49 protein-coding genes and 1 other RNA gene (1 of these 50 running past the window's edge) are annotated in these 57,671 nt (G+C 57.3%); 23 read left to right on the top strand and 27 right to left on the bottom strand.

Translation table 11 applies throughout. The features are described from left to right. Positions 1–261: 261 nt before the first annotated feature. Positions 262–735, top strand: a complete 474-nt coding sequence (locus VEG30_04995) for an amidohydrolase family protein (GenBank protein HXZ79266.1) — start codon at positions 262–264, stop codon at positions 733–735. Between the two features lie 208 nt (positions 736–943). Here VEG30_04995 and VEG30_05000 read toward each other — a convergent pair whose 3' ends face one another. The 3 genes from VEG30_05000 to VEG30_05010 form a co-directional block, all read right to left on the bottom strand. After that, complete coding sequence (locus VEG30_05000; protein ID HXZ79267.1) at positions 944–1,831, bottom strand: transporter; 888 nt, start codon at positions 1,829–1,831, stop codon at positions 944–946. A gap of 116 nt (positions 1,832–1,947) precedes the next feature. Next, positions 1,948–3,132, bottom strand: a complete 1,185-nt coding sequence (locus tag VEG30_05005; protein HXZ79268.1) for a hypothetical protein — start codon at positions 3,130–3,132, stop codon at positions 1,948–1,950. A gap of 65 nt (positions 3,133–3,197) precedes the next feature. Next, entirely contained in the window at positions 3,198–3,416 is a 219-nt protein-coding gene (locus tag VEG30_05010; GenBank protein HXZ79269.1) for a hypothetical protein, read from the bottom strand. A 497-nt stretch (positions 3,417–3,913) separates the two neighbouring features. Here VEG30_05010 and VEG30_05015 point away from each other — a divergent pair, with 497 nt between their 5' ends. The 8 genes from VEG30_05015 (at position 3,914) to VEG30_05050 (ending at position 10,914) form a co-directional block, all read left to right on the top strand. Then, positions 3,914–4,177: a hypothetical protein gene (locus VEG30_05015; protein ID HXZ79270.1), complete on the top strand. Its 264-nt coding sequence runs from the start codon at positions 3,914–3,916 to the stop codon at positions 4,175–4,177. A 404-nt stretch (positions 4,178–4,581) separates the two neighbouring features. Beyond that, entirely contained in the window at positions 4,582–5,028 is a 447-nt protein-coding gene (locus VEG30_05020) for a PqqD family protein (GenBank protein HXZ79271.1), read from the top strand. Between the two features lie 15 nt (positions 5,029–5,043). Next, positions 5,044–6,150: a hypothetical protein gene (locus VEG30_05025; GenBank protein HXZ79272.1), complete on the top strand. Its 1,107-nt coding sequence runs from the start codon at positions 5,044–5,046 to the stop codon at positions 6,148–6,150. Next, positions 6,147–6,878, top strand: coding sequence for a glycosyltransferase family A protein (locus VEG30_05030; GenBank protein HXZ79273.1), 732 nt, complete (start codon positions 6,147–6,149; stop codon positions 6,876–6,878). Before VEG30_05025 ends, VEG30_05030 begins: the two co-directional genes overlap by 4 nt. Continuing rightward, the gene (locus VEG30_05035; protein ID HXZ79274.1) at positions 6,862–7,650 is read left to right on the top strand and encodes a glycosyltransferase; all 789 of its coding nucleotides are present in this window, start codon (positions 6,862–6,864) and stop codon (positions 7,648–7,650) included. Before VEG30_05030 ends, VEG30_05035 begins: the two co-directional genes overlap by 17 nt. Continuing rightward, the gene (locus VEG30_05040; protein ID HXZ79275.1) at positions 7,647–8,351 is read left to right on the top strand and encodes a glycosyltransferase family A protein; all 705 of its coding nucleotides are present in this window, start codon (positions 7,647–7,649) and stop codon (positions 8,349–8,351) included. Before VEG30_05035 ends, VEG30_05040 begins: the two co-directional genes overlap by 4 nt. A 7-nt stretch (positions 8,352–8,358) precedes the next feature. Further along, complete coding sequence (locus VEG30_05045) at positions 8,359–9,582, top strand: nucleotidyltransferase family protein (GenBank protein ID HXZ79276.1); 1,224 nt, start codon at positions 8,359–8,361, stop codon at positions 9,580–9,582. A 9-nt stretch (positions 9,583–9,591) separates the two neighbouring features. Next, complete coding sequence (locus VEG30_05050; GenBank protein ID HXZ79277.1) at positions 9,592–10,914, top strand: AGE family epimerase/isomerase; 1,323 nt, start codon at positions 9,592–9,594, stop codon at positions 10,912–10,914. 4 nt (positions 10,915–10,918) lie between these two features. Here the strand turns inward: VEG30_05050 and VEG30_05055 are convergent, their stop codons facing one another. The 5 genes from VEG30_05055 to VEG30_05075 all read right to left on the bottom strand — a co-directional run bounded on the left by VEG30_05055 (position 10,919) and on the right by VEG30_05075 (position 16,196). Beyond that, a complete protein-coding gene (locus tag VEG30_05055; protein ID HXZ79278.1) occupies positions 10,919–11,248 on the bottom strand; it encodes a hypothetical protein in 330 nt (109 codons plus the stop codon). A 145-nt stretch (positions 11,249–11,393) separates the two neighbouring features. Continuing rightward, entirely contained in the window at positions 11,394–12,629 is a 1,236-nt protein-coding gene (locus VEG30_05060) for a SpoIIE family protein phosphatase (GenBank protein ID HXZ79279.1), read from the bottom strand. Positions 12,630–12,658: 29 nt separating this feature from the next. Beyond that, positions 12,659–14,494: an ABC transporter ATP-binding protein gene (locus tag VEG30_05065; GenBank protein HXZ79280.1), complete on the bottom strand. Its 1,836-nt coding sequence runs from the start codon at positions 14,492–14,494 to the stop codon at positions 12,659–12,661. A 165-nt stretch (positions 14,495–14,659) separates the two neighbouring features. Continuing rightward, entirely contained in the window at positions 14,660–15,589 is a 930-nt protein-coding gene (locus tag VEG30_05070) for a metallophosphoesterase (GenBank protein ID HXZ79281.1), read from the bottom strand. A 19-nt stretch (positions 15,590–15,608) separates the two neighbouring features. Beyond that, positions 15,609–16,196: a hypothetical protein gene (locus tag VEG30_05075; protein HXZ79282.1), complete on the bottom strand. Its 588-nt coding sequence runs from the start codon at positions 16,194–16,196 to the stop codon at positions 15,609–15,611. 126 nt (positions 16,197–16,322) lie between these two features. Here VEG30_05075 and VEG30_05080 point away from each other — a divergent pair, with 126 nt between their 5' ends. Continuing rightward, positions 16,323–17,390, top strand: a complete 1,068-nt coding sequence (locus tag VEG30_05080; GenBank protein ID HXZ79283.1) for a hypothetical protein — start codon at positions 16,323–16,325, stop codon at positions 17,388–17,390. A gap of 14 nt (positions 17,391–17,404) precedes the next feature. Here VEG30_05080 and VEG30_05085 read toward each other — a convergent pair whose 3' ends face one another. After that, the gene (locus tag VEG30_05085; protein ID HXZ79284.1) at positions 17,405–19,222 is read right to left on the bottom strand and encodes an ABC transporter ATP-binding protein; all 1,818 of its coding nucleotides are present in this window, start codon (positions 19,220–19,222) and stop codon (positions 17,405–17,407) included. A 306-nt stretch (positions 19,223–19,528) separates the two neighbouring features. On the opposite strand from VEG30_05085, the gene VEG30_05090 reads away from it, so the two are divergent. Next, positions 19,529–20,329: a uroporphyrinogen-III synthase gene (locus tag VEG30_05090; protein HXZ79285.1), complete on the top strand. Its 801-nt coding sequence runs from the start codon at positions 19,529–19,531 to the stop codon at positions 20,327–20,329. 192 nt (positions 20,330–20,521) lie between these two features. On the opposite strand, the gene VEG30_05095 is transcribed toward VEG30_05090, so the two are convergent. The 6 genes from VEG30_05095 to yacG all read right to left on the bottom strand — a co-directional run bounded on the left by VEG30_05095 (position 20,522) and on the right by yacG (position 26,330). Continuing rightward, the gene (locus VEG30_05095; protein ID HXZ79286.1) at positions 20,522–22,492 is read right to left on the bottom strand and encodes a S9 family peptidase; all 1,971 of its coding nucleotides are present in this window, start codon (positions 22,490–22,492) and stop codon (positions 20,522–20,524) included. A gap of 270 nt (positions 22,493–22,762) precedes the next feature. Beyond that, positions 22,763–23,644, bottom strand: coding sequence for an endonuclease III (gene nth, locus VEG30_05100; protein ID HXZ79287.1), 882 nt, complete (start codon positions 23,642–23,644; stop codon positions 22,763–22,765). Beyond that, complete coding sequence (locus tag VEG30_05105) at positions 23,644–24,354, bottom strand: chlorite dismutase family protein (protein HXZ79288.1); 711 nt, start codon at positions 24,352–24,354, stop codon at positions 23,644–23,646. The genes nth and VEG30_05105 overlap by 1 nt, the downstream gene beginning before the upstream one ends. A gap of 146 nt (positions 24,355–24,500) precedes the next feature. Further along, a complete protein-coding gene (locus VEG30_05110; GenBank protein HXZ79289.1) occupies positions 24,501–25,568 on the bottom strand; it encodes a gluconolaconase in 1,068 nt (355 codons plus the stop codon). Between the two features lie 14 nt (positions 25,569–25,582). Further along, positions 25,583–26,110 (bottom strand): phosphatidylglycerophosphatase A, encoded by a 528-nt coding sequence (locus tag VEG30_05115; protein ID HXZ79290.1) that lies wholly within the window; start codon positions 26,108–26,110, stop codon positions 25,583–25,585. Beyond that, the gene (gene yacG / locus VEG30_05120) at positions 26,088–26,330 is read right to left on the bottom strand and encodes a DNA gyrase inhibitor YacG (protein ID HXZ79291.1); all 243 of its coding nucleotides are present in this window, start codon (positions 26,328–26,330) and stop codon (positions 26,088–26,090) included. The genes VEG30_05115 and yacG overlap by 23 nt, the downstream gene beginning before the upstream one ends. Before the next feature lie 145 nt (positions 26,331–26,475). On the opposite strand from yacG, the gene VEG30_05125 reads away from it, so the two are divergent. Further along, positions 26,476–27,465, top strand: coding sequence for an aldo/keto reductase (locus VEG30_05125; protein HXZ79292.1), 990 nt, complete (start codon positions 26,476–26,478; stop codon positions 27,463–27,465). Between the two features lie 57 nt (positions 27,466–27,522). Here the strand turns inward: VEG30_05125 and rimO are convergent, their stop codons facing one another. Further along, positions 27,523–29,040 (bottom strand): 30S ribosomal protein S12 methylthiotransferase RimO, encoded by a 1,518-nt coding sequence (gene rimO / locus VEG30_05130; GenBank protein ID HXZ79293.1) that lies wholly within the window; start codon positions 29,038–29,040, stop codon positions 27,523–27,525. Between the two features lie 133 nt (positions 29,041–29,173). Further along, entirely contained in the window at positions 29,174–31,384 is a 2,211-nt protein-coding gene (locus VEG30_05135; GenBank protein ID HXZ79294.1) for a DUF3488 and transglutaminase-like domain-containing protein, read from the bottom strand. A 155-nt stretch (positions 31,385–31,539) separates the two neighbouring features. Between VEG30_05135 and ffs the strand changes: the two genes are divergently transcribed. The 3 genes from ffs (at position 31,540) to VEG30_05150 (ending at position 33,413) form a co-directional block, all read left to right on the top strand. Beyond that, positions 31,540–31,638, top strand: an RNA gene (gene ffs / locus VEG30_05140) — signal recognition particle sRNA small type. A gap of 107 nt (positions 31,639–31,745) precedes the next feature. Next, positions 31,746–32,741: a beta-ketoacyl-ACP synthase III gene (locus tag VEG30_05145; protein HXZ79295.1), complete on the top strand. Its 996-nt coding sequence runs from the start codon at positions 31,746–31,748 to the stop codon at positions 32,739–32,741. A 201-nt stretch (positions 32,742–32,942) separates the two neighbouring features. Continuing rightward, complete coding sequence (locus VEG30_05150; GenBank protein ID HXZ79296.1) at positions 32,943–33,413, top strand: SRPBCC domain-containing protein; 471 nt, start codon at positions 32,943–32,945, stop codon at positions 33,411–33,413. A gap of 175 nt (positions 33,414–33,588) precedes the next feature. Here the strand turns inward: VEG30_05150 and VEG30_05155 are convergent, their stop codons facing one another. After that, a complete protein-coding gene (locus VEG30_05155) occupies positions 33,589–34,011 on the bottom strand; it encodes a hypothetical protein (protein ID HXZ79297.1) in 423 nt (140 codons plus the stop codon). Positions 34,012–34,305: 294 nt separating this feature from the next. Here VEG30_05155 and VEG30_05160 point away from each other — a divergent pair, with 294 nt between their 5' ends. After that, a complete protein-coding gene (locus VEG30_05160; GenBank protein HXZ79298.1) occupies positions 34,306–35,355 on the top strand; it encodes a BON domain-containing protein in 1,050 nt (349 codons plus the stop codon). 143 nt (positions 35,356–35,498) lie between these two features. Here the strand turns inward: VEG30_05160 and VEG30_05165 are convergent, their stop codons facing one another. The 3 genes from VEG30_05165 to VEG30_05175 all read right to left on the bottom strand — a co-directional run bounded on the left by VEG30_05165 (position 35,499) and on the right by VEG30_05175 (position 39,067). Continuing rightward, positions 35,499–36,884, bottom strand: a complete 1,386-nt coding sequence (locus tag VEG30_05165; protein ID HXZ79299.1) for a sigma-54 dependent transcriptional regulator — start codon at positions 36,882–36,884, stop codon at positions 35,499–35,501. A 124-nt stretch (positions 36,885–37,008) separates the two neighbouring features. Beyond that, entirely contained in the window at positions 37,009–38,094 is a 1,086-nt protein-coding gene (locus tag VEG30_05170) for an ATP-binding protein (protein ID HXZ79300.1), read from the bottom strand. 322 nt (positions 38,095–38,416) lie between these two features. Next, the gene (locus tag VEG30_05175) at positions 38,417–39,067 is read right to left on the bottom strand and encodes a hypothetical protein (GenBank protein HXZ79301.1); all 651 of its coding nucleotides are present in this window, start codon (positions 39,065–39,067) and stop codon (positions 38,417–38,419) included. Positions 39,068–39,270: 203 nt separating this feature from the next. Between VEG30_05175 and VEG30_05180 the strand changes: the two genes are divergently transcribed. Beyond that, complete coding sequence (locus tag VEG30_05180) at positions 39,271–39,492, top strand: hypothetical protein (protein ID HXZ79302.1); 222 nt, start codon at positions 39,271–39,273, stop codon at positions 39,490–39,492. A gap of 225 nt (positions 39,493–39,717) precedes the next feature. Here VEG30_05180 and VEG30_05185 read toward each other — a convergent pair whose 3' ends face one another. Next, positions 39,718–40,827 (bottom strand): HD domain-containing phosphohydrolase, encoded by a 1,110-nt coding sequence (locus VEG30_05185; protein ID HXZ79303.1) that lies wholly within the window; start codon positions 40,825–40,827, stop codon positions 39,718–39,720. A 140-nt stretch (positions 40,828–40,967) separates the two neighbouring features. Here VEG30_05185 and VEG30_05190 point away from each other — a divergent pair, with 140 nt between their 5' ends. Together VEG30_05190 and VEG30_05195 are read left to right on the top strand one after the other, a co-directional pair. Continuing rightward, positions 40,968–44,495 (top strand): ATP-binding protein, encoded by a 3,528-nt coding sequence (locus VEG30_05190; GenBank protein HXZ79304.1) that lies wholly within the window; start codon positions 40,968–40,970, stop codon positions 44,493–44,495. Positions 44,496–44,676: 181 nt separating this feature from the next. Next, positions 44,677–46,530 (top strand): DUF885 domain-containing protein, encoded by a 1,854-nt coding sequence (locus VEG30_05195; GenBank protein ID HXZ79305.1) that lies wholly within the window; start codon positions 44,677–44,679, stop codon positions 46,528–46,530. A 151-nt stretch (positions 46,531–46,681) separates the two neighbouring features. Here VEG30_05195 and glmU read toward each other — a convergent pair whose 3' ends face one another. The 4 genes from glmU to VEG30_05215 form a co-directional block, all read right to left on the bottom strand. Next, entirely contained in the window at positions 46,682–48,154 is a 1,473-nt protein-coding gene (gene glmU, locus VEG30_05200) for a bifunctional UDP-N-acetylglucosamine diphosphorylase/glucosamine-1-phosphate N-acetyltransferase GlmU (GenBank protein ID HXZ79306.1), read from the bottom strand. 90 nt (positions 48,155–48,244) lie between these two features. Next, complete coding sequence (gene yvcK / locus VEG30_05205; GenBank protein HXZ79307.1) at positions 48,245–49,318, bottom strand: uridine diphosphate-N-acetylglucosamine-binding protein YvcK; 1,074 nt, start codon at positions 49,316–49,318, stop codon at positions 48,245–48,247. A gap of 8 nt (positions 49,319–49,326) precedes the next feature. Further along, on the bottom strand, positions 49,327–49,887 hold the full coding sequence (locus tag VEG30_05210; GenBank protein HXZ79308.1) for a hypothetical protein: 561 nt from the start codon (positions 49,885–49,887) through the stop codon (positions 49,327–49,329). Positions 49,888–50,176: 289 nt separating this feature from the next. Further along, positions 50,177–50,623 carry a PCYCGC motif-containing (lipo)protein gene (locus tag VEG30_05215; GenBank protein ID HXZ79309.1) on the bottom strand — a complete coding sequence of 149 codons (447 nt, stop codon included), beginning with the start codon at positions 50,621–50,623 and terminating at the stop codon, positions 50,177–50,179. 191 nt (positions 50,624–50,814) lie between these two features. On the opposite strand from VEG30_05215, the gene lepB reads away from it, so the two are divergent. The 4 genes from lepB to carB all read left to right on the top strand — a co-directional run bounded on the left by lepB (position 50,815) and on the right by carB (position 56,689). Continuing rightward, on the top strand, positions 50,815–51,309 hold the full coding sequence (gene lepB / locus VEG30_05220; GenBank protein ID HXZ79310.1) for a signal peptidase I: 495 nt from the start codon (positions 50,815–50,817) through the stop codon (positions 51,307–51,309). A 163-nt stretch (positions 51,310–51,472) separates the two neighbouring features. Then, complete coding sequence (locus VEG30_05225) at positions 51,473–51,928, top strand: DUF4440 domain-containing protein (GenBank protein HXZ79311.1); 456 nt, start codon at positions 51,473–51,475, stop codon at positions 51,926–51,928. Between the two features lie 98 nt (positions 51,929–52,026). After that, positions 52,027–53,160 carry a glutamine-hydrolyzing carbamoyl-phosphate synthase small subunit gene (gene carA, locus VEG30_05230; GenBank protein HXZ79312.1) on the top strand — a complete coding sequence of 378 codons (1,134 nt, stop codon included), beginning with the start codon at positions 52,027–52,029 and terminating at the stop codon, positions 53,158–53,160. Positions 53,161–53,404: 244 nt separating this feature from the next. Then, positions 53,405–56,689 (top strand): carbamoyl-phosphate synthase large subunit, encoded by a 3,285-nt coding sequence (carB, locus tag VEG30_05235; GenBank protein HXZ79313.1) that lies wholly within the window; start codon positions 53,405–53,407, stop codon positions 56,687–56,689. Between the two features lie 163 nt (positions 56,690–56,852). Here carB and VEG30_05240 read toward each other — a convergent pair whose 3' ends face one another. Continuing rightward, on the bottom strand, positions 56,853–57,671 hold the final stretch of the coding sequence (locus VEG30_05240) for a family 20 glycosylhydrolase (GenBank protein HXZ79314.1). It continues 1,236 nt past the right edge of the window; 819 of the gene's 2,055 nt are visible here — the last part of the coding sequence; its start codon lies off the right edge, out of view; it ends in the stop codon at positions 56,853–56,855.

A 57,671-nucleotide genomic window follows, 5' to 3' on the forward strand; every position in this document is an offset into this window, starting at 1 on the left:
TTTTCTCAATGGTTTAGAAAATCCACTCAAAATTTCCCACCCGTGATTTCACAGCTGTGGTTGCTCACCTATCGGCGGACGATTTGAATACGGCGAGTGCGACACGAGCGACCTGTTCCAACGCTTTCTTATCTGACTTTAACCTTGCCATTGCTCGCATGCCTTGAATGGTGACGACAAAGAAGCGTGCCAGGCCAGCGGGGTCGTCCTTAGGTGACAGTTCGCGCTGCTTCTGGGCTCTAGTGAGAGCCTGAAGAAAGATTGCTTGCCTGGTTCAACTCGCCTGAAGGCAAGTGGTTCGGAAAAGAAATTGACGAAGACAACACGCCCGACCCGGAAATGCGCCGGGTATTCGACCGCGGGCCCATCCGCCGTGTGCGCCAGGTGGTGGGCTATCTAGCCACCAGGAACGCCAACTTCCTCTTCGGCACCGACACGCCCTCTGCTCCCACGTACGGGAACCTGCCCGGACTGAACGGCTATCTGGAAATGCAGCAACTGCATGAAGCCGGATTATCGTTCGAGCAGATATTCAGAGCTGCAACCATCAATAACGCTCGTGAGTTCAAACTCGACTCGCAAGTGGGAACGATTGAGCCCGGCAAAGTCGCCAACCTCGTTCTGCTGAGAAAATCACCGTTGGAGAGCGTGGAGGCCTACGACAGCATCACCATGGTGTGGGTTCACGGAAAGCCGATCTCCCGAGACAGCCTGGCGGCTAGCTCAAACAAGTAGTCCATTGTTCTCGTTGCGATTGCGAATCGATTCGTCGCTAGCCGGAAGTTGGCTGGATTGTCGGAGAGCTGGCATTGCCGGCCCAAACGGAAGCCAAGGTCTCCCAAGTTGTGATATGGCGATGTTACGAAAGCAATTCGAAAGACCCATTTCCCAGCGGGCCTGAATCGTAGGTAAACCTTAACTTGCCGTCCGAAGGCACTGAACCTTACTTGTGACCCTTGCCCCAGATGTAGTCATACCTCACGCTGAAGCCCGTAAGAGCCGGGCCATTATGATGTACCACTGCCTTGGCGAATTCGAACAACAGTGAGTTTCGGGAATTGATGGACACGTTCATTTCACTGCCTAATACGAAATTGTGTTGCGCATTGTTCTGATCAACGCCGTTCACGAATGTGGCGGCCCGAAAGGAGTAGCGCGTATCGAGGGAGAACCAGACATTGTCGTTGAAAGAATAGCTGATGTGTCCCTCAAGTCCGGGCAGTGGCTCTTGCCGCAGGATCTCCCTTCCATGATAGGAGGTGTTATCCGAGTAGAAATACGCGTTGCCGTAGGCGTCGAACTCACATTTCTGTTCGCGTCCAAATGGATGAGACAACGCAATTTCGGGTTTGAAGGACCAGCGATCGGAACCGAGATTGAGAATCTTGTCGGAACGATATAGCCCGGTAGGTGCAGTCATCGTGAAGCTTACCCCCAAAGAGGTGGCCGGTTTATAGTTCTGAAATTGCGCCACGCTGAGTGCGGGCCCGCCTTTCAGCAGCATAGCCACAGAGTAGCTAGAGTCGCCCGCGCCTGTGACGGAGCCCTGGATGTTGGTTCCGGTGATCGAGCCACTGAGACCTGCGATCGGAACGCCCGCTTCCACCCACATCAAGCGGTGAAGCAACCCAAAATAGCGCGTGTAGTCGATGACTCCCTGATTGAGGTTGAATTTTGCGCCTGCGATGACAAGTGAGGTATCAATCGAAGCGTTGGCACGCACGTAAGCGTAGTTGAGCTCGAGCTGATTTGTGCCGACAGGGGTATTTTCGTAAGCGCGAGCGTCGTTGAACTGCGCGAATGCCGGGCTGTGAACCAAGGCAACGGCCAACGAAAAGCACGCGAGGAGCAGTCTTCCGTTCAGCGAAATCGTGTGGCGGGCCCGGCACCCGCAGCACAGCCTCAGCGGGTTCAACTGAGTGAGTTCGGTCGTAGCGCAGGGCATCCTCAGAAGACGACTTTGATGATTCGCATGATGAGTTCTTCCGGCGACCAGATCGTCAACAGCAGGGGGAGGAACGGGCTGGCTGTGACCGCCGCCAGACGAGTGATGTCGTCGAGACCGAACGGCGCCATGCGCATGTCGCGCACCAGGCCATAGCTGTTGCCAAGATCGGCGAGGGACTGGATGTCGCCGGTTCCAAGCAGTTCGTCCGCTGGAAGTGGCCCATCGACCACCCACTTCTGCTGAAAACTCTCCACATACCGGGAGGCCAGCAGACCATACTCGGCAGAACCCTTCCTTTTGGCAGCTGCCATCTTTGGACTGAACATGAAGAGCGGCCCAAGAATTGCCACGACAAAGAACACTACAAAACCGAAGATCTGCAACTTGAAGGACGGCAAGCTTTCGCCCCTGTAAAGGACGCGACTGGCAACCAGTCCGGCAAGCAGAGCACCCTGAGCGAAGAGGATTGGGCCGAAGGCATAAGAGGTCTTGCCCAGGAACCCGATACCAGCGCAGCGGTCCGGGTGGCTTGGAATGAGATTCAGGTTTATCCGGCTGACCTGCCAGAGGAAACGGAACCAGATGAAAAATCTCCAGTACCAGCGCAACAGGATGAACTGCACGATGGGTAGGCTGATGAAGACGTACCAGAAGCCGGCAGTAGTCAACGACCACCGCCCACCCGCTCCGGCATACCAGGTATCGGTACCGAGGACGACGCGCCCGTGCCAGAGCCACAGACCAAAACCGTAGGCGCAGGCCAAAACTACGATCTCGGCGGCAATCGAATTGCGCAGCCTCATGGCTGACGCGACGGCACTCTCAAAGCGGGGCAAATCCTGGGGCAAAATGATCCGGCGCTCAACGAATCGGCGCACGATAGGACGTAGACGCGAATGTACGACCAGCTCGGCCGCGATCAGGACCGGGAGGGCTACCAGAAATCGCACATGCACTTCTACGTCCTGAAAAAACGAGATCCGGCTTCCACTCCCCATGACCGGGCTCAATCCGGCCAGAATCAAAAGCGGCAGCCATGCGATCGCCGCAATAAAAAATATGCGGCGATATAAGAGCTCCAGGTGGTCTCCTTCGAGATGCGCTCTCCGCAAGAGCTGATAGAGTGGACCACCGAGCACCAAGGAAAAATCTTGGGGTTCTCCGAGCAGATTGGGCTCTGCCATTGTGCTGAACCTATCCTCCTCCTCTAAACTGCGTGCTTCTCGTCCTCGCGATGTGGTTCGTCAATCTACACCAGCCGCCGAAGCTTCAACGCGTGGGGCCCCACCCTGAATGTATGCCAGGGCTTCTGCAGCCGAGTCGAATCGACAAAAATGCGCACGGCACTCTCAAGGTCCATATCACCATCTCGCTTGCCGGAGAGAAACTGTTGTTCGGTGTTCCAGAAATCCCATAGAAGGCTGGGCACCGTCTTCACTGAGCTCTTGCACGTCACGTTGCTAGCCATCGCTTGACCGCCCCTAAGAAGGAGTTTCCTCTTTGGCGCGGATGGGTTGCCCCTTCGAATGAGACCTTTCGAAAAACGAGAGGATGTCCGCGTTTCCAGAGGCTACCCCTTCATTGACGCAAAGAATAGTAGAGATTTCTGGACGAAATAGGAGTGTACTCTCTGGTGCAAGCCGTGCGACAGCGGCATAAACTGGCGCAATCCGGAACACTCGACCGTTTGTCCCGACGACGAACGTGAAAGTTCACCGACACCATCGGAGTCCATCGTACGTCTGCACAGCCGCTCCGTGTGGGCAGCTATGAGTAAAGCCTTCCCTTCCAATTCCAGCGGGCCCGGCCAAGTCACCCACCTTAACCCCAAGATAGAGGGCCCTGTCTGGATTCGTTGGGTTCCTGGATTGAATACGTTTGGTCGCTATGAGCGTTCGTGGTTGCGACACGACCTTGTGGCCGGGTTGGTCATGACCGCTATGCTGGTGCCGGTAGGCATCGCCTATGCTCGTTGACACCTGGAACGACGCCACACATCACTATGAGATCACGCTGATCGATTTGAATACGAAGCAGAGAACCACGCTTATCGGCAGCACGGAAACGGGAAACGCCGACGTTTGGGATCCTTTGTATACCGGCGGCCCGCTTGTGTGGGTTTCCCCGCGAGACATCAGCCAGAACCAAGAAATTCATATGATGAGCTTTAGTCCGCTACAAATTACGCACAATAACGTCGCGGATTACTTTGCGAGCACTCTCCGGTAGTCCCTGGAGATACACGAGCCCTGGAACCATTTCGAATAATCGGGGAGCCATGCCATGCTCCCCGTTATTTAGTGAATCCCTTGGTATCAGGGGGTAACCGTAGGTCGCTAGAGTGATTGGTTTTGGGCCCGGGAATCGCACATCCGATGTGGCAGCGTACGACTCGTCCTCAGGCACTCCCATTGAACGGCGTCCCGGCCGCCAACTGAGTTGCAATTTCTTGCACATCAGGCATGGGAATCACTTACTTTCGAGTGGCTTGTTTCCAGTTAAGCTATGTATTTTATTAATGTTACACGCTGGTGCCGAAGACCGTGGTTTGGTTAACTAATTGCTCTAACGTAGCCGAACTAACTACTCCGCTGGATTAGATCTTCCCCCCCGCAGAGTTCGAGGGACGGCCCATGAATCTAAGCACGCAATTCCGCGTGAACACTCCGAATGTCACCCATGAAACGATCGATGGCGAAACCGTCATCGTCAATTTGGTTAGCGGCAACTACTACAGCCTGCAAGGCACGGGAGTGCTGATTTGGCTGCTGGTGGAAAGAGGCTTTTCGGTTGAGGCAGTGATCGATTGGCTAAAACATCGGTATCCAAGCAAGGCGTCTGAAATCGAGCCATGTGTCCTCAGCCTGCTGGGCCAGCTCAGTGAGGAGGATCTCATCGTCCCCGGTGCCGTGCCAAGCTCCACCCCGGAGGCGCCGTCGATGAATGAGAGCGTGGAAGGGCGGTTTGAACCGCAGGCACTGCAGAAGTTCACCGACATGCAGGAACTGTTGCTGCTCGATCCCATTCACGAGGTGGACAGCGCGGGTTGGCCCCACAAGAAATCGGATGTGACTGTCTGAACTAGCCTGCACCCCATGTCCACGGCCCCAGCCAGCACGATTGAAGCCGCGCGAAGTGGCGACCACCTTCCGCGCTCGTTCTTCGAAGACTGTCAGCGGGCGTTTGAAGCGGCCGCCGAGCTGGTGGGCGAGTTCGACCAGTGCTTTCAATTAGGGGGATACGGCGTACGTCTCAGGTTCGCAGGAACTGCGCTGCTCGAAAATATGTCAAGAGCATTCGCCCCTGCGGCGTCTGCTTCCGCACACGTCCCCGACCTTACGATCTGCCTTTGGGACAGCGAATCGAGTGGTTGCCAGCCACCCCGGCCGCAATGGCGGGAACACAGATCGCTTCGAGGTGAAGTAGAAGGCTACAACACCACCCGCTTCTACACCGTCTATGAGCACGAATCTGGTGGCTTCACTCTGTTCGACAGGGAAAGGAATCTCGCCAATGTCTGGGTTCCCGCGGCAAATCGCGTCCCCTATTGGATCAAAGGTTCACCCCTGCGAACGGTATTGTATTGGTGGATGGGACTTCACCAGCGGCAGCTGGTTCATGCAGCCGCTGTAGGCAATCGATCCGGTGGAGTCTTGATTGCTGGAAAAAGCGGTTCTGGCAAATCGACCACGGCGCTGGCCTGCTTGACGGCGGGAATGCAGTATGCGGGTGACGATTACGTGATCGTCGATCAGGAACCCACGACATGCGTCTACAACTTGTACAACACCGCCAAGGTCTGCGCTAATCATCTGCATGCATTCCCCCAACTCCGGGATCTGATTGACAATCCTGGAAAGCTCGACACCGAAAAAGCCCTCATCTTTCTGAGCGACGGGGCATTTGCCAGCCGGATTGTCTCTGGTTTTCCTCTGCGATCGGTTCTGGTTCCGCGGGTAACTGGCTTGCGCGACACCCGCCTGAAGAAAGCTTCCCCGGCTCTGGCCCTCGCCGCTCTGGCGCCCACAACGATGTTTGCTCATCCTCGGGGAGGCGAACAGGACTTCAAGCGGGTAGGGGATCTGGTGCGCGCCATTCCTTGCTACCTGCTGGAATGCGGCACCGATCTGCAGCAGATTCCGCTCACCATAACTGCTCTGCTGGAAAGCAGCTGTCGAGAGCCCTTGGAGGCGCAAGCGTGACGGGTCAAACCTTGATCAGCGTCATCATTCCGGCGTACAACGCCGGAGCGTTTCTTGGCGACGCCATTGAATGTGTTCGGGAGCAGCACTATGAGCCGCTCGAAGTTATCGTTATCGACGACGGATCGACGGACAATACGTTCGAAGTAGCGGCATCGTTTGGCAATTGGGTGCATATCATCCGTCAGGAAAATCAAGGTCCGGCGGCCGCCCGCAACTCTGGTCTCCGCCTCGCGCAAGGCAACAGCATTGCTTTCCTCGATGCCGACGATCTCTGGCCTGCAGGCACATTGAAGATGCTCGCTTCCCAATTGGCCGCTCGTCCAGAACTGGATGTCATTCTCGGCCGCGTTCAATACATGTGCCAGGTTGCAGCCCCAGGGGATACTCGCCGCTTTGAGCCATTCTCTGAGCCCTGCATCTCCATGAGTCTGGATGCCGGTCTTTTTCGTAGATCAGCATTCGACCGGGTGGGCTGCTTCAACGCCGCCATACGCTCCGGAGAAGACGTGGACTGGTTCATGCGCGCCCGCGAACAGCAAGTCGGCCTCAAAGTTCTGTCCGAGGTAACGTTGTTTTACCGCCGCCACGGCTGCAACATGACCCGTGCCCGGGAATCGATCCATGCTGATTTTGTTCGCGTCCTGAAAAGATCCATTGAACGGCGGAGGAACGCGAACACGCTGGAATCCCTGCCCCCAATGTCTGCGGATGCAGACAGCCGGTAACCTGGCGCAAGGCTATGAGGAAGGTATCGAAAATATGAAACCACTGGTAAGCGTCATTATTGCGGTACGAAACGGAGAGCGCTACTTGCCGGCGGCGATCGAAAGTGTGCGCCAGCAGGACTATCGGCCCCTGGAACTCATCGTCGTTGACGGCCATTCCAGCGACAACACCGCGGCGATTGCGCGCTCCTATCGCGATTTGCGCTACGTTCCGCAAGTCAATCGTGGCGTCGCCGACGCTTGGAACCAGGGAATTGCGGCAGCCAAGGCGGACCTTCTTGCCTTTTTCTCGCATGACGATCTTTGGCTCCCGCACAAACTGGGCCGTCACATGGACCTTATGTTGAGCCGTCCAGAACTGCAATACACGGTATCGCGGGTAAAGTTTTTCCTGGAACCGGGACACTCCATCCCTTCCGGCTTTCGCGAAGAACTGCTGGTGGGCGATCGTGTCGCCTATATCCCGGAAACGCTGGTGGCGCGCAAGGCCCTGTTCGCCAGAATCGGAGGCTTCGATCCCCAGTTGAGCACCGCGGAGGATGTCGACTGGTTTGCCCGGGCAAAGGACCATCACGTGACACATGAGGTCATTCCCGAAGTGCTGGTCCACAAGCGAGTGCACGACAGCAATATTTCACTGAACAGCATGACCAATGATCAGATGTTGCTTACAACCTTGCGGCAATCGATCCATCGCAAGCGGACTTTCGATTCAAAGACCATGGTTCCAGGGTCTGCGGAAAACGGAAACACAAGGCTGAACCAGAAATGAACAACACCTCTAACCCGCTCATCAGCGTCATCATTCCGGTCTATAACGCCGAGCGTTACATCGAGGAAGCGATCTGCAGCGTCCTGGAGCAGGACTTTCGTCCGATTGAGATTGTCTGCATCGCTGACGGCCCCAGCGACCGCAGCCTGGAGATCGCACAGAAGTATGCTCCGACCGTGCGCACTTACACACAAGCCAATCAAGGCGCCGCTGCGGCTCGCAATCGCGGCGTCGAGATGTCCACCGGAAGTGTGCTGGCGTTTCTCGATGCCGACGATCGCTGGACGCCGTACAAGTTGCGACTGCAGGCCGATGCCTTGGCTGTCGATCCGGGGCTCGACATGGTCTTCGGACAGGCCCGTCAACTTCATGACGGAGAGGAATGGAACCTCGGAGTCAGTCAACTCACCTGTGCGCCCGGTGAATTGATGGCGGGCATGATTCCCGGCACGTGGATGGTCAGGCGAGACTGCTTCTCCCGGGTCGGACCTCTAAGGACTGATTACCGCATTGGAGAGTTCATAGAGTGGTATGCCCGCGCTATCGACATGGGCTGCCGGGCAACCGTTCTGCCCGACCTGTTGCTGTGGCGGCGCATTCACGACTCCAATCTGGGAGTTCGCGAGCGTAAATCAGCTCCGGATTATGCCCGCGTGTTGAAGTCCGCCCTCGACCGCAGGCGGGCGGCGCAATTGAAATGAGGAATCAGTGCTGACTGCCGAAATGACCGAACCGCGCCTGGGAATCACCAACGAATCAGGCTGCTGGCCAACCGCTGTGCAGGAATTGGCCCTGCAGGCCGCACTTCTGGAGGGATACGGCGCGCGCAATGCCTGGGCTGCCTGGAAAGCGGTTGCGGATCTCGATGCCCTCGACTTCGGCATCCATCGCTTACTGCCCCTGATCTACCACAATCTGCGGGCGCAAGGTCTCAGCGATCCTGTCCTGGATAAATTCAAGAGTGTTTACCGCTATTATCTTTACAACAACGAAATCATTCTTCATCGAGCCGCCGCGATTCTCAAGGCCCTGCGCGACGCCGGAATTCAGACCATGGTGTTGAAAGGTGCGGCCCTCATCCCGCTTTATTATCAGAAGCGGGGGCTGCGCCCCATACAGGACTGCGACATCGCAGTACCTCAATCTCACGTGTTCGCCGCTATGGCCACTCTCCGGGGCCTCGGTTGGACCTCCACTTGGGAACTTGCGCCAGAACAGTTTGTAACGATTCGCCACTCCGCCCCGTTCGTTAACCCCGAAGGACACACGTTGGATCTCCACTGGGGAATCCTCTACGAATGTTGGAATCGCAATCAGGATGCCGCGTTCTGGAAGAGATCAATTCCGGTCACCATCTGCGATCAACCCACCTGGGCCCTGGAGCCGACCGATCAGTTGTTGCACATCATCTGCCATGGCGCCCGCTGGAACGAGGTGCCGCCTATCCGTTGGATTGCCGACGCTATGATGGTTTTGCGTGGCCCCGCAGAGATTGATTGGCAACGATTTCTGCGGCTTTGCGAGTTTCACCACCTGAATCTGTTTGTTCACCACAGCCTGGAGTGGTTGCGCACGAGACTCGACGCACCTATACCGCAGTTTGTGCTGAACCAGCTACAGTCGTTGCCTGTGCCCCCCATCGAGCAATTTGGGTACAACTTGATGACTCAGCCGCCGTTGGAAGGGCCGACCAACAAAGAAATCTTCCGAACCCTGCGCTACGAATATCTATGGCTGACCAGCGATGTCCCCATCTTTCGCAAGCCTTTCATTTTTCTGCACTGGCTCCAGTACAGGTGGAAAATAGGCCAGCTTTGGCAGACCCCCTTAGTTTTGCTGAGCAGCGCAGTGGCGCGAATTGCGAAGCAGCTAAGAACGCGGCTCGCCAGGGCAAGCTGCTTGAAAATCACCACTCACCCAGCGAACAGGTAGCAGCAGGCGATGACGGCTCATATCCAATCGAGATGGGAACGTCACTCGCAACAAAGCCTGGATTGGCAGTCAGGATCTAATTTCCGTGGCTGGGCGGATTCCAAAATCGAGGAACTGGAGCACGTCCTCAAAGAGAACATACTCGGATTCTGGCTGCCGCGCTGTTTGGATTTCGAGCACGGTGGTTACGCCATCAATTTTGACCGTTATGGGCATCCCAATGGGCGCAGGTCGAAGGGAATCGTCACCCAGGCGCGAATGCTGTGGCTGTTCTCCGCTTCGTTCGTTAACCAGCACGGTGGACCTGAGCTCTTGCATGCTGCGGACTCCGGCTACCAGTTCCTGCGTGAACATATGTGGGATCGCGAGCATGGCGGATTTTTCTGGGAAGTGGGCGCCTCCGGAAATTCTGTGCTGGGCGATGGCAAACACCTGTATGGCCAAGCGTTTGGCTTGTTTGCACTGTCAGCCTATGGATTAGCGACCCGCAACACCGATGCGCTGGCTTTCGCCTGCGATTTGTTCGACTTGTTAGAACGGCGCGCGCACGACAGCCGGTATGGGGGATATCGCGAGTTTTTTCGTCGAGATTGGGGTGCCGCCCCAGCGACTGAAATCGGTTATCTCGGCATGCCTGCCGGTCTCAAGCTGATGAACACCCATCTTCATCTGCTTGAGGCTTATACCCTCTTTTTTCTGGCGACTGCAGTGCCCATGGCCCGCCAACGAATCCTGGAGCTAATCTCTATACTGAGCCAATCGGTGGTCCGCGAAGAAATCGGGACCTGTACAGATGTCCACCTCTCCGACTGGCAGCCTCTGCTCACAGGAGACTCTGCCCGGACATCTTACGGGCATGTGCTGGAAAACATCTCGCTGCTGATCAACTCCTCGGAGGCAATAGAAGCATCGACCAGCCGCATCCTTCCGCTCTGCAACACCCTATTCAATTATTGCTTGAAATATGGATATGACAAACGCAATGGGGGATTCTACGAAAGCGGACCTCTGGGACGGCCTGCCGACAACCGCAGGAAAACCTGGTGGGTGCAGGCGGAAGCACTTTGGAGCACTTTGCAGATGCACCACCTAACGTGGGATCCGACCTATCTCGAAATCTTTAATCACAATTGGGAATTTGTGAAGCGCCATCAGATCGATTGGACTTACGGTGAATGGTATGAGCAAGTCAATCGCTGGCGAGTGGTTAAGAGCGATAAGGGTCACATCTGGAAAGCGGGCTACCACCAGGGAAGAGCCATGATCGAATGCATAAGGTTACTGAGGGAGTGTGCCGCGGGTTCCAACCTGGAAACCAGGCTAAGCGTTTGACATCCTACATAGTCGAGACACGTACGATTGTGCACTCGATTTCCTTGCCGCTTGATCCGGTCACCTTTCCCTTGTTGCCCTTGATCTCGTATTTCAGATCACTGCCAACAATGAAGTCGGTGGCCTTCACCGACTTGTTCTCCTTGGTGCGGCAGGTGTACTGTTTTTCCTGGGTCGCGAAAGAGAGATCGTATTGCTGATTCTTATGGTGTTTGTCAGTGGTGCCGGCTGGTTGGAGATCCCTGAGGGTGGTGGTTCCTTTTTCCTTGGAACCTGCGCTTGCGGTAAGAGCAGCCATCAGTATCAACAACGTGATCGCACGCACCCTGTGCATGTTCAACCTCCGAAGCGATTGTAGCCTGTTCCGGCTAGCTCTGGAATTTTTGTGATGCCTGACCAGGCGCTCGGGAAGGGCTTTAGTTGCTGGGGCGTGGGCCTGGCTGGACAATCAGAAAACGATCCCAGCCCAAAGGTGCGGATTACTTTCCCCTGCATTTGGCAATGATCAGAGTTATGTCGTCGTGTTGATGGTGAGGGCTGAATCGGCGGACCTCATCGACGACGGCTGTGAGCAACGGCTGCGAAGGCAGCTCACGATTACGCCGCAAAGATTCGATTAAACGCTGCTCTCCGAACTCCTCACCCGCATCGTTGAACGATTCGGTTATCCCGTCGGTGTAGAGGGCTAGTACGTCTCCGGGGCGAAGTTGCCATTCCGTCATTGTGCACTCCCATTGGCGAAACAGCCCGAGCACGGTGCAGGTGGCATCCAGAAGTTCAATGGCGTTATCGCGGTGGAGGAGGATAGGAGAATAGTGGCCGCAATTTACGTAGCGCAGGATTTGAGTGGTATCGTCGTATTGACCGAAGAAGAGGGTGGCATAGGCGCTCTCGGTCGTATTCTCATAAAACAGCTGGTTTACTGATTGCAGAAAACGTTGCGGCTGATCCCAAGCGATCGCACTCTGGCTGCGCAGGTTCGCCTGCAAGTTGGCCATCAAGAGAGCGGCAGCGATTCCTTTTCCGGAGGTGTCGCCGATCACGAGTCCGAGCCGGTTTCGGCCCAGGTCGAGGAAATCGTAGTAGTCGCCGCCGACTTCACGAGCTTGAATGCAAATGCCGGCATAATCCAGTGTGTGAAGCGGAGGCAGGGTTTGGGGGAAAAGCCTGGCCTGCACTTGTTTGGCAATTTCCAACTCCTGAGCGGAACGCCGTTCTGCCTCGAGTTTTTCCGCAGCCGCGCGGCGCTGGGCTTCGATCTCACGAACGAAGTCGTCGCGACCGACGAGGGTGAAGGAATTTCCATCCAGGTCGTCAAAGCGAGTGAATATCCCACCCCATAGCGTGGTCTGCGGGGGATGGTGAAAGCGGACACCGCGCCTCTGCCACTCCTCAAATTTCGCCACCACATCTTCGGTGACAAAAACGGTATGCCGGGAGCGGCCAATCAATTTGTATTCCGCGGAGTTGCGCTTGGGACTGACCAGGGCCAGCACTGTGCTGCCATCTGGCGGTGCCACCGCCAGCCAACGCCCGCCGGATTCATAGCTTTCATCGACGACCAGGCCGAAGCCGAGCTGGTCTACGAAGAAGCGCAAGCTGCGGTCCTGATCGCGGACGAAGAGGTTGACGCATAGGACGCGGAGATAAGGTTCGTGGCGATCTATACCCAGAGCTTGCGGATCGAAAAGATTTTGCGTGGCAGAGCGGGGCATTGTGGCGATTATAAGTGGTAGCCCGAATCCTAGGTTCCGGTTCCGCGAATGATGTTGATGGGATTCACGCCAGCCTCGCGTCCATTCGTGTCGGAGCGCTTTTCCTCCTGCTCTATCTTGTCGCCCTCGCCTGGCGCCAGAAAAAGGTTGGCTTCCAAGCCATGTTGCCGGTTGTAAAGATCGAAATACCGGCCACCCAGGGCATAGAGTGAGGCATGAGTTCCGCGTTCGACAATCTGACCGGACTCGACAACAAGAATTTGATGGGCTCGCCGAATGGTGGAGAGCCGATGAGCGATCACGAAAGTGGTGCGGCCCTGCATGAGGTACGAGAGGCCTTCCTGAATGAGTTGTTCGGATTCGGAATCGAGGCTGGAAGTCGCTTCGTCCAAAATCAGGATGCGTGGTTCGGCCAGAATGGCGCGAGCAATCGAGACACGCTGGCGCTGCCCCCCGGATAGCTTCACACCACGCTCGCCGATGATGGTGTCATATCCGTCTTGGAAGCGTTCAGCGAATTCGTCGACGCGGGCGATGCGAGCGGCGCGCAGAATCTCCTGTTCACTTGCGCGCGGGCGAGAAAAAGCGATGTTCTCGCGAATGGTACCGTCGAAGAGGAAGGAATCCTGCAGGACGGTACCGAGATGCGTACGATAAGAATCCAGTCTGACGGTGGAAAGGTCGACTCCATCGATCAGCACCTGGCCGGCCTTCGGGGTATGAAAAGCCGCTACCAGACCGATGATTGTCGATTTGCCGGATCCCGAAGATCCCACAAGTGCGGTCACTGTGCCCGGCCGGGAGTCAAAGGAGATGTCCTGCAGGACGGGCTTACCGGGCTCGTATTCAAAATAGACATTGCGGAACTCGATGTGTCCGGATACTCCGGGCAGAGCGACGACGCGACGAGGGTCCTCATCTTCCGGATGCTCGGTCAGCACTTCGCGAGTGCGCTCCAGGCCGGCGATAGCTTCGGTGAGTTGGGTCCCGATCTGAACGACACCAAATAGCGGCGCGGCCATGAAGCCCAGGAACATTGTGTAGGTGAAAAACCCGCCCAGGGTGAGCGTGCCCGCCAGGATCTGATGTACGCCTGCGAACATGACGCAGGCGCCGACCAGTCCTAAGAGCACGCTGGAGGAGAGGCTCATGACGGAAGTGGCGGTCAGGGTCTTGAGAACGTTCGCCAGCAAGCGCTGGACGCCGGTCTCAAAAACGGCGTGCTCGCGGGCTTCAGCGTGATATCCCTTGACCACGCGGACACCGCCCAGCGACTCGGCGAGTCTTCCGGTCACCTCGGCATTGATCTTGGAACGCTCGCGAAAGATGGGGCGCATGGTTTTAAAGCCCTTTCGCAAAGCCAGCGCGAAGACGCTCAGAAAGCCAATGGCCATCAGGGTCATGCCGGCGCTGATGCGGAACAGAACTACCAGGGCAATAAGCGCTGTCAGCAATCCACCCAGGAAGTCGACCAGGCCGGTGCCGAGAAGGTTGCGAACGCCTTCGACGTCGGACATGATGCGGGAGATGAGAACGCCGGTCTTGTTGGAATCGTAGTACGCAAGCGGCAGCCGTCCAACATGTTCCTGCACCCTCAGGCGCAGTTCGGCAATCAGCCTCTGCGCAGCCTTGGAGAGGAGTTGAGTAAGCGCAAAGGACGTGCTCCCCTGGATCAGAGTGGCCAACAGCACGGCTCCGACAATCGGCGTCAGCAGCTTCAACTGGTGCTTGATTACGACGTTGTCGATCAGATAACGGGTCGAGTAGGGAAGTACCAGTCCTGAGACGCGATTGACGGCCATAAGAAGCAGGCCGAGCGCGAGGAGCCACCTGCGGGGGCGCACCAGCGCCCAGATCTCCGGCATCGCCGCACGGAGGTCGGGCTTACGCTTTTCTTGTTGGTTTCCCGATTTTCGGGAAGATAAGTCGCTCACTTAGCCAATTGGACGCGATGGACATTGCTGCTGGTACAAAATCTTAGGTCGGCGGCATCGCCAGGGGGGCGAGAGGCTTCTAAGTTGGTTGCCGGGCTATCGTTGGATTTCGCCGGAGTCGATAGTGCGGCCGGCGCGAGAGATGGTCTGAAAGTAGAGTTTGTCGCCAGCAATTTCGACGATCATGAAAGCCTCGTCGGTATCAAAAGCCGCGTCCAGATCGCTGTTGGAACCAAAATCATGGGTCATGAGCTTCCCGGAATTTCCCAGCACGAAATAATGGATGTTGTCTTTGGGCTTGATGCGCTGGTAGACGTGCTCGTGGCCGGAGAAGACCACATTGACGCTGTAACGTTGAAAGAGCGGCAAAAGCTGCGATCGCAGGTCGAGATCCGCACCATGATGAACCCCGGCAGAATAAAGAGGATGATGGAAGTAACAAATCTTCCATTTTGCATCTGATGCTTCCAGAGCCTCACGCACCCAGCGCAACTGGTCAGGATCCATGTAGTTGCTGTCCAGCACGAAGAACTCTACCGGGCCCTTGCGGAAGGTGTAATAGCGTTCTCCTTTCATGTTGAAGGGTTTGTAGAGGCGCTCATCGTTAGGATCGTCGTGATTGCCGAGGGAGGCGTAGAACTTGACGCCCGCATCCAGCAGGGGCTTGTAAGGAAGCTCGAATTTCTTGACGAAGTCCTGGGGACGGTGGCCACCATAGATATTGTCTCCGAGCATAATCACGAAATCGTATTTCACCTGCTGCCAATAGGTTTCCATTTCCTTGGCAATGTCGTACTGGGCGGAGGTGCCGCTACCGCTATCACCGATTACAGCAAACCGCACCGACCGCGATTCCAAAGGCAAGCGAACATCAAGTGACGTTGTACTGGAAGTGCCCGCAACGGACGCCTGCGCGCTTCCCTCACTGCGGTATAGGCGCGCCGCAGAAGAGATGGCGAGGATGGAAAAAGGACAACAGAGAATAGCGGAAGCAAGAATGAGGATCGGTAATGCGGTTCGACGCATGTTGTTCGTCCTCACTGCTTCAAGAGCCTGGAATGGCTCCCGGAATGTAGTCCACGATCATATTGGGCACGGTGTCATACAAAATCAAATCGCGGCCGACAATGCGGTATTCAAGCTCTTTGGGCAGCTTGGGAAGCTTCATTAACAGGGTAGGCGGCATCGATTGCAACGGCACTCCGTCAGGATACGGCTGGTTCGCTTGGAGCGATAGGCCGCGAACAGGTTCGGCGTGCTGCAAGCTCTTGCGTGGGTTAGCGCCGTTGGGCCCGTCCAGCGAAGCGGCGATCTGGCGTTTGAAGTAGTTGGAGATTTGCGGCGTGAAGATGTCCCCCTGCTTGGCATCTGACCGCGCTTCACGCAACCTGGCTGCCAGGGAATGACGTTGATCGGCGAGTTGATCGGGTGAACTGGTGGGCTTCGGCGAATTTCCAGCCTGGTTTTTTCGCAGCCTGAGATATTTCCCGACTCGATTCTCAAAGTCTTTGGCGATCAGGCTATCGGCCTGACCGGCTGAAGGAGCCGGCGCCTGCGTGGAGGCCAGAACGGAGCTTGTCTGCAAAAGTATGGCAAACCAGAGTCCCAGGCAGATTTTGATATGGACCAGCAAAAGGCTGTTTCTCCTGACTCTGTGGTTGGATGCAAAACAACCTCCAAGCGAAGTCCATACGGGGATTGCCGGAGAGCCTGAACCGGCCATCCAGAGCGGGGATTCTGGCATCTGAGTTGTACTCGAATGCTGACCAACACTGCCGATCTGATCAGCCAGGCAAGCCGCAAGCCGCTGCGCACACGCCGCCATGTCAAGTGGCTTTCGACATTCGCCATTCTGGTTCTTGTCCTGGTGCCGGTGGCGGGACGTGGGCAGGCGTTCAGAGACGCCACTGCAACGCCCACAGCTACTGCAACTCTGTGGAAGGATCCCGGCGACATCCGGGCCCGAGACCTGTACTACGGCGTCGGAGGCAAGGAAGATGAGCCCCGGGGTGCGATGACGTTTTTGAAGGAGGATATGGGCGGCACGCAACCTAAGTTTGATGCACGCGATGAAGCGGGCAGAAAGTGGAAGGCCAAACTGGGAGTCGAGGCCCAGCCGGAAACCGTAGCCACGCGACTGCTTTGGGCAGTGGGTTACTTCGCAAATGAAAATTACTACCTCAAGGTTGTCGAGGTGAATGGTCTGCCAAAGCACCTCCACAGAGGACAGAATTTCGCTACTTCCGATGGAACCGTAAAAGGGGCGCGCTTGCAGCGACACCCCAAGGATTATAAGAAAGCAGGGGATTGGAGCTGGAAGCATAATCCGTTCCGCGGGCAGCGCGAATTTAATGGCCTGCGAGTGATGATGGCCCTGATCGACAACTGGGACCTCACGCATAAGAACAACGCGGTTTTCGAGGATCGCGATAGCGGAGAAGTCATGTACGAAGTGAGCGATGTTGGCGCCAGCTTTGGACCGCCGGGGCAGAGCTACACGAACAAAAAGTCGAAGAATAACCTTGATGCCTACGGGCGCAAGAAATTTATCTCTAAAATCACTCCTAAGTATGTCGACTTCAATTTTCCGACGCACCCTCCGTTGCTCTACTTTTTCGATCTGCCGTTGTTTTTTGGGGGAGTGAGCCATCACTGGATCGGAAAACACATCCCACGCCAGGATGCCAAGTGGGTGGGATCGCTGCTGGCGCAGCTTTCGCATGAACAGATTTGCAATGCATTCCGAGCCGCGGGATATACGCCTGAGCAGGTGGAGGCTTACTCCGCGGCGGTGCAAGCGCGCATCGATTCGTTGAACCGCCTGTAATCACGCGGGTATCGCTAGCGGGGCTCCAGGCTCTCGTCTCCCACGAATTGCAAGTGATAGAGCTCGGCGTACAGGCCGCCGCGGTGCAGCAGCTCGTCGTGCTTGCCCCGTTCGACGATTTCACCGTCCTGGATGACAAAGATGACATCAGCCTTGCGGATGGTGGAGAGACGATGCGCAATGACAATCGCGGTTTTACCCTGGATGAGGCGATCAAGCGCCTCGAACACGAGTCGTTCAGAAGCTGAATCGAGGCCGGTGGTGGGTTCGTCGAGAATGAGGATGGAATTTTTTCGCAGGATGGCGCGGGCGATGGCGACGCTCTGGCGCTGGCCGCCAGAGAGCGTCATGCCGCGTTCGCCGATGATGGTGTCGTACCCTTCAGGCAATTTTTCGATGAAGTCGCTGGCATTGGCGAGTTCTGCGGCTCGAATAATCTCGGAACGGGTCGCTTCCGGTCTGCCATAAGCAACGTTCTGCCAAACCGGGGCATGAAAGAGCATGGTCTCCTGCAGCACAAAGCTGATCTGCTGACGCAGGGATCGCTGGCGGTAGCGGCGGATGTCCATGCCATCAATCTTGACGGCTCCGGCGGTTGGTTCATAGAAGCGCGGAATCAGGCTAATGATGCTGGTTTTGCCGGCGCCAGTGGGCCCTACCAGGGCCGCGAGTTCTCCTGCCTTGATAGTGAAGCTTACGTCCTTAAGAACGGGAGTGTCCGGCGTGTAAGAGAACGAGACGTTATCGAATTCGATATCCCCGCGAAAGCGCGGCGCCGCGATGGCGCGAAGAGAATCTTTGATCTCCTTATCGTTAGCCAGAATTTCCTGGATGCGCTCGTAACCCACAGCCGCCTTGGAGTAACTGTCGGTCATCTTGGAGAGTTCCTGCATCGGCTTGTACATCTTCTTCAAGTAAAGGATGAAGACCACGAGGGAGCCGGCGGAGAGGCTGCCACTTAATATCAGTCGCGCGCCAAACCAGAGAACCAGTCCGGTGCCCACTGCAACAATTAGATCGACTATAGGGGTGAGTTTGGCTTTGAGACCGCGCGCCCGGAGGGCAATCTCGATTCCTTCCAGGCTTTCTTGCTCCAGGCGGCGTACTTCGTAGTCTTCGCGGGCGAACGCCTTCACTACTCGGATCGACGAGAGCACTTCTTCCACAACCGAAGTAATCTCTCCTTCTTTCTTGCGAACAGCGCGCGCGGCCTTCTTGATCCGCCGGGTATAGGAATAGACGACGATGAACAGTGGCGGTGCGATGGAAAGGGCGATCAGAGTGAAGCGCCAGTTCAAATAGAACATCACACCGATCATGCCGAAGAGCGTGATGATGTTGATCAACGAACTGAGCAGCCCGGAAGTGATGAAGCTTTGAATGGAGTCGATATCGTTCGTGACCCGGCTGATGAGATCGCCAGTCTGCTTCTGGTCATGGAAGGCGAGTGACAGCCGCTGGATATGGGCGTAGATGGTTCGCCGCAACTCGTAGGCGATCCACTGGCCAACATTTGTGGTGATGTATTTCTCGGAGTAAGTGCATACTGCATCGAGAGCAGCGATTGCCAAAACCGCCAGGCAAGCGAACTTGAGCATGCCGATCTGGTCAGAGCCGGTGATGGGCTGCAGCCAGCGAAGCATGGAGGCGTGGGTGTCACGTCCGCGCAGGACGTTATCCAGGACGATTTTCAGAGGCCAGGGATCGAGAAGATTGGCGGCGCCCTCGCCGGTTACAGCCAGGAGGCCGAGAAGCAATGAAGTCCGATGTGGGGCAAGAAGCTGGGCGATGGTGAGCTTTTTGCGTTTCTGAGTGACAATCGCATCCTGCACAGGATTCGCTCCGCGCCGACTCCGTCCCGGCCATGCGTCCGCCACGGGGCAGCGGAGACGTAGCAATCGCATGGGATGGATGTCGATGCCAGCCGTCAAGTTGCTTGGCGCACCGGCTACGCCGTATCCCAGGGCCTAATGCTCTAAGTTCAGTCTGGTGGCTGGATTCGGGGCGTAGGGGCGGAGGGGGAATACCACCGGGAAGGTCAAGTCAGTCTTCCCTTGTAAGTAAAGTTCTGCTTTAGCTCTGGGCCTGAGCCGTTACAATGTTCGGCAACTTAATCGCATTGAAAGATAGGAAGGCTCTTGCACGCCAAAGCTCATAAACCCGTGCTATCCCTGTCCGGCAAACGAATCCTGGTTTCCCGCGCGCGCGAACAGGCGTCCGTCCTTTCTGAGGGCTTGCAGGCGGCGGGCGCGGAGGTCGTGGAGATTCCGTTCATTGAGATTCGTGAGCCGAAGTCTTACGCCACCCTGGATTACGCGATTCACAGTCTGCCCAATTACGACTGGCTGATCGTTACCAGCGTGAACGGGGTCGAGGCTTTGATGAAACGGATGGAGAAGCTTGGCAAGTCAGAAGCTGATCTGCTGCACCTGAACATTGCCGCCATAGGCCCGGCTACGCGGAAGGCGATTGAAGACTATGGTCTGCCAGTTGACGTTGAGCCGGAAGAATACATTGCCGAGGCGGTGGTGGAAGCGCTGCGCGATAGGGTCAGAGGGAAACGCGTGCTGCTGGCGCGCGCTAAAGTCGCGCGGGATGTGATTCCTAACGAACTGGATAAGCTGGGGGCGCGCGTCGATGTGGTGGTTGCATATGAAACGGTTCTGCCCGAGTCTTCGCGTACCGCGCTACTCGAAGCGCTGCAAGACCGAAAACACAAGCTATACGCCATTACTTTTACCAGCTCCTCCACTGCCCGCAATTTTGTCGAGTTGTTGGGAGACGATAAAGCGCATTCCGCGCTGCTGGATGGAGTAAAGTTGGCTTCGATCGGCCCAGTGACCTCCAGCACGCTGCGTGAGCTGGGCCTGCGGGTGGATGTCGAGGCCAGCGAGTACACCATACCTGGGCTGATCAAGGCGCTGAGCGAGGCGAAGTAGGCGGCGCGGAGGCCGGATGCAAGCTGTCACAGTTACAGGTGATCGCGCTCACAGACGCTTTCCGATGCACCAGGTAAAGTATCTTAAAATTAAAACGAAGGCGCGCACCGATGCCATCCTCACCCCACATCTTCTCGGTGCGCGCTTCTCTTTTGGGATGAATCAGATTGCAGGAGCGTCCGCGTCACGAAGTTATTCCAACGTGCATCCGCAGCCGGGTGAGGGTACCTGCATGCGCAGGAAATCTCCCACTCGCTTGGAGGCGTCGAGGCGGTTTTCCAACCGCCCAAACACGTGCCCTTCGTCGTCGTAGATTTTCAGTTGCGCAGTTCCGCCGCGCTTCTTAATGGCCTCAGCTACCTGTTCGGCCTCTGACTTGGGGCAGCGCGGGTCGTTACCTCCGGCGATGAGCAGGAGTGGGGCTTTGATCTTGTCAATGAAGTTAATGGGCGAGCGCTCTTCCCAGAGCGCCTTGTTCTTCTCCGGATCGCCCATGGTGGCGAAGTCATACTCGCGCAGCAGCGGATCCTCGTGACGGAATTCTGTGAACCAGTTCACGAAAGGAACGATGGCCACTGCCGCTGCCCACATTTCAGGCGCCTTGGTCACGGCCATCATAGTCATGTAGCCGCCGTAGCTGCGCCCCATCACGATCATCTTCTTGGGATCGACGTAGCCTGTCTGCTTGGCAAAATCGGCCGCCGCGAGTACGTCCTGAAGATCGCCGCCACCCATGTCCAAGAGGTTGGCATCCTGAAATTGTTTGCCGTATCCGGTGGAGCCGCGGTAATTGGGCGCGATGACTACGTACCCCTGATTGATCATGTATTGCACGATAGGCTGAAAGGAGTTCTGGTACTGCAAATCGGGCCCGCCGTGAATGTAGACTATCGCCGGATAGCGGCCGTCTTTGGCGATGTTGTTGGGCATGTAGAGGAAGGCGGAGATCTGGTATTTGCTATCGTGGCTGGGCAAGTGCACGAGATAAGGTTGGACAAGGAATTCGCTCTCGAGACCAGCGGTCATCGAGCGCGTCAACTGCGTGGTCTTGCGGTCCGCGATGGAATAGACCCAGAGGTCGATGGGCACATCTGGACCTTCATGTGTGTACAAGAGCCGGGTTCCGTCTCTGGAGAACGCTGTCCGGGCCCCGGCAAGAGCGTTTACTCCTGCGGGAAGCGCTATGCGTTGGGCTCGTTTTGCCGCCAGGTCATTCAAATACAAGTCGGTATTTCCATCCACATTGGCCGTGAAGGAAATCAGCTTCCCGTCGGGAGAAAAGCTGCCGGGCGTAATTTCCCACTTCTCGTGTGTCAGCCATTCGATGTTCTGGCTGGCGATGTCCAGGATTCCAATGTTCTGATAACCGTTTTCAGCATTGGACCGGATGAGGAGTTTCTTGCCATCCGGTGACCAGGCTGCGGCGGAATACGGTTTTTCGCCGTCGTGTGGTGTCAGGTTCGTGCTTTTGCCAGCGGCAAGTTCCGCAATCATTACCCGGCTGTCTTTTTCGTCGGCGCGCTGCTGGGTGTAGGCGATCCACTTGCCGTCGGGCGACCACAGCGGGTTCACGTTGCTCCACTCTTTGGCGGTGCCGGTGGTCAGTTTGGTCACGCTGCGGGTCAGGACGTTGAAGATGACGATCTCATAGGTGGAGGCGTCCCGCGGCTTCACCTGATAGGCCAACTTCCTGCTGTCCGGGGACCAGGCTGGATTCTCCTCGGAGACCTCGGGCGTGCTGGTGAGGTTGAGGACGTCGCCGGTCTTAGGCGAGACGATGAAAACGTCCCACTGTTCATCGCCATCATGGTCGGACTGGTAGGCGATCCATGCGCCATCGCGTGACCAAGCGGGATTCGTTTGGCGCTGCTCACTGATGGTCAGTTGCGCAGGCCAGCCTCCCTGCGCGGGCACCAGCCACAGGTTCTCGCGACCGCTGAGATTCGTGACCACCGCCACCGTTTTACCATCCGGCGACCAGGCACTCGCTCCGATCTCGCGCGTCAGGAAGAACTGTTCCAGCGAATAGTTGGGAAGATCGGCGACCGTCTTGCTGGCCGCTTGTTTAGGATCGGTGATGGCAGTGGGAGGCTGGAGGATTTGTTGGGCCGAGGCCAGCAGGGAAGAGCAGCCAAGAAAAATGCAAAGTATAAGAGAGCGCATTGGAATGAATTGTAATCGGGCAGTCAGGAAAGTGAGAAGTTAGATCGGGTGAAGGAAGTAAGAGTACGACCTGAGATCGGATGATCGCGTGACGTAAGAGCGTGTCGAGGCTGCGCCTGACCTGAACGGACGAGACGAGTATTGCCAGGACGAACAAAACACAAGGTCCTTCGAATCGGGCCTCGTCTTCGTACTCGGCCCTCCCTCAGGATGACAGTGGTTGCTGTCTTCCTCGATGTAGCTTCGTGTCCTTTGTAGTTGGAAAGGGACCTAGGGCTTGGCGTCTTCGTGGATATCGACTGTGCTCCAGGTTTTGTCGGCGGCGTGGCAGATATCCTCGAGTGGGCAATCCACGCACTTGGGTTTGCGGGCAATGCAGAGAGCGCGGCCGTGCAGGATAACGGCGTGCGAGAAGATGGTCCACTTATCGCGTGGAATCACCTTCATCAGGTCCTGTTCCACCTTTTCGGGAACTTGTTGTTTGCTCAATTCCAGGCGATGCGAGATGCGATAGACGTGAGTGTCGACCACCACGCCTTCATTCTTGCCAAACCATGTTCCCAGCACGACATTGGCAGTTTTGCGGGCGACTCCGGGCAGGGTGAGCAGTGAGTCCATATCGCTGGGAACCTGCCCACCGAAGTCGCTCATGATCTTCCGAGCGGCGCCTACCACGGCTTTGCTTTTGTTGCGATAGAAACCGGTGGAATAGAGATCGGGCTCGAGCTGCTCGGGCTTAAGGGCGGCGAAATCCTGGAGGGTGGGATATTTTCGGAATAGCTCGGGCGTCACCATGTTTACGCGCACGTCGGTGCTCTGCGCGGAGAGGATGGTTGCGACCAGCAACTCCCACGCGTTGCGGTGATGCAGAGCGCATGTGGCTCCGGGATAGCGCGCCTGCAGACGGCTGAGAATTTCCGCGATTCGTTGGGGCGCTAACGGGTTGTAGCCCTTGGGAGCTTTGCCTGGCTTGATGGCGCCAGCGTTTATGGGCTTTGCAGCTTTCTTACACGCTCCGGGAAGTACGGCAGCCCGCAAGCGAGGACTCTTGGGAGCTGACGGGCTGATGGATAGGCGACCACCGCGACCTGCGCCGACACGATCCTGGCGTCCGCTCTTCGTGGGCTGGCGGGGAATGAGTCCACGCGGCATCAGCCCAGCCTCTCCAGCATTTCCTGAGGGGAAGTCTGCAGGCAGGTAAACACGGGACCCTCGCTTTCGGTGTAAGAGGCAGCGTCGGTCTCTCGCATTCTCATGGCAAGATCGAGCATCTGCTCCGGGCGGTCGGTCTCGTAAGCCAGCATGAGATCCTGAGCATCGATGCCAAAGGAATACATCACGTGCAAGCGGACATTGCGAAACTCATCGCCGACCTCAATCTGCTCGTTGATCATGCGCTGGCGCTCTTCCAACGGAAGCTGGTACCAGGAGCGGGTTTTCACCAGCGGAACGACGAACAGGTATTTTCCAGCACCCGGCCGAATCACGCCCTTGGGATCGAAGAACTTGTGGTGCTCTTGATCGATCAGATAGACGGAGCGCCTGGTCATGCTCAGATAAGAATGGGCTACCTGCAGATACGAACCGAGGCGGGTGTGCATGAAGTCGGCATGAGCGGAGCTCAGGCAGTCCAGCGAATAGCAGATGCGCCATAGCATCATCTGGCAATCACTGCGCAAGCCGACCATGGAATAGGTCAGCATCCGCATGTCGGGATTGCACCAGCGCTTCAGGGTGTCCAGGGCTTCGCCCTTCTGCCATTCCCGTTCTTCCTTGGGCAGGCCTCGCCACTCGGGCGCAATTCGAAAGAAGCTGAAGTTTACGAACTGGCGCTTTTGATCGCCGCTCCTGCCATCGTCCATGCGGTTTGTGTCCCCCACTCGCCCCGTCAGATTCTAGCAAAGCTGCGGGAGTTGGCAGGCGGCGCACGGTCCTCCCGCAGGCGGGTTTCGTCGACCTCACAGAGTTGCCAGGCAGAAACGATTGCGATGAAGGCTTCAGGGGGAGGCTAGACTTCGGTGCCTCCCAGCACCTTGCCTTGAACGTCCCAAGCCAGGCGGTGGACGGCACCGGTCGTCGCCAGCACGGCGGAACGTCCGGGGGCGAAGGCAAGACCCACTAATCCCTGCCCAGCCACCGCCAGTGCGGGTTTCTTGTCAGGAGAGATTTTGACGATGCCGCGCCGTCCGGAAAGGGAAGCGGCAACGTAAAGATTCCCGTCCAGATCGAATGCGATTCCCTGCGGCCGCCCCAATCCGCGATAAAACAATGAAACATCTCCCGCCGGCGTGACACGGTAAATAGCGTCGAAGCTGGAGGTGGTGGGTCCGGAAACATACAGATCACCCGAGGGGCTGAAAGCGAGGTGATAAGCGGAGACGCTGGGCTCCAGCGTGGCGAACACATAGGTCTGACGGTCACGGGAAATCTTGAAAATGGTGCCACTGCGATCGCCGACGTAGAGGTTCTGCTCACGATCGAACGCAATTCCGGTCGCGATGCCCATGCCCTCGGCGAATGCGGCCATGGTTCCATTGCGTGCCACGCGATAAACCGTGCCATCGTGGCGTGAGGAGACGTACATCTGCCCTTCGGAGTCGAAAGCGATGGAGGTGGCGTTCATCATGTCGTTGATGAACGGCTTCATGTTGTAGTCGGTATCGATTTTGTAGATGGCAACCGGAACCTTTTGGCCTCGCGGTCCGGAGAAGGTCACGTAGATGTTGCCTTCGGCATCGAGTGCGGGATTGGTGACGGGATGGAGATTCTCCGCAATCAGCGCGGCAACCCGCATATCCAGAGCGTTGCTGGACCGGCCGTTGGTGGAAACTGTTACCGGCCCTGACGTGGCAGTCTCAGGGACACGCACTACAACCAGATCGTCGGTACTCACGACCACGGAACCGTCAATCTCGCCGCCAAAGCGCACGCGCGGGCGGCGCAGTTCCACGGGGCTGAGCCCGCTGCCCAGGATGCGGATTTCGCCCCCAGGCAAAGCGGCGCTGGGGTCCAGCGTGTCGATGCGCGGGTGTCCATTCACATTCTTCTTGCCAATCAAGCGATCTCTGATCCCCATGGATGAGTTTTCAATTAAAGTATGCCCAGCCGTAACAGGATCTGCATCACCATCAACGCGTACAGACCTGCTGCTACATCATCGAGCACAATACCGGTGCCCTCCGGCAGTCTCTCCAGGTCGCGCACCGGAGGAGGCTTGATGATGTCGAAGGCACGAAAAAGTATAAGGCTCGCTAATAGCGATTGCCAACGGAGTGGAACGGCAATCAGGGCGATCATCTGACCCGCGACCTCGTCAATTACCACGTGCCCGGGATCTTTTTGACCCGATGCGCGCGCAACCCGTGTGGCAGCAGGTATGCCGAGCAGTGCGACCGCGATTGCAATGATGCCAGCGGCAGTAATGCGAGTAACGGGTTCGAAGTATTCACCCAGCCATCCCCAGAGAAGCACAGTGGCCAGCGATGCCCAAGTGCCGGGGCCAGGCTTGAGGTAACCGATCCCAAAGAAGGTTGCTATCAGGCGAGCCCAGGCAGGCGCCTGCGAGCCGGTCTCGGATGTTTGTCCCTGAGGCGCCTCAGTTTGGCTTTGGCTTGGCATTGGAATGAGATGAATCTGTTTGCCGGAACGAACGTTTCGCGGGCGCTTCGCCCTCCTCGGGGTCATTGATGGGAGTGGAAACAACATAACCACCGCTCGCCCATTTGCCTAAGTCGATCAGCCGGCAACGTTCGCTGCAAAAGGGAAATTCAGGATCCGAGCGCAGCACAATCTTGCGGCACGTGGGACAGTGGAGAGCGGAAATACGTTTCTTCGCCATGCGGCAACTCCAATTGTATGAGATGAATCGGAGGACGTGAATGGCGGCATGGCCATGAAAGTCGGATAATCGTGCGACAGCGAGGTGCAAGGTGCCGGAAAGCATGCAATCAGGCGCGGAGCGTAGCGAAGAGACAAGTTCAAGTTTGAACCGCCGTCAATTTTTGAATCTGGCGGTAACGGCCGCTGGGGTGGCGGGTGTTTCGCGGTTCGCCGGTGCAGCGGATGTTGCGGGAGGGATTCCAACCCGAACCCTGGGTCGCACCGGAGAGAAAGTCTCCATGGTCGGCCTGGGCGGTTATCACATCGGCGTGCAGGCGGACGAACAGGAGAGCATTCGCATCATTCGCAGCGCGATTGATCAGGGCATCCATTTTCTGGACAACTGCTGGGACTATAACGGTGGCGAGAGTGAAGTTCGTATGGGCAAGGCGTTGCGAGACGGATATCGCAAGCGCGTCTTTCTGATGACAAAACTCGATGGACGAGACCGCGCCACCGCCGCGAAACAGATTGATGAGTCGCTGAAACGCTTACAGACAGACGTGATCGATCTGCTGCAGGTGCATGAGGTCATCCGCATGAGCGATCCGGATCGGGTTTTTGCGCCCGATGGAGCTATGGAGGCGCTTTTGGCGGCGAAAAAAGCAGGCAAGATCCGCTATATCGGGTTTACCGGTCACAAGAGTCCGGATATTCATTTGAAAATGCTAGAAACTTGCTTGGCTCACAATTTCACGCCCGACACCGTGCAGATGCCTCTCAATGTGATGGACGCGCACTATGACAGCTTTGAGAAAAAAGTTCTTCCCGTGCTGGTGAAGCACAACATTGGGGTGCTGGGGATGAAGCCGATGGGCGACAAGCTGATTCTCCGGAGCCAGACTGCGACTCCGGTGGAGTGCCTGCATTATGCGATGAACCTGCCGACCAGCGTGGTGATCACGGGAATCGATTCCATGCAGGTTCTGGACCAGGCGGTCAATGCCGCGCGAAGCTTCCGTCCCATGAGCGAGCAACAGGTCGCGGGAATTCTGGCAAAGACCGCGCCAGCAGCAAAGAATGGCGAATTTGAAAAATACAAGACCTCGACACAGTTCGATGGCACCACCCACAACCCTGAGTGGTTGGGGTAGAAGAAGAAGGTCGAAGTAATTCTTACTTCACCCGATCTAACTTCGTACTTGCTTTGCTTACAGGAGCTTCACTACCAGGTCGTAGTCCTTGGCTTCAGTTACTTCACAGCGATAGAACTCGCCCGGGTGGGCGGTATTCTCGTGCGGGCCGAAATCGTTGACGAAAACCTTGCCGTCAATTTCGGGAGCATGCATCTCGGTGCGGCCCTCCCAGAGGAGTTCGGTTTCGCTGGATGGGCCTTCCAGAAGCAGATCAAACTCTTTTCCTAGCAATGTCTTTTTCTTACGGCGGCTGATCCGCTTCTGCATCTGCATCAGCTTGCGGCGGCGCTGCTCAATTTCACGAGAGGGGACTTTGTCATGCAGGGAATGGGCGTGGGCGCCCTCCTGGTCGGAATACGCGAAGGTCCCCAGCCAATCGAACTCGGCCTCGCGCACGAAGTCGCAGAGTTCTGCGAACTCTTTTTCGGTCTCGCCAGGAAATCCTACGATGAATGAGCTGCGCAGGGTCAGGTTGGGAATGATGCGCCGCATCTTCTCGATCGAGCGCAGGAAAATCTCAGCTCCCGCGCCGCGCTTCATGCGTTTCAGGGCGCCGGGTGACGCGTGCTGCAGCGGCACATCGATGTAGGAGCAGATCTTGTCATGGCCCGCGATCGTATCCAGGAGCCGTGGAGTGATCTTATTGGGATAGGCGTACAGAAACCGGATCCAGCGGAGGTCGGAAATCTGGGCGAGTTTGTCCAGCAAAAGGGCCAGGCCATCCTGCAGTCCGAAGTCTTCCCCATAACAGGTGGTGTCCTGGCCGATGAGAGTAATCTCGCGCACCCCACGGCGCGCCAAGCGTTCAGCTTCGGCGATTACCGACTCGAAGCGGCGCGAGCGAAATTTTCCGCGCAATTGCGGAATGATGCAGAAGGTGCAGGGATGATCGCAGCCTTCCGCGATCTTGATATACGCACTGTAGCCGGGAGTGGCGAGAATCCGCGGAGTGGCGTCGGTGTAGAGATAGTCTGGCAGGTCGGCGATGGCGCCGTCCCAGTCCTCGCGCGAAAAGCGGCCTCGAGATTCGCGGGAGTCGCCTTCCGCGCGGCTGGAGAGAATACGGAAAGGCGAAGGGCTGGTGGCTGGACGCGATGGCAATTCGATGCCCGCCGCTTGCAGGATATGCTCCAACTCGCCCGTGCCTACGACGGCATCAACTTCGGGTATCTGCTGCTGAATTTGATTGCGGTAGCGCTCCACGAGACAGCCGGCGACCACAAGCTTCCTGGCCTTGCCGTTCGTCTTGTGCTGGGCCATTTCCAGGATGGTGTTGACAGACTCCTGTTGCGCCGAATCGATAAACGAGCAGGTGTTGACGACGATGATGTCTGCCTGATCGGCCCGATTGGTGAGCACCGCCCCCGCTTCAACCAGCATGCCCATCATGACCTCGCTATCGACCAGGTTCTTCGGGCATCCGAGGCTGACGAATCCTACCTTGGTGGGCGCAGGGTCAGGTCTTCCGGCGGTGTCGTTGGCGCCGGAAGGATTCTCAGCGGGAGCTTCCAGGGTGAGCGAGTTATCGGGCATGCGGTACTTTCATTTTATCAGTCCAGGAGGTGGCCTACGGTTGGGAAGGGATGCATAGATCCTTGGCTTCGCTCCGGATGACCCACCAGGATGTTTAGGCAAGTCCAGGGGATTGAGGCAACGACTAAGCGACTTATCTGGAGCGGATTTCTTCGTACAGTTCAGGAAGGCGGCGCGCATCGTCGGCGGATTGACCGAAGCGTGCGCGAGAATAGTGTCGAGTAAACTGAGCCACCGACTCGCGAAGCTGCGATTCCGGAATCTGGGAAACAAATTCGGCAGGGGTTTGTGCAGGAGTTTTGGAATAGCCCTGGCGAGCCAGGGATTTTGTCATTCGCTGGTACCAGATGCTGGCCGCTAATTGCGGCGAATTCTGAGGATGCCGGGCTGCCCGCGAATGCACCATGGCACGCCAGATGCGGGTGACATTCACTGTAAGCAGCAGCATGCACAGACATCCGACCGCCAGCGCAATCCAACGCCGCGGAGAGCTTGCAATACGGAAATAGGTGTCTCTTGCCCAACGGAGGAAGGCATCATAATAGCGGGCCAGTGAAAGCCGAGCCGCGCGCGTGACGCGCTGCGATTCGGTGACTGCCCGCGTTCCCAATTGCCGCTGATGACCGAAATCGTAGTTGATCACCCATTCCCGCCAGAATTCCTGCAGAGCGTCAAGATAGAGCAACATGCGATTCCAACGATTGGGGACAACCCTGGGATCAGGAGGGGTGGGATCGAAGCTCATCCAGCCGACATTGGGAATATAGGCTTCCACCCAGGAGTGGGCGTCACGCGCGCGCACGATGTAGTTTCCGGTGAGATCGTTGTACTCGCCCATGTGGAACCCATTCACGATGCGGGACGGAATTCCCAAAGTGCGCAGCATTACTGCCATAGATGAGGCAAAGTACTCGCAGTGCCCAGCCTTGCGCTCGAAGAGGAAGTAGGCCAGGGGATCGGCAACGCGCTGCGAAGGAAGCTGCAGGGTGTAGGTGAAGTTGGTCTTCAGATATCTCTCGAGGGCGAGAGCTTTGGCGTAGGGAGTCGAAGCCTGGGCCGTGATACGCTCCGCCAGCGGGGCAATGCGGGGGTCAATCGATGGCAGTTGGATAGGAAATCGGCTGGGGTAATGGTCCCCGGAATTTCGCAGCATCTCGGCGGAGGGCAGAGGGATCTGCGAGAGGGCCAGATAGCTTTCTGTCATGCGATTGTGATCGATGTTGGTGAGCGATCCCGCGCCATCCACGCCGATTTTCTGGAAGTTCCCCATGATTTCCACGGGGACCGAAGCCGCGAAAATGACGGTGGTGCCGATGGGCTCCATCACTACCCGGTAACGCAGCAGGCGCGAACCGCGCAGCGTGTAAGAATCCTCCGGAAGATTCCCTTTGCGGATCTGGACATCACGCAACAAGAAGCGACCCGTAGTAGCGATCTCTTCATATTCGGGGACTTCGTTGGACCAGACATTATTCTCAAATCGGCTAAGGGCGACGCCGCGCCATCTCAGGTCCTGGGGCTGAGCGTTACCTTCCAATTGCTGGATGTGCATCACCACCGTGTCCAACTGCTTGATTTGTCCGATCTCACCCAGGCGCACGTGGTCGCTGAAGCCGCTCACAAATTCGTTCTTGGGTGAATAGGCGCTGAGATAACCGGCCGAAAATCGCGGCAGGATAAAGAAGAGCAGGAGCGCGACAGCGGTAATGGCGAAGACGAGAATGATCGTGGCGGTCGAAAGCAGCAGAGGAAGCCGGCGTCCGGGACGAGGCCAGGTGGATTGTGCCTGGGCAGTGGACTTTTTGAGCGAGCGCTTCATCTCCATGCTTATAAACGTGCTGACAGCGAGCAACAGGAAAATGCAGAAGGAGACGAGAAAAGTTGTGTCCACCGTTAACACCGAGGCCGCCAGGACAGCCAGGAAAGCCAGGATGGCGAGATAAACGTTGTCGCGCTCACGGTGGACGGAGAAAACCTTCACCACCATGCTGAACAGCACAAGGTGGACGGTGGCAGCCACAAAGTTTGCCGATAACAGGAAAAGATCCGCCACGTATACGGCTACGTAGGCGAGCGTGAGATAGGTAGTCCAGCGGTCCGGAATTTTCCAGGTGAGGTTACGCAGCAGCATGTAAGCGCGCAACAGCAAAGCTGCTGAGACAAACACGATGGAGCCCAGGTCCAGCCGGCCAGTAGAGGCCAGGGTGATGAATCCGGTCACCAGGAGCAAAAAGAGTGAGATATCAAAATAGCGTTCGATCGCTATGGGAGCATCGGCTGGCGAAGACCTTTCAGGATGGGCGCGAAGCCGGCGGAAGCCGCCGATATGGGAGGAATCCGGCACCTGTTTATTGTTGGCTATTTGGAGAAAGAAGGGAAGTGCCGGCGGTGGGTGGCCCAGAAAATCAGCGAGCGCGGTGCGACTGAAATTTTCGCTGGAAGCGCAGCAGGTGAGAGCAAGGGGGCGAAAATCCGTTTTGTTAAAATTGCAAGGGTCGGACATCGGTCCCGCGCGACGCAATCCCGCCAACCCCGCCAGGTCCGGAAGGAAGCAACGGCAACGGGCTCGTGCGTGTGCAGCGGGGGCGCCGGTGTCCGGCTTAACCGGTTTACTCTTGCCCCAATTGGAACGAGTCAACTCCCACGCGCATAGACTTTCTATTGCCCATCCTGCAAAATAAACGATTCGAAACTGGAGACAGACATTGAACGATGGTGTGCGAGTAAAGATTTCGGCTCTGGGAACCTACGTACCGCCCCGCCTGCTTACCAATTTCGATCTGGAAAAAATGGTGGACACCAGCAACGAATGGATCATGGAGCGGACCGGCATTCGTGAACGGCACATAGTGGATAAAGGTGTGGCTACCAGCGATCTGGGTGCGGCGGCAACGGCCAAAGCCCTGGCAAAGCGAGGTCTTAAGCCCTCCGACGTCGAAGCGCTGATCGTGGCGACGGTCACACCCGACATGATGTTTCCCGCATCTGCTTGTCTGATTCAGCACAAAATAGGCGCCAGCGGGATGTGGGGATTCGATCTGAGCGCCGCTTGTTCTTCCTTCCTGTTTGCATTGCAAACGGGGAGCCAGTTTATAGCTACTGGCGTACACAAACATGTGCTGGTGGTGGGAGCGGACGTGATGTCTTCCATCATCGACTACACCGACCGGGCTACCTGTGTAATCTTCGGTGATGGTGCGGGAGCGGTAGTTCTGGAAGCGGCGGATGAAGGGCTCGGGTTCATTGACTTTCTCCACGAGATCGACGGCTCCGGAGCCTGCTCGCTCTACATGCCAGGTGGCGGAAGCCTGAATCCGCCGACCCATGAGACAGTCGATAAGAAGATGCACTACGTTCACCAGGATGGTCAGGCGGTGTTTAAGTATGCTGTCCGCAAGATGTCGGAGCTCTGCGACAACCTGCTCAAACGCAACGGCCTGACCGGTCACGATATCGATATCTTTATTCCTCATCAGGCAAATCGGCGCATTATCACCGCCACGGCTGAGCGGTTGGGAATGGATCTGGGCAAAGTCGTGATCAACATCGAGCGCTACGGTAATACGACTTCCGGCACCATCCCGCTGGGCATGCAGACCGCACTCGACGAAGGCCGACTCAAGAAAGGCGACCTGGTTCTGCTGGCTGCAGTGGGGGCAGGCTTCACCGTAGGCGCTACTCTGCTGCGCTGGGCGTATTAGGGATTTCGATGCAAGAGAGCCGTCTGTCACTGCCTCAAAAGGTCTCTTGTCCCAGTCTTACTTACAGAAGGTGCCCACACTCATGAGCGCGTCAGATCTCTCACTTGTACAAGAAGAAGACCGAGTTGGGATGAAACTGAAATCGATTCCGTTTGCCGAACTTGTGTCTTTGGACTAGCCTTGAGCTTATAATTTGCCTTCATGCCAAGTTTGGATCACACGATCGTTGTTGTACGTCACATCCCGGACTCTCCGCCGGGAGTTTTCGCCAGCCTGACTCGTCCCGAAAAGATGTTGGAATGGTGGGGCCATCGCGAACGCTGGTGGCTTACCTCTGCAAATGTCGATCTGCGGGTGGGTGGGCGATTCCATCTTGATTGGCGTGACACCCAGGGCAAGTTGGGAAGTATGCATGGCGTGTATTTGGAGATTGAGGCGCCGACCCGGCTGTGCTCAACCTGGGTGGGATCGCACGAGAAGAGTCACGCGGAAGAAGTTGAGTTTTTGCTGGAAGCGGAAGTCAGCGGGACCCGGCTCGAGATTCGACATACCGGTCTGCAAGGGCGGCCGGAGGCTCAGGCGGATTACCAGCGCGGCTGGGAGTTGATTTCAGAGTGGCTGTGCGACTACCACAAGAATCATCACGGCAGGAGCGGACCCTTCGCCGCCTGAAAAAGACCCCGATTTACAAAGACCGTTCCTCAAGGTTTTGCTGTTCATCCGGACTAATTGTGAAAGAACCTCCTTGTTGGGGAAACCCCACAGGGCAAAAGCCGAACGACCTCGCTATTACGGCTCGGCTAAGGCCGAGCCCTTTCAAAGCGGCTCGCTCGACAACTGATGATGGCTAGTTGCTCCGTTCCGGCGGCGACCACAGAATTTCCATGCCCACAATTCGACCAATCAGATCAAGGTCAAGGTGGGCGGAGGCGCGGATCACCGCGTCACCGTTGTTTCCGGGGAAGTCAACAAAGAGGCGAGGGGCGACATAGTTGACTCCTTCATGCTTGCGGACGAAGCTGAGGGCGTGATCGCTGCGACAAGACTTAGGAACTTCAAAGGTGAAATCAGCCAGTTCGCCGCTTTCACTTACGGAGACAGCGGTTTCGATGGGCATGCGTGTATGGACGTGCCCACCTTCTTCTTCCATGTGGGGCTTGAAGTAAACGTAGTACTGAAAACCCACGCTGGGATCGAATTCGCTGCGCTCAACCTGGATCGGCATTTCGCTTGTTCTGCCGGTTCGTGTACCCACCATCTTTCGACGCATTTTGGGCCTCCTTGGAAAGCAAAAACCAGGGAGCGAAGCGAACTTTTTACCACAAGCCGGGGTCATCGGACAGGCAAAAACTCACGGCTAAGCTGCGATTTTTTCCCCTTTTGTTTCTATGGGATGAAGCGTCTTGCAATCTGGTTGAAGAGCACGGCAGACTACTTGCACTCAGTAGGGCACAACAGTACAGGCCTCAAGGCGGTGCCTTGCTGGCAACCCCAAACTAAGGCAGTATTCCATGTTCTCGGTGCATCTAATTCGGTGTCTGCCCAAACAAAAAGAGGTGACGTTATGAAGGCGAGATTCCCCGTAGCCGTGATCATGCTGTCGCTATTGCTGGCTCTGACCGCGGCAGTGGGCTGTTCGAAGACACGTACAGACGCGCAACTCATTGGCGACGTGCAAAACAAGATTCAGTCTGACGCCGGGATACAGAGCAAGCAACAGATTGCGGTTCAGGCAGCCAACGGAGTGGTTACGCTGACCGGCACGGTAGCTAACGATGCAGAGCGTGAACTGGCGGCGAATGACGCTGGCCAGATTCCGGGCGTACGGACAGTGGTGAACAGCCTGCAAGTGGCGCCACCAGTAGCCCAGACGCCGCCTCCGCAAGAGACTCCTGCTCCTGCGCCCGAGGTGAAGAAGGCACCGGCCAAGCCTGCTGCTGGAAGGGCTCGCCCCAAGCCGACATCCCAGGTTGCGCACAACAATACCGACAACGGTACGCAGGCTGCCGAGCAACCACCCGCGACTTCGGCAGCGCCGCCTCCGCCACCCCCTCCGCCTCCACCGCAGCCGGTTACGATTTCTGAGGGTACGCCGATACAGGTCCGCCTGATTGACAGCCTGGATAGCGACAAGAACAAGGTCGGTGACACCTTCCGCGCTACCTTGGACCAGCCACTCACAAACGGGGAACAGGTCGTGGTGCCTGCTGGAGCGGATATCACCGGCCGTGTGGTAGCGGCAAAAGATGCTGCCCACTTCGCCGGCAGTTCGGAACTGGCAGTGGAGTTGACGCAAATCACTGTAGGCGGGAAGAACTACGATCTGCACACTGATTCTTGGAAAAAGGAAGGAGCTGGCCGCGGCAAGAACACCGCAGCTAAAGTCGGTGGCGGCGCAGCCCTCGGTGCTCTGATCGGTGGTCTGGCTGGTGGAGGTAAAGGCGCTGCTATCGGAGCTGGGGTTGGAGCTGGCGCGGGGACCACGGTGCAGGGAGTCACCAAGGGACAGCAGATCAAATTGCCACCCGAAACCCAGCTGAACTTCCGGCTTGCGTCCGCGCTGAGCGTGTTTCCCGCGAAGAATCCGAATGCGGGGCGGCAGCGAGTGGACTAACAGCACAAACGTGAATTAAACGAAACGGCAGCCGAAAGGTCGCCGTTTTTGTTGTGGGGCACAGCGACGTCAGTGCGCATTTGGTCCGCTTTTCAACGCCTCAGGGGTGCCCGGTAGTCCCGCGTCGAAACCATCGCGCTCTGTCAATCCTCCACCTGTTCCTTGCGCAGCCGCCGGAGCAGGGAAGTGGGATGAATTCCCAGAATGCGGGCGGCCTGGGCCTTATTGTTGCCGGTCAGCGAGAGTACCTCGTGGATGTAGCGTTCCTCGAGTTCGCGCAGACTGACGAACTGGTGGCCGGTGGGAGACAGGTCGAGAGAGGAGAGCGGTTCGAGCGGCTCCGGCTCGGGTTGGTGATCGCGGATTTCCTCGGGGAGATAAGCGGCGTCGATCTCGCCTTCGGGAGCGAGAATCATCGTCCGCTCGATGACATTCTTCAATTCGCGGATGTTTCCCGGCCAGGGATAGCGCACCAGCAGATCGCCGGCGGCGGGAGTGAAGCCGGTGAAGTTCTTCTTGAGCTCGCGGTTGAAGCGTTGAACCATGTCGAGGGCGAGCGGAAGGATATCTTCTTTGCGGTCGCGGAGCGGCGGAATGTAGAGGGGGACAACGTTCAGTCGATAAAAAAGATCTTCCCGAAACTTGCCCTGGGCGATGGATTCTTTGAGGCGAGCATTGGTGGCGGCCACGATACGAACATCGACGCGAATGGGCTTGGTGCCGCCCAGGCGCATGAAGGTTCCTTCCTCCAACACGCGGAGTAGCTTGGCCTGAACGCTTGAGGACATGTTGCCGATCTCGTCGAGAAAGACCGTACCGCCACTAGCGCGCTCGAGCAGGCCCTCCTTGCGGCGGCGGGCGTCGGTGAAGGCACCTGGCTCGAAGCCGAAAAGTTCGCTTTCCAGCAGGGTGTCGGGGAGGGAAGCGCAATTCAGCTCCAGAAGCGGCATTTGCGCGCGGGGACTGTTGTAGTGAATGGCCTTGGCCAGTACACCCTTGCCCGTGCCACTCTCACCCTGAATCAGGATGGTAGTGCGATCCGATTCAGCAGCTTTGTGAGCGATTTCCAGCATCTCGGCGACTTTGGGATTGCGAGTCACGACGCGGCCAAAATCGTAACGGCCCCTGGCCGTCTCCACCGTCTCGTGGACACGTACCCGGAGGGAAAGCATTTCCGTGGCCCGGCGAATGGTGTTGACCATATCGGCGAGATGGAAGGGCTTGATCAGGTAGTCGTAGGCGCCCAGCTTCATGGATTCCACAGCCCGATCCACCATGCGGTATGCGCTCATCATCACCACCACGGTGTCCGGCGCAAGACGCTTGATCTGGCGCAAGACTTCGATGCCGTCAATGCCGGGGAGCACGACATCCACCAGGGCGATCTCCGGTTTTTCCTGATTGAAGACCTCAATCCCCTCTTCCCCTGACATGGCAACAAAGACGTCGAACTCTTCCTCGCGCAAGGCTCGGCTGATGGTACGCACGGTCAGCGCTTCGTCGTCGATTACCAGGATGGAATGGGGCATGGCTTCCAATTCTCGCTTTTGGCCAGAATGGCTCTCTGGTTCTGGATCCTGCCCTCCGCCGGCAGAAGGCGAAGGCGTTGCGTGTCACTTTCAGCAATTGAGGACGGTAACTGCGGCGATGCGTTCATACGACGACTTCCTCGTCTTCCAGCACGGGGGCATCCTGCGGTCGAACAGGCAGATCCAGCGTGACCTCGGTCCCGTGGGGAGGGGAGTTTTTGATGTGGATATCGCCTCCGTGGCTGCGCGCGTAAGCCTGGCTGATGCTGAGGCCGAGCCCTGTCCCCTTGCCGCGCTTGGTGGTGAAGAACGGCTCGAAAACGTGCGGCAGGATGTCGGCGGGAATACCACAGCCGGTGTCGCGTATGTGAATTTGGATCGAATCGTCGCCTTTCTTCTCGGCGGAAATGGTGATGGAGCCGCCTTCCGAGATTGCTTCCGCAGCGTTCAGCAGCAAGTTCATGAAGATCTGCGAGAGCTGGTTAGCATCGGCGCTGATGTCGGGAAGGTCAGCCGGAATCTGTTTCTCCAGACGAATGACGCGGAACAGCGGCTGATGACAGAGGAAAGCGAGGGTTTCATCAATCAGGCGCTGCACATTTAGCTGGCTCAGCCACAGCGGCGTGGGACGCGTGTAGTTGAGCAGTCCGTGCACGGTGGAGGAGATGCGCTTGGTGCCCTGGATGCACTGCTCGATCTCGAGACGTTGCTCGGGATTGCGGGCATCGCGGAGTTCCAGTTCGAGGTGGGAGAGGATGCCCAGCAATGGATTATTGATCTCGTGGGCGGCACCCAAAGCCAGTTGCGCCAAGGCAGCGTATTTTTCGTATTCCGCAAGCTGGGCCTCGAACTGGACCTTCTTGCGCTCGAGTTCGCGCTCCTGCTGCAGTTTGCGGATCAGCTCCTGCTGGGCCAGGTCGCGCTCATGTTCGCGAATTTCGGCCAGTTCCAGGGCTTTGGCGGTCTGGCGGATCAGATTGTGCAGATAGCGTACGGCATGAGTGCTGGCCAGCGCGGTCAGCACCAGACCGATACCAGCACAAGGCAGGGCGTTGAGCAGAATAGTGCGCTTGAGGGCCGGTTGGGTGTTGAAGATCAGGAAGAACAAAGCGAATGGAATGAGGAAAATAGCCCCCACCATGACGGTGCTGGCCAGCCAGACACGCCAGTAGTAGCGCGGATCGCGCAGACGCGTGGACTCGGAATTCACCAATTCTAGGATTCACCCTGCACGTACATCGGGGCAGTGAGCGCGGGCACGGGAGGACGTGATGGAGAACCGGGGTAGAGTGTCGCGATTTCAGACGATTCAGCTCCGAGAGTTCTCACACAGACTCTCACGCGTGCGCTGTGCTGTGGAAGCAAGGGGTGAGAAAACGCAAGATCCTTCGACTCCGCGCCCGCGACCCGCAACAAACGCGGGTCGGGAAAGACAGTCGGGCGCGTCGCTCAGGATGACAACCTCAAGTCAACGGGAAGGACGAAGTCCCAATGCGCGGCTCCGTGCATTGGGACTTACTGGCGCGAAGAGTCTAGCGAAAGGGCACTTCGAGCGGCCGATCGAGCCTGAGTTCCAACTGCTGACCTTTTTCGAGCTTAAGATTGCGATCAGTCAGAATACCGGTGCCAGCTCCCAGCCCGGCTCCCGCTGCGGCACCGATGGCGGCTCCCTTTCCACCACCCGCAGCCGCGCCGGCAATCGCACCGACACCTGCGCCGACGGCAGCGGCCTCGGCAACATGGACCTTGTCGCGTCCCTTGCGCTCGATCTGGCCTTCCTCATCTTCGGTCTTCATGGCGTGCTCGCCAGGGACATCGGTAACCGTAGCTGCGAGCGGCATCCAGCCATGGGGAGTGTTGATCTCGTCGAAGCTGAGCAATATGCGCCCATGGAGTCCGCGCTCGACGTCGCTGACGTGCCCCTTAATTTTTGCCCCACGCGGAATGATGGCTCCGTTTGGAGCCGTGAGATCTTCGGCAAGCTTGACGTTGAAGTGCTTGCCACGGTCGATCTTGGCGGTGTCTAAGGAATTGTCCAGGCGCACGATGAAATGGGTTCCATCGGGAATCCAGTTGGGTCCCGGGGAGGTGCTGGGTTCCCGGGTGCTGAACTGCGCGGTAACCGGCAGCGCCGCTAAAAGCAACATCGACAACGCTATGACCGCAGGCCGAGTTGGGCTCATGGCTTCAACCTCGAAGTTCTTGATTTCAGGGTCTATAAGTTGGATGTGTCCCCCAGCGCAAAGTGCTGCTTTGGGGCCGCATCATTTCGGATATATAAAACACGCGAAAGTAATGAAAGTTACCAAAGATGGGTGGCTACCCGTCCCCGGTGCTGGGTAGCATCTGGAGGTACGCAGGCCACAATCGGCCCGGGGAGATCACGATGCGCAAATGGTACGTGCCGGTTACGCTGCTGGGAATTGGCGGGCTGGGTGCGCTGTTTCTTACGGAACGCGGTCAGCGGTTCCTCAACTGGCTGGGGCAAGAAGTGCCCAGCACTCCGCAAGAGCTGCTGGGGTGGAACGAATCGGCGCAAGAGCAATTGGAACGCATTCAGGCCACCCTGGACCGCATGGCCGAATCGATGCAACTGGCGATGCGCTGAAAACCAGCAATCAGAGTCAGCAAGCAGTAGTGAGCATTCGACAAGCAGGTCCCAGCCTCCGCCGAAGGGGGCGAGGTGGCAGTCCATCCTTCAGAAGTTTTCCTTTGACAGATCATCGAAGAGTGTATTCAGCGGGATAGGAGCGGATCCCGGCTGCTGTCGAGCTCCGCTCGACTGAACGGACGAGACGTCCGTTCCTACGTGTTCCTGATTACTGACTGCTTTTCACACCGACACAAATTTGCCAGGTTTGGGCGGAGGGGTTTCTGTGAAGCGGTAGATTTTGGAATTGATTTCCTTGCGCAGGTCCATCCAGATGGTTTCCGGCATCTGCAGAAAGACTTTCACGATCTGCGGATCGAATTGCCGGCCCGACCAGCGCACGATTTCGTCGCGTGCTGCGGAAAAAGGTTGTGCCGGACGATAGGGGCGGTCCGACATGATGGCGTCCATGGTATCGGCGAGGGCGAAAATGCGCGCCCCTAAGGGGATTTCGTCTCCCTTGAGCTTTCGGGGATAGCCGGAGCCATCATAGCGCTCCTGGTGGGCGTAAACGATGTCAGCCGCTTCGGCCAGGAAGGGGATCTTGCGCAGAATCTGAAAACCATGCCAGCAGTGCTCACGCATGATCTCAATCTCTTCCGGAGTGAGCGCACCCGGTTTGCGCAGAATGGCATCAGGGATGGCCATTTTTCCAATGTCGTGGAGGAAGGCACCACGGGCGATCACGCGAATTTTCTCCGCGCTTAGTCCCATGGCACGGGCCACGGCGATGGTGAAAGCGGTTACCCGTTTGGAGTGGCCTTCGGTCTCGGCATCCTTCAGATCGAGCGCGTCTCCCAGCGCTTCCAGAGTGATGTCGTAAGAGCGCTCCAGATCGGTCATTGCCTGGCGGAGTTGGTCGGTGCGCGCCGCCACCAGGGATTCCAGATTCGTCTGGTAGGCACGGTTTTCCAGCTTGAGCCGGCGGTTTTCCATCGCCCGGCGGACGGTGGCCAGCAGTTGCTCACGCTCGAAGGGTTTCAGCAGATAGTCGTAGGCGCCATTGCGGATCGCCGCCAGAGCTACCGAGATGTCGTGCACGGCGGTGACCATCACCACCGGCATGTCGGGATATTTTTCCTTGGTGCGTTCCAGGAGGCCGATGCCGTCCAACTCGGCCATCATCAGATCGGAGAGGATGAGCTCAAATTGCTCGCCCGAGTCCAGGATGGCGAGGGCTTCCATACCCGAACCGGCCTGGCGGGTCTGGTATCCCGCCATCGTGAGCATCGAAGCAACGATTTCGCGAATTGCTTCCTCGTCATCAACGACGAGAATTCGATCCGAAGGCATTCCCCGATCCTGTGGTGAACGGGCATTGTACCTCAGTTCCCAATTTGTTAACCCTGCCCCTTGTAATTACCAAAGTTACCATTAGCATGCATGATATAGAGAGACGTTGAGTGAGTACTCCGTAGAATTTACGGGACTCAATGGCCATCGTTATCCCCTGCACTGCCGAATGGTTAGGTTGGGCCGGCGGGCGTCTGGGCTTGCAAGCATTGACCGGCGGGGCCAGCGCACTGATCCTGCTGGCGGCTGCAGTGCTTATCCTGCGCGCCTTCCGCGAGCGCTATCTTTTCTTCTGGATTCTGGGCTGGTCGACTTACCTGGCGTACCAGTTGCTGCTAGAGCAGCCCGGCGACGCCCTGCCGGCGGCAAATCTGGTGGCTGTCATCCGCGCGTCCTTTATTCTCTGTGTTGTCTTCCTCGCAGTAGCGGTGATGCTGTACATCCAGCAGCGCCGCAAACTGACGCTGGTGCTCTCCCTTGGCGCGCTGGCACTTCTGCTGACCCTGCTGAACTCATGGATATGGCCTCACTCCGCGGCTCTAACCATGGCCGTAGAGTGCATTTATCACGGCCTCACCATCGGTACCGCGTTATGCATTCTGCGCTTCAGCTGGGCGCGAAGCGAGCCCGGTCTGTGGCTGATGGCCATCATGCTGGCGCTGTTGCAGATGGACCCTTCTCCTGGGGTGCCCCACGCGTTGGCAGGGACGGAGGTGGCGGTCGAAGTTCTGCTCGGGCTGAGCATGCTGGTGGTGGTACTGGACAACTCCAACAAGCGCACCCAGCGCCTGGAGGTAGTAAACCAGATCACGACTGCCATTGCCCACGCGCAGAACTATGAGCCGGTGGTGGTGGTGGCTTTGGAAGAACTCAAGCAACTGATGCGAGCGCGGGCAGCCTGGTTTCGGCTGCTGGAGCACGATCAGTTGGTCATCAAGCATCAGACCGGGCTGTCGAATCAATTCACCGCCAACTACCGCGATACCGATATTTCGTCGGACCACGGAGCTATGCTGATCCGCGCAGGTGAGCCTTTGGTGTTGCAGCACAACTATCCTGACCCCATGGTGCGGCGGGGATTGCAGGAAGAACACCTGAATCACATCATTGTGCTGCCCGTGAAAGGCAAGAGCTCAGTGATCGGAACCTTATCGCTGGGTTGCTCCTACGCCCGTACGTACCGCCCGGAAGAAATGGAATTCCTGGCAGCCACTGCCAACCAGCTGGGCATCGCCATGGAAAATCTGCAGCTGCTCGATCAGATCAAGCGATCGCAGCGGCAGTGGGTGAACACCTTCGATTCCATTTCCGATCCAATTCTGGTTCACGATGCCGAGTTCAAGGTGATTCGCACCAACCGCGCGCTTCTGGAGCGGGTAGGCAAGCCTATCAACGAGGTGATTTACCAGCCCTGTGAAGCGGTGTTGCCGCAAAATTTCGCGGGATGGAAGAAGTGCCCTTATTGTTTCACTGCCAAGGCCGCCAGCGGCGATGCTCCCGATCCCTGCTTCGGAGGCTTCTCGAGTGTTTCTACATCGGTGTATACCGAAGAAGACGCCGCCGCCGGCACCATTCACATCATCCGCGATATCACCGAGCGGCGCGTTGCCGAACAGCGCTATCGCACCCTCTTCGAGCAGGTTCAGGAGGGTGTGTTCGTTTCGACCCCCGACGGACGCTTAATGGATTGCAACGATGCCTTTGTCCGCATGATGGGATATGACCGACGCGAAGAGGTGTTGTCGCTAAATATAGCGCCTACGTTCTATCTGCATCCCGAGGACCGAGACGCGTTTCTCCGTAAGACCGCGGAGCAAGGCTACGTTAAGAACCTCGAAGTCCCACTACGGCGTAAAGACGGTTCCAAGATGACGGTGCTGGAGAACAGTTTTGCCACGCGCGATGCCTCTGGGCGCATCGTCCGCTATCAGGGTGTGCTGCTGGATATCACTGAGAAGAAGCGGGCGGAAGAGGAGATGAGCCGCCGCAACCGGGAGCTGCACGCACTGAATACCATTGCCGTGGCGGCCAACCAGTCTTTTGATCTGGATGAGATCCTTAACATTGCTCTTCGGCAGGTGGTAGACCTATTTGCGGCGGACACGGGCTCCGTTTTTCTTCTTGATCACGAAAGCTGCACTTTGCGACGCTGTGCGGCATTTGGGCATACATCGGAACTGGGGCAGAAGCTCCCGAATATCGAGCTTTCGCAAGAGCTGCTGGACACAGTTATGCGTACCCACCTGGAGGTGGTGACCGAGCGGCAGAACCTGGAACTGTGCGCGGTGCCCCGCCAATTCATCATCGAGGAAGGGCTCCAATCGTGGCTGTGGGTGGTGATGTGGGCTGGCGACAAGATGGTAGGCGTACTAGGGGTGAGCAGCCGCGAGCCACAGCACTTTTCGCCCTTTGACGAAAAACTCATGGTCGCGATCAGCCGGCAACTGGCCAACACGACTGAGAAAGTGCGGCTGTACGACGAAACCGTGCACGCCTACGACAACCTGCGGCGCACGCAGGAACAACTGCTGCAAAGCGAAAAGATGTCTGCCGTCGGGCAATTGATTTCCGGCGTGGCACATGAACTGAACAATCCCCTGACCGCCATCCTGGGATACGCCCAGCTGCTGGAAGGGGAAGCGCTGGAGCCTCGCATCCGCGACTACATCGAGAAGATGCACAAGCAGGCGCAGCGCACCCAGCGCATCGTGCATAACTTGCTTTCGTTCGCGCGCCAGCGTAAGCCGGCGAAGATGCCGGTTGATCTCTGCCGGGTGCTGGAGGACACGCTGGCGCTGCGGGAATATGACCTCAACGTCAACAACATCGTCGTGATAAGGAACCTCGACGCGGATTTGCCGCCGGTGGTCGCGGACGCGCACCAGATGGAGCAGGTCTTTCTGAATATCATCAACAACGCCGTGGATGCGATTCTGGAAAAATGCAAGGGCGGACATCTTGAGGTGCGCGTGCATCGCGAAGGGGCACAGGTGTCGGCGGAATTTCGCGACAGCGGCCCAGGCATTCGCGAGGTCAACCGCATTTTTGACCCCTTCTACACCACTAAGAGCATAGGCAAAGGCACCGGTCTGGGGCTGAGTATCTGCTATGGCATCGTGAAGGAACATGGCGGAGACATCCGTGCGTACAACCATCCCCAGGGAGGTGCGGTGGTTGAGGTGAAGCTTCCGGTCGCTGCGGCGGAACCCAAAGCCGACGAAACACATGCGGCGGCACACGTGGTGCCACTGCGCGGCAGGGTTTTGATCATCGATGACGAGGAGGCAGTGCTGGATTTCGAGCAGGAAGTGCTCAAGGGAGCCGGAGCAGAGGTGGTCGTCTTCGACAATGGCAGGGAAGCGGTGGCTCGGCTGCGAGAAGAGAGTTTCGATGCCGTGCTGCTGGACAGCAGCATGCCAGGTGGTTGGAGCGGTCCGGACGTCTATCGCTGGATTCGTGCCAACGCTCCTCAACTCAAAGACCGGGTGATCTTTACGGTGTCGAATCTTACCGATCCGACAATCCGCAATTTCCTGGACGAAAATGGCATTCTCTACATCAGCAAGCCATTTGAAGTAACTGATCTGATTGCGCTGATTCGCCAGATCCTGCAACATCTGCGCGCCAATGAACCGGAAGAGCCTGCCAAGGCGCCGGCAGGCACATAAAGCGGACCGGAAACTGGCCAAGCCACGGCGGTCCTTCGGCTGCGCTATGTCCCAAGCAAATGGCGACGAAATGCACTGAGTCGTCCCACGCCACCTCCAGTTCCGCCGGTAACCGTCACTGAATCCGTCGCTGTTGTTTATACTCATCGGTCACTGGAGATATGGCATGAGATGCTGTCGTATGTTCACCCTGCTCGCGCTGTTGGTCATAGGCACGCTCGCGAGCGCTCAAGAAGGAAAAGTGAGTGACGCGAAAAGTAAGAAGCAAGTCCTGCGGACCGCCCAGGCGAAGGATTTCTCGGAATTGGCAGACCGCTTCATGAAGGAGTCGCTGGCGCTCTCCCCGGTAAATGCCTCGCAGGCCGGCTACCACAAACACGCGCTGCCGGGTGGCCGGGTTATCGAACTGGACGCTCTGCTGGATGACTATAGCGAGCATGGCTTCGAGGAAAAGCGCCAGTTCTATCGCCAGTGGCAGACCACCTTCCACGGCGTCGATCGAAATAAGCTGAACCCGGAAGAGGATGCTGATTGGCAGATCATAGATGACAACATCTCGCTCTCTCTCCTCGACCTACAGCGGGTTGAAAAGTACAAGCACAACCCTACGATCTACGTGGAAGATATTGGCAATGCCCTCTTCCTTCCGATGACCCAGGCGTACGCATCCAAAGAGGTCCGCCTGGGACATGTGCTGGCACGCGTCGGCGAGATTCCCACTGCGGTCAAGCAGGCGAAGACGGTTCTGGTTGATGCCGATCCCATCTTCGTCAGCACCGCGATCGAAGAGAACGATGGCAATGTCGATCTGATTGAAACAACTTTGAAAGAGGAGATTCCGGCAGCGTCGCCGCTGGCAGAAAAATATGCCGCCGTGGCGCCATCAGCAATTCAGGCATTACAGGACTTTTCCCAGTGGCTTAAAGACGATCTCGGGAAGCGGCCCCCTTCGCGAACCTGGCGTTTGGGCAAAGAGTTTTATCCCGACAAGTTTCGTTACGTTCTGGAGACCCCAGTCACACCCGAGCAAATCCTTGCCGACGCCGAGCGCGAACTGAAGGAAGTGCGCGCGGAGATGCTGCGACTGGCGATGCCGATGCACAAGCAGATGTATCCCGATCACTCCGAGCATGCGGAGTTGTCGCCGCATGACCGAGAGAACACGATCATCGGCGAAGTTCTCTATCGCATCTCGGATGATCATCCTGACCGGGACAAGCTGATGGATGCGGTTAAGGCGGATCTGGTCGAGATTACGCAATTCATCCGGGAAAAGAAGATCGTGGCGCTCAGCGATCGCGAAAACCTAAAGGTCATTCCCACACCGGTATTCATGCGGGGGATTTATTCCGTGGCGGGTTTCCACGGCTCGCCGCCCCTGGAGCCGACAGCGGAGGCGCAATACTGGGTCACGCCGATCGATCCCAAAATGCCGGCGGAAAAAGCGGAATCCAAGTTGCGCGAGTACAACAGTTATACGCTGAAGTGGCTGAGCATTCATGAGGCGCTTCCCGGGCATTACATCCAGGCGGAACACGCCAACAACCTGCAACCGGAAACCCGGCGTGTGCTGCGCGCCCAGTTCGGTAACGGCCCATACATCGAGGGGTGGGCGGAGTACATCGCGCAGGTCATGATGGACGAGGGATTTCTCAATAACGATCCGCGTTTCCGCATGGTGATGCGCAAGCTGCGGCTGCGTCTGCTCGCCAATACCATTCTCGACGTACGCATGCACACTATGAACATGACCGACCAGCAGGCTCTGGACCTGATGACCAAGGAGTGCTTCCAAACCCAGGCAGAAGCTGACGGTAAGTTGCGCCGCGCGAAGCTCGAGTCAGTGCAACTGCCGATGTATTACGTGGGGCTGCGAGAGTGGTTCAAGCTGCGCCAAGAATACCAGGCCCGCATGGGCGACAAGTTCAACATGATGGAGTATCACAATCGGGTTCTGGACGAAGGGGCATTGCCAGTGCCGGTGTTGAGGCAGATTGTGCTATCGCAGAAGACGATGGCTTCGGCGGGACGGTAATTCGGTGGTCCTGAGTCAATGGGCCCTCGCTCCGCTGTGAAGTCAATGAAGCGGTCAAGAAAGGAAGCAGATCCCTCGTCGGCTGCGCCGACTCGTGATGACAATCGAGTGCCGGGTATGGTCTTTCGAGCGCTGGCCCCGACACCACTCTTCACTTATTGCCGTTCTTCGCAGCCAACTTTGACCTGCGCTCTTTCACCCAGCCTTCCTTGTTGACCTGGCGTCCACGGCCGATGGCGAGTGCGCCTTCCGGAACGTCCGCAGTGATGCAAGAGGCAGCTCCCACGTAGGCGCCGCGGCCGAGTTTTACCGGCGCTACCAGGGTGCTGTCGCTGCCCACAAAAACCTGGTCCTCGATGACTGTCTGGTGCTTTTGCACGCCATCGTAGTTGCAGGTGATGGTCCCAGCGCCGATGTTCACGTTATCGCCGATTACGGAGTCTCCCAGATAGGTCAGATGGTTCGCCTTAGAGCCCTGGCCGATTTTGGTTTTCTTCAGCTCCACAAAGTTTCCGATGTGGGCTTCGGGACCAACCTGGTTTCCCGGCCGCAGATGCGAAAACGGACCGATGCTCGATTTGCGCTCGATGCGCGAGCGTTCGAGCACGGAATAAGGCCGGATGACGGTCTCCTCTCCGATCTCGCAACTCACGATCACGCTACCGGAATGAATGTGGCAATCGGCGCTAATACGAGTCTTGCCCAGCAGCTGCACGTAAGGCTCGATAATCGTGTCCGGTCCGACCGTGACGTCGCTGTCAATCACGCAGGTCTCAGGCTTGTAGATGGTTACGCCTGCATCCATCAACTCAGCGCACTTTTGTAAACGCAGCTGGGTATCCAGGCGGGCGAGTTCCGCACGGGTATTGATGCCCAGGGTCTCGGCAATCTCGCCTTCCTTGAACGCAAGCACTCTGGCGCCTGCTTTGTTCAAGATTTGGGCCATATCTGTGAGGTAGTACTCACGGTGGGGATTATTGGTGGAGAGCTGATCGATGTTAGCGAACAGGGGTTTGGCCGCAAAGGCGTAAATTCCAGAATTGATCTCGCGCAACTTCTGTTGCGTATCGCTTAATTGCTTTTGTTCCACAATCGCGCTGACTTCGTCGCTCGGCTTCCCATTCTTCGCCTTGCGGATGACGCGGCCATAACCGGTGGGATCCGGCGGTTCGGCGGTAAGCAAGGTCATCGCGGATTGCCGCTGAAGATGGAAATCGCGCAACCGCCCAATGATCTCGGGACGAATCAGGGGAGTATCGCCAGAAAGCACGAGCACATGGTCGTACTTTGCCAACGCATCCCGCCCCACGATGATGGCGTGGCCGGTCCCTTGCTGCTCGGGTTGTTCGATGAAGCAGACGCCGGTGTCAGCCACGGCTTGGCGAACCCGGTCTGCCTCAAACCCGATAATTGCGTAAACGTCATCCGCCGGCACTACTTGTATTGCGGCATCAATCACGTGCCGCAACAGCGATTTGCCTCCGATTTCATGGAGCACTTTAGGGTGTTTGGACTTCAATCGAGTGCCTTTGCCTGCGGCCATAATCGCGATGGCAATCTTTGGCTCACCGGGCGCTTTGACGGGGTTCTGCTTCTTCGAAGAAGGATTTTGCCTCTGTGACATTGGGGCCATATTAAAGGAGGGGCACACGAGGTCGCCAGTAGCTGGACGAGGCAGGGTGTTACTGAAGTGGAGAGTGCCGGAACCTACGAACTAGGAATGGACGGTGGCACCAACGCCTTGGTTCACCGCCAGCTGAAGCAGTTCCTGAGCCACGCGGTCGGTATCGTGACGAGCTACCCCACGATCTTCGATGAGGAAGTCTCCAAAAATCGGCCGCACACCGAGGGCTTCGATGGTTTCAGGCTGGATTACGATCTGCGATGCGCCTTCTAAGGCGTACTTCGCCTGCATATCCGCTGAGGCCGGTTTCACATTGATCAGCGCGTAGTCAAAAACTTCCAGCCCTGCATGTTCGTAGATGGCACGAATGTGATCCGCTGCGGAGAGCCCCAGGCTCTCATTGGCCTGGGTCATCAGGTTACAGACAAAAACCTTAATAGCGTCTGATTTGGCGATGGCCTCCGGAATACCCCGAACCAGGACATTGGGGATCAGGCTGGTGAAAAGCGAGCCCGGGCCGATGGTGATCAGATCGGCATGGCGGATCGCGTCCAGGGTTTGCGGCATAGGCTTCACGTCACCGGGGATCATAGTGAGTTGGCGGATGCGGCGCTTGCTGGCAGTGATGCTGGTCTCGCCGCGGACCCGGGTGCCATCATCCATCTGCGCTTCCAGTTCGCAGTTCGCAGTGGTCGCGGGGTAGATGTGGCCGCGGCTTACCAGGACTCCCGCGGATAGCCGAACCGCCTCCGCGAAGTCGCCGGTGATGGCAGTAAGCGCCGTGAGAAACAGATTGCCGAAATTGTGGCCGGCCAGTCCTGACTGCGCAGGAAAGCGGTATTTGAACAACCGCGAAAGCAGCGCCTCATCTTCGGAGAGTGCCACGATGCAGTTGCGGATGTCCCCAGGGGGGAGAATATTAAACTCTTTGCGCAGTTTGCCACTGGATCCGCCATCGTCGGTTACGGTTACTACCGCTGTCAGGTCGGCGATGGCAGGCTTAAGCGCGGATGAATGCAGTTCGCTTTCCTGAACATGGGACCCGGCAGGAATAACGAAGTGTTTGAGCCCACGAAGCAGCGTGGATAAACCGGTGCCCCCTCCAATGGAGACGACTTTCAGCGCCCCGTCGTCCTGCCTCGATTTTTGTTTTCCTCCGGTCACTGCTGGGCCTAACGCGGGGAGCCGCTCTGGTTCCAGGGCGAAGAGTCGGTGGGTTCGGGATAAAGCAATTCAGTAAAGCGTGGATCGTCTGCCATGTTGTTGAAGTCGGCGTCGCTGCGAGCCTGGAAGCGATTGGCTGGGTTTAGCCGGATGGCTTCGCCGAGCCGCTTCAGGGAATCCTCCACGTGACCTGTCAGGCACTCCAGGACGGCCAGTCCGTACCAGACGTAGTCGGCGGTGGGGTGTTTCTTCACCAGTTCTTCAAGGTGCTCCCGCGCGGTCACGTAATCTCCTATATTCATCAAGGAGATGGAGTAATCGTAGTGCTCTTCCAGAGTCTTGAAATTGATGCTGGACTTGGCCATGTGCTGGTCACAGGCATTCAGATGCACACGTGCGCGATCCGCTAGCTCCTTGCTGGTTCCGGACACAACTTTCTGAAATAACCCTTTTGCTTTCTCGAACTTACGCTCCTGCATGGCGCGGAGACCAGCTTCGTAGTTTTGCACGATCTGTGCCAATTGCGGGTCTTCACTCAAAGAGCGTTCTCGCTGGCCGGGGCGTTTCATCCCTATTACTTTTGCTGAATCAGGCTTAACCATATTATTTTTCTGCTGTTTAAATGATGAAGGTTTAACTTTTTCCGGTGGTTTCTTCTTCATCAGGTTGCCGCCTCGGAGATGCCGAAGAGCGCTCGTGATCCAGATCTGTGGAAAAAGCCGGGGTCGCAAGCACGTTACAACCAATCTCCAATACGCGTCAACCTATCGCGGGGATTTGTTCACCAGAAGCATAAGTTCGACCAATCTCCACCGGGCAACACCAATTTTCTGAATCTGCCTCGCGATTAGACGCAATTCAATTGATCTGATCCGCAGTCTCGAGATCGACCTTTTCCCACTCTCCCGCGATGATTCCCGTGCGGATCTGTGCTGCAGTCTTGCCCCGCTTGTGCATCAGGTAGGAGTAGTAGAGTTCTTTGAGACAGGCGCCGCAGTGCGCCGCATGCGTGTTCTCGTAACAGGTGTGCAGGCTGCTGTGACCGATTCGCTCGCAGTAGCAGTAGCACGGTTGTTGATAGAGAATTGCGGGAATGCGGGCTGCCAGCTCATAAGCGTGGACCTGATAGGCGTGCTGAAATGATGGTCCCCAGAGCTGTTCCTTGGGGAGAATTGGTGGCAGTTGCTCCCCCTTCTTTGGAGGCGCGGTGTGGTGAGCCGGCACTTGCGAACTATTACTCTCGGCAAGCATCCCCATGGCCAGGATCATCAGAAGCAGCAGCAGAACGGTGGCCGGTCTTTTCATGCTCAAGCCTCCCCAATATATTAACCCGAGTTTCCCGTCGGGAGCGTTGACCAGTAGCCTGCCTGCAAGTCGCTAGCACAGTTGTGGAGTTAAGCGTCAAACGATTTGAATTTCGTATTAGAATTGCTGCCGTGGGAGATGCGGGCACATCAGAAGCGACACCTCCGCAGCGGCGTAAGCCACTCCTGGAGATGTGGGTGCGCGACGTTCTCATTTCGCTTCTCATCTCCACCTTCATCATCGTGTTTCTTTACCAACCGGTGAAGGTTGAGGGCACCAGCATGATGCCCGGCCTCGATGACCAGGAACGCATCTTCATAAACAAATTTGTTTACCGCTTTGGCTCGATCGAACGCGGAGACATCGTGGTTTTCCAATATCCGCGGGATCTCTCGAAGCGCTATATCAAGCGCGTAATCGGCCTGGCGGGGGACCGGGTGAGGATTGATGACGGCAAGGTATACGTGAACGGCCAGTCACTGGACGAGCCTTACGTTCCCGCCGAATATGCCGATCTCCGTTCCATGCCGGAGATCACCGTTCCCGCCAATTCCTATTTCCTGCTGGGTGATCATCGCACCAGTTCGAACGACAGCCGCGATTTCGGTCCGGTTCCCGGACAATTCATCTATGGCAAGGCGGTGTTCGTATACTGGCCGATGGACAAGCTGGGCATACTTCGTTAGAACCGCGGCGGGTTAGCTGAACGTGGATGTTCTTCCGGACCGGATACCTCCAATCATCCTGAGGACAAGAACGTTCGCAAGGCGAACGATCTTCGCAGTTGAAAGAGCTACTTTTGCGCTATTCACGGGACTCGGATTCCTGGCCCTCTACTCGGAGGCTTGCATGTACAAAATTTGCATTCTGCCTGTCAGTTTCTTGCTTCTCGCAACCGCCTTTGCCCAGCGCCCGGAGCAGGCTCTGCTGAACGCGGATCGCAATTTTGCCAAGGCGACGGCGGAAAAGCGGCTTGAGGGCTGGATGTCGTTCTTTGGCGAGGATGCAGTCGTGCTCCGCAAGCAGCCGATCGTCGGCATCCGGGGAATAAGGGACTTTTATCAGCAGGTGTTCGGTGATCCTGATTTCAAGCTGGAATGGGAGCCGGCTCGCGGAGAGATTTTTCCCTCCGGCGACCTCGGTTACACGGCAGGAAAGTTTCTCGCCACGTACAAAACGGAGAAGGGGGAAATCGGAAGGCAGCGAGGAACGTATATTACGATCTGGAAAAAGCAAGCCGACGGCAGTTGGAAGGTTGCGGCCGATGGAGGAACGCCCGACGAGCAGCCGACACCGACGAAGTAATGGGCGAGGATCGCCCCATCCGCAAGTTCCGAGTTTCGAGCATGGACCCGCTGACAACGTCCTGATAAAATTTGAAAAATTCATTCGTGGGAGAGTCAATGCAAGCAGTCCTTGCGCTGGAAGATGGACGAATCTTCCGCGGCAAAGGTTATGGCGCCAACGGCGAGTGCTACGGCGAAGTCGTTTTCAATACTTCCATCACCGGCTATCAGGAAATCTTTACTGATCCCTCCTATGCCGGGCAAATAGTTGTTCTGACCAATCCCGAAATCGGCAACTACGGAACCAATCCCGACGACAACGAAGCCACCCGTCCCTACATCGAAGGGTTGGTGGTGCGCGAGTTTTCTCGCATCAGCTCAAACTGGCGCTCGCAGCAGGTGACTGACGAATACCTGGAACGCTACAAGATTCCGGTCATCGGCGACATTGATACGCGGGCGCTGGTGCGGCACCTGCGGGACAACGGGGTGATGCGCGGGGTTATCTCTTCGATCGAGAGCGATCCCGAAAAACTGATCGCCAAAGCGCGCTCGATTCCCAAGATGGATGGTACCGACCTGGCGAAAGTCGTCTCTACCAAGCAACGCTACATATGGGAGACGGGGGAGCGCTCGCACGAACCAACAGAAATTGTTGGCGTAAAGGACCTCGAACCTCAGTTTCACGTTGTGGCCTACGACTACGGCATCAAGCACAACATTCTGCGTAAACTCGCCTCCGAAGGATGCCGAGTCACAGTCGTGCCTGCGGAAACCATGGCCGAAGATGTGCTCACCTTGAAGCCCGATGGCATCTTCCTCTCCAATGGCCCCGGCGATCCTGAGCCTTGCAACTATGCCGTCGAGAACATTCGCGTGCTGATGGGTCGGGTTCCGGTTTTTGGGATCTGCCTGGGCCATCAGCTTACCGGACTTGCGCTGGGGGGCAAGACTTACAAACTCAAGTTTGGACATCACGGGGGAAACCATCCGGTGAAGCAGTTGGCGACCGGCAAAGTCGAGATCACGGCGCATAATCACAACTTCGCCGTCGATCCCGACTCGCTTCCCGCCAGCGAGGTCGAATTAACGCACATCGATCTGAACGACAGCACGCTGGAGGGACTGCGGCACCGCAACCTGCCGTTGTTTAGCGTGCAATATCATCCCGAGGCTTCGCCCGGCCCACACGATTCCCACTATCTGTTCAAGGATTTTGTGAAGATGATGGAGGATTGGAAGGGGAGATGAAGCGTGGTCGGAAGCAGCCAGGCGGAGATCGGCGTTGCATAGTGTTGAGCAGGGCCCACGAGGACTGTCATCCCGAGCGGAAAGGATCGTTCGCGCTGCGAACGATCCTCGAAGTCGAGGGACCTGCCTTTGAACATGTCGCATCAGCCAGGACAGCAGATCCCTCCACGCGCGATGAGATCGCCCGCAATCTCATTGCTTGGTCGGGATGACAAAACGGGGAGTTGGGAATTCAAACTGATCCATGCCCAAACGCACTGACGTTTCCAAGATTCTGATCATCGGCTCTGGCCCGATCGTCATCGGCCAGTCGGCGGAGTTTGATTACTCCGGGGCGCAGGCTTGCAAGGCGCTGCGCGCGGAAGGATTCGAAGTGGTACTGGTGAACTCGAATCCGGCCACCATCATGACCGATCCCGAGTTTGCCCATCGCACTTACATCGAGCCGCTCACGCGGCAATATCTGGAAGAGGTAATCCGGCGAGAATCGGAGTTCTCCGGCGGCAAGAATTTCGCCCTGCTGCCCACGGTTGGCGGTCAGACTGCGCTGAACCTGGCGGTCGAACTGGCCGATGGCGGGGTGCTTGAGCGTTATGGTGTACAACTTATCGGCGCGCAACTCGAAGCCATCAAGAAAGCCGAAGACCGGCTGATGTTTAAAGACGCCATGACCCGCATCGGCCTGGACGTCCCCAAATCTGCGCTGATCAACAATCTCAAAGACGGGCTCGATTTCAGCGGCAAGATCGGTTTCCCGGTCATTCTCCGTCCGTCGTTCACTCTGGGCGGCACCGGGGGTGGCATCGCATACAACCGCGAAGAGTTGCTGGATCTTCTGGCGCGCGGGCTCGATCTCTCGCCAGTGCACGAGGTGTTGCTGGAAGAATCGGTACTGGGATGGAAGGAGTACGAACTGGAAGTCGTGCGCGACTTCCACGACAACGTCATCATCGTGTGCTCGATCGAGAACTTCGATCCCATGGGAGTGCATACCGGTGATTCCATCACGGTGGCGCCCGCACAAACGTTGACCGACCGTGAATACCAGGCGATGCGCGATGCGGCTATCAAAGTGATCCGCGAGATCGGGGTGGAAACGGGCGGATCAAATATTCAATTCGCCGTTCATCCCACCAATGGGCGCATGGTGGTGATCGAGATGAACCCGCGCGTTTCGCGCTCCTCGGCACTGGCGTCGAAAGCTACCGGCTTTCCGATCGCGAAAATCGCGGCCCGGCTGGCCGTCGGATACACGCTGGACGAGCTGCGCAACGAGATTACGCGTAAAACGCCGGCCTGCTTCGAGCCGACGCTCGATTACGTGGTCGTCAAGATTCCTAAGTGGCAGTTCGAAAAGTTTCCCGGCGCCGACGAGAGCCTGGGTCCCCAGATGAAATCGGTTGGGGAAGCGATGGCCATCGGCCGCACGTTCAAGGAAGCGCTGCTTAAGGGCGTGCGTTCGCTTGAGACGGGCAAATCACTCGCCGCGGAACGCATTGAACCAAAGATCCTTGTTCAGCGGCTGGTGACGCCGCATCCTGAGCGCCTGGCCTATCTGCGCTACGCCTTGCGCCAGGGCATGACGGTGAAAGAGCTGGCCAAAATGACCTCTATCGACCCGTGGTTCATTTTCCAGCTCAAGGAAGTCGACGACACCTGGCAGGAAATCGCCAAACATCCCATGGAATCTGCGCCACCGGAGGTCGTGCGCGACGCCAAGCGTGCGGGCATTTCAGATCGCAGGCTGGCCGAGATCTGGCGGCTGCGCGACGGTCATGGAGCCGCGGAGCGTGTACGACACTTTCGCCACAAACACGGGCTTCGCCCCGTGTACAAGCACGTGGACACCTGCGCTGCCGAATTTGAAAGCTATACCCCGTACCTGTATTCAACCTACGAAGACGAAGACGAAGCCAAACCCACGGATCGCAAGAAGGTCATCATCCTGGGAAGTGGTCCCAACCGCATAGGGCAGGGAATTGAATTCGATTACTGCTGTTGCCACGCGGCTTTCGCGCTGCGTGAGGATGGCTATGAGACCGTCATGGTCAACTGCAATCCGGAAACGGTCTCTACGGATTACGACACCAGCGACCGGCTGTATTTCGAGCCGCTCACGCTGGAGGATGTGCTTGCGGTTTATGAGCACGAAGCACAATCCGGAGCGCCCATCGGCATGATCGTGCAGTTCGGCGGACAAACTCCGCTGAATCTGGCGTTGCCCCTGAAGGCGGCGGGTGTGCCTATCATTGGAACTTCGCCAGAGTCCATCGATTTGGCCGAGGACCGCAAGCGCTTTGGCAAGCTGCTCGATGAGCTGCAGATCCCACAGCCGCCTGGCGCGACTGCCGCATCGGTCGAGGAAGCGGTAGCGGCTGCGAACCAGGTTGGCTATCCCGTGCTGCTCCGTCCTTCTTACGTGCTTGGCGGCCGCGCCATGCAAATCGTCTACGACGACGAATCCGTCGTGCACTACATGAAGGAGGCGGTGGAGTATTCCCAGGAGCGGCCCGTCCTCATCGATCACTTTCTCGAAGACGCGGTGGAAGTCGATGTGGATGCCATCTCAGATGGCGAAGACGTAGTTATCGGCGGCATCATGCAGCACATCGAGGAGGCCGGCATTCATTCCGGCGATTCCTCCTGCGTTCTGCCTTCGGTGGATATCGCCGGCCACTTGCTGGACACCATGCGCCAGTACACTTTCAAGCTGGCGCGCTCGCTCAAGGTAATCGGGGTGATGAACATCCAGTTCGCCATCCGCCGCGACCAGATCTATGTGCTGGAAGTGAATCCGCGCGCTTCGCGGACCGTTCCCTACGTCTCCAAGGCCACTGGGATTCAGCTGGCCAAGATCGCCGCCCGTCTTATGACCGGCCGCAAACTGCGTGAGTTCCTGCCTGAGAACATCGAGCGCATGAGCGATCTCGATACCGGGAGTTGCTACTACGTGAAGTCGCCAGTTTTTCCCTGGGCGAAGTTTCCCGGCGTCGATACGGTGCTGGGACCGGAGATGAAGTCTACGGGAGAAGTGATGGGGGTGGCCGAGAGCTTTGGCGAAGCCTTTGCCAAGGCGCAGATCGCCTCTGGCGCGCGGCTGCCTACCTCTGGCCGCGTGTTCATCAGTGTGACCGATCGCGATAAGCCAAACGTGGCGGAAGTGGCGAAGCGTTTCGTTGAACTAGGGTTCAAGCTTATTGCCACTACTGGCACCGCCGCCGTTCTGGAAGCCGCCGGGCTGAAGGTGGAGCGCGTCTACAAGGTCAAGGAAGGGCGGCCCAATGTGGTGGACCTGATCAAGGGCGACCGCATCCAGCTTATTGTCAACACTCCCCACGGACCGGAGCCCTGGTTTGACGAAAAGGCCATCCGCCGGGCGGCGGTGAATGCCCATGTGCAGACGATCACCACCCTGAGCGCGGCACGGGCGGCGGCGGAGGGAATCGCCGCCCTACAGCGGGGCGAGATCACCGTGTACGCGCTGCAGCAGTTGCATGCGGAGCGCGGAACAGCGGCCGCGGCGCTCTAGGCATCATGGGCGCAGGTTCCTTAAGCCGTTGGGAACGGGAAACAGACTCCTTCGACTCCACTGCGGGCGATGCCATGAACAAGCAGGTCCTTCGACTCGGACGGGTTTCTTATGCCCGTCCTCGCTCAGGATGACATCAGGGTTTGGCTAAGATTTCTTAAAATCACCGTCCTGCAGAAGAAGCTGCAGCGTGCGCGCTGGCTTCCACCAGTTTTTGCACGGATGGCGCCACCATCAATAGCAGTGCCGCCTTTGGCTTTTTGGCCTGTTCGATAAGGGCGAGTTGCTGCCTGCTCCAGGCATCCGGCAGGCGAGTTCCAGACTGCAGTGAATCGAGCGCTTGCAGGCCCGCGCTCCCCAGCATTGAGAGATCCTCAGAAAGCGGCCCCACTTCCTTCAGCAGCGCGGAATTCTCGATTTGCGGCATCAGGCGGGCATGATTGTCGCGCCAGAGGGTGAGCATCGCGCGCACTTTCATTCTTGTGGTCTCGTCCGCGCGCCCCGAGAGAATCGCGTCTACCATTGACGCGAACCGACGTCCCGTTTCACTCTCCGGCCGGGCGGCGTCCACCAGATGGTTCAGCGGGGTAAAGCTGGTGTATTCCGCCATCTGACTGCGCGCGTACTCCTTCACCGGCTCCACTACGTCCGCCAGAACCCGCAAAGCTCTGGTGTCTTCATTCCCAACTAAGCGGCTCAGCATGGGATCGTAGTTCGAGCGATGCTTAAGCCCGAGCCAGTCGAGCCGTTCGCTGATCGCGTCCATCCGCTGGTACATGGAGTCAACATCGCGCACAGACTGAGCTGACCAGAGCCGCTCCGCAATCACCGCCAGGCGGGGCCAGATGCGCGAGTCGATAGTCTCAGGTGAGACATACTCCGACCACATGCAGGCCTCACCACCCAGAATGCGGGCCTTTTCTTCCGGATTCAGGTCGGCTGCACCATTCGCCAGCGGCTCGACCGAATAGTGATACGACGC

This window comes from Terriglobales bacterium (genome assembly GCA_035624455.1).
Classification (GTDB): domain Bacteria; phylum Acidobacteriota; class Terriglobia; order Terriglobales; family Acidobacteriaceae; genus DASPRM01.

Bases quoted from the DNA above. Each gene is read 5' to 3' on its own strand.
- VEG30_05155 (HXZ79297.1), bottom strand. From the start codon at position 34,011: ATGCGTCGAAAGATGGTGGGTACACGAACCGGCAGAACAAGCGAAATG.
- yacG (HXZ79291.1), bottom strand. From the start codon at position 26,330: ATGGCGAAGAAACGTATTTCCGCTCTCCACTGTCCCACGTGCCGCAAG.
- VEG30_05055 (HXZ79278.1), bottom strand. From the start codon at position 11,248: ATGCACAGGGTGCGTGCGATCACGTTGTTGATACTGATGGCTGCTCTT.
- VEG30_05010 (HXZ79269.1), bottom strand. From the start codon at position 3,416: ATGGCTAGCAACGTGACGTGCAAGAGCTCAGTGAAGACGGTGCCCAGC.
- VEG30_05020 (HXZ79271.1), top strand. From the start codon at position 4,582: ATGAATCTAAGCACGCAATTCCGCGTGAACACTCCGAATGTCACCCAT.
- VEG30_05115 (HXZ79290.1), bottom strand. From the start codon at position 26,110: ATGCCAAGCCAAAGCCAAACTGAGGCGCCTCAGGGACAAACATCCGAG.
- VEG30_05005 (HXZ79268.1), bottom strand. From the start codon at position 3,132: ATGGCAGAGCCCAATCTGCTCGGAGAACCCCAAGATTTTTCCTTGGTG.
- VEG30_05060 (HXZ79279.1), bottom strand. From the start codon at position 12,629: ATGCCCCGCTCTGCCACGCAAAATCTTTTCGATCCGCAAGCTCTGGGT.
- VEG30_05065 (HXZ79280.1), bottom strand. From the start codon at position 14,494: ATGCCGGAGATCTGGGCGCTGGTGCGCCCCCGCAGGTGGCTCCTCGCG.
- VEG30_05035 (HXZ79274.1), top strand. From the start codon at position 6,862: ATGCAGACAGCCGGTAACCTGGCGCAAGGCTATGAGGAAGGTATCGAA.
- glmU (HXZ79306.1), bottom strand. From the start codon at position 48,154: ATGTCACAGAGGCAAAATCCTTCTTCGAAGAAGCAGAACCCCGTCAAA.
- VEG30_05080 (HXZ79283.1), top strand. From the start codon at position 16,323: ATGCTGACCAACACTGCCGATCTGATCAGCCAGGCAAGCCGCAAGCCG.
- rimO (HXZ79293.1), bottom strand. From the start codon at position 29,040: ATGCCCGATAACTCGCTCACCCTGGAAGCTCCCGCTGAGAATCCTTCC.
- VEG30_05160 (HXZ79298.1), top strand. From the start codon at position 34,306: ATGAAGGCGAGATTCCCCGTAGCCGTGATCATGCTGTCGCTATTGCTG.
- nth (HXZ79287.1), bottom strand. From the start codon at position 23,644: ATGCCGCGTGGACTCATTCCCCGCCAGCCCACGAAGAGCGGACGCCAG.
- VEG30_05175 (HXZ79301.1), bottom strand. From the start codon at position 39,067: ATGAGCCCAACTCGGCCTGCGGTCATAGCGTTGTCGATGTTGCTTTTA.
- VEG30_05015 (HXZ79270.1), top strand. From the start codon at position 3,914: ATGCTCGTTGACACCTGGAACGACGCCACACATCACTATGAGATCACG.
- VEG30_05225 (HXZ79311.1), top strand. From the start codon at position 51,473: ATGTACAAAATTTGCATTCTGCCTGTCAGTTTCTTGCTTCTCGCAACC.
- VEG30_05025 (HXZ79272.1), top strand. From the start codon at position 5,044: ATGTCCACGGCCCCAGCCAGCACGATTGAAGCCGCGCGAAGTGGCGAC.
- VEG30_05070 (HXZ79281.1), bottom strand. From the start codon at position 15,589: ATGCGTCGAACCGCATTACCGATCCTCATTCTTGCTTCCGCTATTCTC.
- VEG30_05210 (HXZ79308.1), bottom strand. From the start codon at position 49,887: ATGAAACGCCCCGGCCAGCGAGAACGCTCTTTGAGTGAAGACCCGCAA.
- VEG30_05180 (HXZ79302.1), top strand. From the start codon at position 39,271: ATGCGCAAATGGTACGTGCCGGTTACGCTGCTGGGAATTGGCGGGCTG.
- VEG30_05215 (HXZ79309.1), bottom strand. From the start codon at position 50,623: ATGAAAAGACCGGCCACCGTTCTGCTGCTGCTTCTGATGATCCTGGCC.
- lepB (HXZ79310.1), top strand. From the start codon at position 50,815: ATGTGGGTGCGCGACGTTCTCATTTCGCTTCTCATCTCCACCTTCATC.
- VEG30_05190 (HXZ79304.1), top strand. From the start codon at position 40,968: ATGGCCATCGTTATCCCCTGCACTGCCGAATGGTTAGGTTGGGCCGGC.
- carB (HXZ79313.1), top strand. From the start codon at position 53,405: ATGCCCAAACGCACTGACGTTTCCAAGATTCTGATCATCGGCTCTGGC.
- VEG30_05185 (HXZ79303.1), bottom strand. From the start codon at position 40,827: ATGCCTTCGGATCGAATTCTCGTCGTTGATGACGAGGAAGCAATTCGC.
- carA (HXZ79312.1), top strand. From the start codon at position 52,027: ATGCAAGCAGTCCTTGCGCTGGAAGATGGACGAATCTTCCGCGGCAAA.
- VEG30_05095 (HXZ79286.1), bottom strand. From the start codon at position 22,492: ATGCGCTCTCTTATACTTTGCATTTTTCTTGGCTGCTCTTCCCTGCTG.
- VEG30_05165 (HXZ79299.1), bottom strand. From the start codon at position 36,884: ATGCCCCATTCCATCCTGGTAATCGACGACGAAGCGCTGACCGTGCGT.
- VEG30_05195 (HXZ79305.1), top strand. From the start codon at position 44,677: ATGTTCACCCTGCTCGCGCTGTTGGTCATAGGCACGCTCGCGAGCGCT.
- VEG30_05105 (HXZ79288.1), bottom strand. From the start codon at position 24,354: ATGGACGATGGCAGGAGCGGCGATCAAAAGCGCCAGTTCGTAAACTTC.
- VEG30_05040 (HXZ79275.1), top strand. From the start codon at position 7,647: ATGAACAACACCTCTAACCCGCTCATCAGCGTCATCATTCCGGTCTAT.
- VEG30_05050 (HXZ79277.1), top strand. From the start codon at position 9,592: ATGACGGCTCATATCCAATCGAGATGGGAACGTCACTCGCAACAAAGC.
- VEG30_05150 (HXZ79296.1), top strand. From the start codon at position 32,943: ATGCCAAGTTTGGATCACACGATCGTTGTTGTACGTCACATCCCGGAC.
- VEG30_05110 (HXZ79289.1), bottom strand. From the start codon at position 25,568: ATGGGGATCAGAGATCGCTTGATTGGCAAGAAGAATGTGAATGGACAC.